Source organism: Paenibacillus athensensis, from assembly GCF_004514475.2.
GTDB classification, from domain to species: domain Bacteria; phylum Bacillota; class Bacilli; order Paenibacillales; family NBRC-103111; genus Paenibacillus_AL; species Paenibacillus_AL athensensis.
Genome location: NZ_MYFO02000003.1, coordinates 173,015 through 230,534 on the forward strand (window position 1 = coordinate 173,015; position 57,520 = coordinate 230,534).

Consider the following 57,520-nt stretch of genomic DNA (forward strand, 5'->3'; position numbering starts at 1 on the left):
GGCCGCTCGGGCAGCACGTGCAGAAGCAGCGTATGCCCGCCGGACTGCTGGGGCAGCTCGACCAGATGCCAGTCCAGAAACGACAGCACGCGCTTTTGCGAGCCATCCATGTTGTAGGAGGCCAGCGGTGCGTTGTCTACATAGACGGCGTATTGTTTCAGCTCCACGATGTAGAGCACCGGGTCGCGCATGGCGTTTATGTTGTCGGGCAGCGGCCGGCGCAGCCAGAAGCCGGATGGTGCGCTGCGCTCCTGCTGAGCGCTGTTTTGAAGCTGCGGAAGCGGCTGCCAGCCGGCCTCTGGTCCGGGCGTGCCGGTCTGCGGGTCGAGCCGAACGTCGCCGAACGCCGCTTCCCAGCCGGCCGCATCGGCTAGCCGCAGCGAGTTCAGTCCGCTGACCTCGCCAAGTCCGCCGTTGACGACGGCGGTTAAGCCGGTAAAGCCGCCGAGCAGGAGCAGCAGTAGCGCAAGGTGCCCCCCATACGAGCGGAAGCCGCGCTTGAGACGGGCGAGCATGGCAACGGCGGCCAGCCGCGGCTTCATGGCGAGCCCTCCAGCCATGTTTTCAGCGTCATCATGGCAACGGTGCGGTCATTCGTACCGAGCTTGCTATAGATGGAGCTGACGTAGTTTTTGATCGTCCCTTCGCTCATGAACAGCTGGGCGGCAATTTCCCGGTTGGTCTTGCCATCGGCCAGACAGGTTGCGATTTCCTGCTCCTTTTCGGACAGGCGCAGGTCTCTGGCCTTGAGGCGCGCCGAGCCGAGCACGCTGTTCATGGCGACAGACGCAGTATGCAGGCGCGAAGCCAGCTTTGCCGCAATCATCGAAGGCAGCAGGAACTGCCCGTTCACGGCGTCGCGAATCGCTTGAGCCAGCTTGTCGCCCGGAATATCCTTCAGCAAAAAGCCGGTTGCGCCTCCGGCCAACGCTTCAATAATGTAGTCGTCGTCCGCGAACGTCGTCAGCATCAGGACCAGCGTTTCCGGCAGGGTTGCCCGGAGCCGCCGCGTACATTCAATGCCGTTCATGACCGGCATTTCGATATCCATCAGCACGAGCGCCGGCCGCAGCGCTTCGGCGAGCTGAAGCGCTTCCGCGCCGTCTTTGGCCATGCCGATTACCTCAATATCCTCTTGCAAGCTTAATATCGTTTGCAGTCCGTCTCTCATTAAAGTCTGATCGTCGGCAATCAAAATTCGGATCACGTTATCGACTCCCCGTTTGGCTGTTATGGCCTAAGTATACCGCTGAGAGTGGCTGCTTCACAATGCGTTCGGCGGTTCGAGAAGGCGGTTATGACCTGTCATGACCAAGATGATGACCGTGTCACGCCATTAATGGTCCCCAAGTCCGTTCAATCGAAATTCGACAACTTCGATAATAGCTATAGGGCGAGTTTTCCGCGGGGAAACAATCGCCCGGAACGATTTTACGGGAGGGATAGCAGTGAAACGAAAATCATGGATAACGGGCGCGGCAGCGGCTTTGCTCGTGTCGGGCTTGCTGCCGTGGGCGCAGCAAGGACCGACGGCGGCGGCGGCGGAGCGTCTGGCCGTATACGACGATGCTTTGCAGAACAACTTCTCCGACTACAGTTGGGCGGCGCACAATATGGCGCAAACCGCCGTGGTGCATAGCGGCGCGAACGCCGTTGAATGGACGCCTGACGGCGATGCGGCGCTGTACTTTTATAAGGACCGGATTGTCAGCACCAACGATTACCCTGTGCTCGAGCTGTGGGTGAACGGTGGAACGGCGGGCGGCCAACAGGTACAGCTGGGCTTCCATTCCGGCGGTCAGCGCGTGGCGACGGTGGATCTGGCGCAGCAGCTTCCGGGAGGTACGGTGCCGGCGAACAGTTGGACGAAGGTAGATGTTGATCTGGGCGCGTTGAATATTCCGTATCACATTTTTGATGGAATTATGATTCAAGGAACGACTTCAGGCGCACAGTCGACATTATATCTCGATGATATCGCCTTGGTGCCGGGCGAGCAGCCGGAGCCGACGGCCCAGCCTAGCGGTACGCCAACGCCGACTGCCGAGCCGACGGGCGAGCCGGAGCCGACGCCAACACCGACGGAAGCACCGGGACAAGAGGGGCCTGAGCTGATCGTGTTCGACGATGCGCTGCATTCGCCGTTCCGCGATTACAGCTGGGCGCAGCACGACGTGACCGAAAGCGGCACGGTGCATGACGGTACAGCTTCGATTCGCATGAATCCGAGCAACGAAGCCGGACTTTATTTGTACAAGGAAAACGGCCCGGTGCTTGTCAAGGAATATGAAACGCTGGAGTTCTGGGTGAACGGCGGCGCTGCAGGCGGCCAGGACCTGAAGCTGAAATTTAACGCCGGAGGCGGCACGATTGGCGAGGTGCCGGTCGACAGTCTGATCGAAGGCGGCATTCCGGCCGGAGAGTGGGCCAAGGTTTCTGTATTTTTGCCCGATTTGAAGCTGCCGGGCGGACTGTTCGATGCGATTTTGCTGCAAGGCGGCAGCGGGGAGCAGGCGGAACTGTATCTCGACGATATGCGTATCTTGCCGAAATACGTTGCGCCGCCGGTTATGACGGAGGTCGTGCTGTCGCAATATCAGCTGGTGCTGACGGGCGGCGATACAGCGGCGCTGCAGTTGACCGCCAACTACAATAACGGCTCGTCGGCCGATGCGTCTGCCGAAGCGGTATGGACGTCCAACGCGCCGAACGTGGTTAGCGTAGGCGCCGGAGGCGCATTGGAGGCGCAGGGCAACGGCATTGCCAAGATTACTGCGACGGTGAACGGTCTGTCGACTTCGGCGTATGTGCAGGTGACGGACATCTTCGCCAGCCGCTTGTACACCGATTCTCTGGAGCCGGGTTATACCGATTGGAGCTGGGGCACGCGCGAGCTGGAAAGTGACGAACAGGCGTATTCCGGCAGCCATTCGGTGAAATTCGCAGCCAAGGGCTATGAGGGCGTATGGTTCCATAAGGACGGCGAGCCGTTCTCGACGCTGCAAACATACGGCGTGCGTTTGCACGTGCTCGGCGGGGGAGCCGGTGGCCAGAAGCTCAAGCTCGTGCTGCAGGACGGCCGCGGCTCGGCTGGCGATATCGAGCTGGATCCGTACCTGCCTGCAGGGGGATTGCCAGCCGGCCAGTGGGTCGAAGCGACAGTGAAGCTGGCGGATCTGGGCATCAGCACGCCGAGCTTTGACGGTATCGTCATTCAGGCGTGGGGCGAGCAGAATCAGGGCAGCGTTTATTTTGACGATATTGAGATTTTGCAAAACAGCGATGTCATTGCTTTGCCGGACCCGGAGCTGCCGCAGGTGGACGTGGCGATCGACCAGGCGGCCGGACGCCGCACGGTCAATCCCGACATTTTTGGCGTCAACTTTGAGGATCAACCGAGCGAAAACGCTTCGGAACTGATTTTCCCGTTCAAGCGCTGGGGCGGCAACCAGATGACGCGTTATAACTGGGAGCTGGATACGACCAACCGCGGCTCGGACTGGTACTTCCTGAACATTCCTTACGATACCGGCGTGCCGGGGAAATCGTTGTCCGATCAGTTTATCGAGAGCGCTCAAGCGACGCAAACAAAGGTGCTGATGCAGGTGCCAACGATTGGCTGGACGCCAAAAAGCCGCGATATTTCGTGGAGCTTCTCCATCGACAAATACGGTCCGCAAGCCGGCAACGAATGCGATTATCACGAAGCCTGGTGCCGAGCCGACGCGGGCAACGGTCAGCTGCCGAACAATGGCGGGCATGTAACCGGCAACGATCCGACGGATACGTCGAAGCAGGTTGGACCGGAATTTATCGGCCGTTGGGTCGATGATATGAAAAACAAATTTAACGGCTATGTCCACAACTATGCGCTTGATAACGAGCCTGCGTTGTGGGGATACGCGCATTGGGATGTTCATCCGCAGATGACGTCCTATGATGAGATCTGGAATTATACCGTTGATTACGGAACGGCGATTAAAGCGAAGGACCCGCAAGCCAACATTTTCGGTCCGGTTTCCTGGGGCTGGTGCGAATATTTCTATTCGGCCAAAGACGGCTGCTCGGGCGGCGACGATATGAGCAGTCATGACGGCAAGCCGTTCCTGGAATGGTATTTGAGCAAGGTTCATGAATACGAGCAGCAGCATCAGCAGCGACTTGTCGATGTTCTCGATATTCACTACTACCCTGCGGAAAACAATGTCCCGTTCTCCAGCGACGAATCGCCGGGGATGACAAAACGCCGCTTCAATTCGCTCAAGTCACTGTACGATCCGAACTTCCAAGACCCGTCCTCGTGGATTCAAGAGCCGGTATACCTGATTCCGCGGATGCGCGACATCATCGCACGCAATGCGCCGGAGACGAAGCTGGCCATTACCGAATATAATTTTGGCGACGGCGCAGGTATCGGCAGCGGACTGACGCAAGCCGAAGCGCTGGCGATCTTTGCCCGCGAGGGCGTTGACGCCGCGACCCGTTGGGGCGCGCTGATTGCCGACACCCCGCTCGAGGATGCGTTCAAGCTTTATCTCAACTACGACGGTCAAGGCTCGAAAATTACCGGCGACATCGTGCAAACGACAAGCTCAAATCGCGATGCCGTTGGCGCCTACACAGTGGTTTCGCCGGATGGCAAAACGTATGTCCTGCTGTTCAACAAGGACACATCGCCGCGTACCGCGAAGGTGACTGCCGCCAGCGGCTTGACCGGCCAAGCGTCGCTGTTCCGCTTTACGGCCAAACAGCGCCTGCAGGCTGCAGGTCAGCAGCAGGTGGAAGACGGCGAAATGTCGGTACGCCTGCCAGGTCGTTCGGCTACGCTTGTGGTCATCGAATAGGCTGGCCATACGTTTGAATCCCCGCTTTATTTGGCTCCGTATCCAGCAACAGAAGGGATGCTGTGAGCTTGTCCCCGCCAGAACCTGACGTTCGAGGAAAGCTGACCCTGACACCGCGCCTGCGGTGGGGGCGGCTTTTTTTCTTTATGCAGCAGCGATGTGAATAAAATGAACATACTGGGACATATTGGGAGTATAGTCGGATGTAAAGGGCGGAACGATCTTGATTATCAATAGAATTGTTTTGGCGGCCGCCTGGCTGGCGGCTCTGACGATACTGGTGGTGGCGTACCGCCGCGGCCGGCTGCCGGAAGCGCTGATCCAGCTGATGGCTACTCAGGTGCTGACGTGGACGCTTAGCCTGATTTTTGTCAATTTCCACTTTATGTCGTGTCCGGTGCGCGAGTTTCCGCGGGCGACGGATAGCAACTTTACGTTCAATTATATGTTTTATCCATCGATCAACGTTCTGTTTAGTCTATTTTATCCGCGAATTCAAGCTTGGCTGCCCAAGCTTGCTTATCATGTGCTGTTTTCGCTGGGGATGTTTGCTTTTTCCTGTGCGGTTGAGCGGCATACGGAGCTGCTGCAATACGGGAGCATGCATGGGTTAATGCGCATTCTTGTGTTCTGGCTGGGCCTGAATGCGACGCGCCTCTATGGCGACTGGTTTTTCAAACCAGGCTGGCTTCAAAGCGGTAAGACGGCATGAGGGGCGGCATGGACGCTTATATTTTGCTGGCCGTTTGGCTGATTTCGATTACAGCGATGTTTTTTGTTCCCAAGGAGCGCCGGAGAGAATCGCATACCGTATTTCTGTTCGAGCAGATGACGGCTTGGCTGCTGGGTCTGATCGTCGTTGAGGCGGGACTGCTGGAGTATCCGTTCCGCGAGCTGCATGCAAATCGGACGAGCTTTACGTTTGAATTTATCGCATACCCGATGGTATCGGTGTATTATAACCTGTATTTTCCGCAGCGGCGGAGCGCCTGGATCAAATTGTTGTATACGCTGGCTTTCGGCGCAGGCATCACGATCCCGGAGCTGTGGCTGGAGACGCATACGCAGCTGATTCGATACAGCGGCTGGAGATGGTACGACACGCTTGGATCCGTGAGCCTGACGCTGTTCAGCGCGCGGCTGTACAGAAACTGGTTTCTCCATAAAGTGCAGATGAGGTCTGTTGCAGCCAGCGTAAAAAAGCGCGTGACTGAGCCGGATTGACAAGAAGCGCCTATTCCTGCGGCGCAGGCTGTCCGAACGTGTCGAAGCGCTGCCCTTGCTGGGAAACGGCGCGAACGCTGTCTAAACTTATTCGTTGCCAAACAGGTTAAAAGCTCCTATATTGGGAGAGAAGTCAGAGAAGGCGGTGGACGGTTTGGCCGAAAGGCGACAGATTTCGTTAACGCAGCGACTCCAGATCAAAAGCGGCGAGCATCTGGTGTATTTTTACAGCTCGATGGAAGCCTATATCCGCAATTTAGCTTCATTTATCAAGGTTGGTCATGCATGTAAGCAGCAAGTCATTATTGTAGACAATCAAGAGCGTTGTGCCGGCATGCTGGAGCGGCTGCGAGGTCAGCTGAGCAAAGAGGCACTGGGACGCGTACAGGCAGTGGACAGCGGCGACCGGGCGCAGGCGGCTGATCAATTGGATAAGCTGCTGCGGACGTTTGCGGACAAGCGGCAGGAGGTGCGGGTATGGCGGCATGCCGATTGGCGCAAGCCACAGGGGCGCGCGGCGCGGATGCACGCCTACGACTGCGCGTGCGGCCGGATTCTGGACGCTTACGGTTGTGTGACGGTGTGCGCGTTTGACGGTGAAGCAGCGCCCGCCAGCTTGCAGACCGCGATGATGCGCTGCCACGAATATTTCATGACAGACGAGGAAATCGTCGTGTCGGGCTTGTACCGGACGTTATCTGCTCCGGGACCGGCGATCCCTGGGCTGGCTGCGCAAAGCGAGCTGGAATCCGAGGTGGACGGGTACCGGCAGAAGCTTGATTTTATTCATGCCGTGTCGCACGAGGTACGCAATCCGCTGACGGTGATCAAGGCCTACGCTTCGCTGGTGATGAGCAAGGTTCAGGATGCGGGCGACAGGGACAAGCTCAAAGCCATCTGCGATTATGTGATGGAAATTGATAATGAAATGACGCATATCATCAACACGGAGCAGATGCTGACGAGCGAAGCGTTATGGCGCAAAAAGCCGATTCAGCCGAAAACGCTGCTGGCCGACGTCATCGGCATCATGGAGGTCAAGGGCCGGACGCAAAACATACGGCTGGAAACGCATGTCGAGCTCTCGGGGGCGGAAACGATCGTCGGCAATGCCATCGGCTTTCGGCTGACGGTATCGAACCTGCTCAGCAATGCGATCAAATACAGTCAGGAGGGAGGCGCGGTCCGGCTGTTCGCGTACACCGAGCAGCGGCAGCTGGTGGTTGTCGTGGAAGACGACGGCATCGGCATGTCGGAGGCTCAGACCGCGCTCTTGTTCCGCAAATATGAAAAAATGAACGAGGACCGCGGCGGCCAGGGCATCGGGCTGTTTATGGTCAAAAAGCTCGTCGACCACTTCCGCGGCAGCATCGGCGTCTGGAGCCGGCCGAATGAAGGCACGCGGATGACCGTCCAGCTGCCGCTGGCGTATGCGGTCGCGGAGCACGAAGCGGCCGAGGGGCTGCGGCCGCAGCATACTGCCGCCGCAGCGCTGCTGGCGGCTGAGGCGCTGGCGTCGGGCGCTGCCGACGCCGCCGGGTTATCCGGGGCGGGCGCTTGACGCGCGGCCCCGAATTTGGACAAAGACCTTGCCGCATGGCTGACGCTTCCGTGGAGAAGCGCCGGCGTGCGGCAAGGTCTTTGCTGGTTTGGCGGGCGGCGGTTAGGCCCGTAAGGAGCCGCGCCGCGGGGACGGCGCGGCGGCGTAAGCCGGCTGAAGGGGCGGAGAGCCGGGAGTTGAGGGCCGAGGGGCCAAGAACCGATGCCAAAAGACAAAAGCCCAGCGTGAGGAGCCGGGCTTCCGTTTTTTTTACACGTTCGAGATGTATTGGTTTACGATTGCTTTGATGTGTTCAAGACGGCCGGAAGCGTTGACGATCGGTTTGTTTTCCAGCGCATAAGCCTCCAGCGTGCGGAAGCTGGCGCGGCCGGCGACGATGTCGGCGCCAATACCGCTTTGGAAGGAGCCGTAACGCGTCTCCAGAATACCGTCGAATACGCGGTCTTCGATCAGCTTGGCGGCAACCTGCAGGCCGCGCGCGAACGCGTCCATACCGGCAATGTGCGCATGCACCAGATCAACGGGCTCAAAGGAGGCCCGGCGTACCTTGGCGTCGAAGTTAACGCCCCCGCGTCCGATGCCGCCTTCATTCAGCAAAATTTCATACATCGCCAGCGTAGTGGAATATAAGTCGGTCGGGAATTCGTCGGTATCCCAGCCGAGCAGCAGATCGCCCTGGTTGGCGTCAATGGAGCCGAGCACGCCGTTAATCCGCGAGACGCGCAGCTCGTGTTCGAACGTATGACCGGCCAGCGTCGCATGGTTGGCTTCGATGTTGAGCTTGAAGTGCGGCAGCAGGCTGTATTTGTGCAGGAAGGCCAGCGTGGTGGCAGCGTCAAAATCATATTGGTGCTTGGACGGCTCCTTAGGCTTGGGCTCGATCAGGAACTGCGCGTCAAAGCCGATTTCTTTGGCATAATCGACGGCCATGTGCAGGAAGCGGGCCAGGTTGTCGAGCTCAAGGCCGAGATCGGTGTTCAGCAGCGACTCGTAACCCTCGCGGCCGCCCCAGAAGACGTAGTTTTCCGCGCCGAGCCGCTTGCCGTGCTCCAGCGCTTTTTTGACTTGAGCCGCAGCGTAAGCGAATACGTCGGCGTTGCTGGTCGTGGCGGCTCCATGCACGAAACGCGGGTTGGTGAACATGTTGGCTGTGTTCCACAGCAGCTTTTTGCCGGTAGCTTTCATATGCTCTTCTATCTGTCCGACGATCACATCAAGATTGGCATTCGTTTCCTGCAGCGTATCGCCTTCAGGCGCGATGTCACGGTCATGGAAGCAGAAGTAATCGACGTCGAGAATGTGCAGCAGCTCGAAGCAGGCCTCGACGCGCGCTTTGGCCAGATCCATGCCGGAATAGCGGTCCCAGCCGCGAACGTTGGTTGCCCCGCCGAACGGGTCGGAGCCGGTGCCGGTGAAGGCGTGCCAGTAGGCGACGGCAAAGCGCAGATGCTCGCGCATCGTTTTGCCCAGAACGACTTCGTCCGGATTATAAAATTTGAAAGCGAGCGGATTGTCGGAGCCCCGGCCCTCATAGCGGATCACGGGGGTATTGGCGAAGTAAGACATGGATTTCACACTCCATTTTGTCGTAGTAGGTAACGCTTACAACTATAATAGCAAACGTTGATTAGTTTGTAAATTCATTAAACAAACTTAGTAGGTGCACAGATAAAAACTTTCATGGTACACTAGAAAAAAGCTGTACAAGACAGAGCTTGCCTTGGGGGACATCATGAAGCAAACCGGCGATTTGAACCTGGTGAAAAAAATAAACAAGTCCATCGTGCTGCACCACATCCGCAAGGATTCGCCGATCTCCCGGGCGCGCATCGCCGAAATTTCCGGGCTGACCAAAGCGACGGTGTCCAGTCTGGTCAACGAGCTGATCGAAAGCAAGCTTGCGCACGAGATCGGGACCGGCGAATCCAGCGGCGGGCGCAAGCCGATGCTGCTGCTGTTCAACGGCACGGCCGGCTATGCCATCGGCATCGATCTGGGCGTGCGTTACGTGCATGCCGTGCTGACTGATTTGACCGGGCAGATCGTCCAAACGTATCGCGTCCGGCACGACAATCGCGATGCCGGACGCGCACTGGAGGCGCTGAAAAGCTGCGTGCGCGAGCTGCAGGCGGGCGCTCCGGCCAGCCCTTACGGCATTGTCGGGATCGGCATTGGCATTCCCGGCGTCAGCGACGGCGAGGGCCGGGTGCTGTTTGCGCCGAATCTGGGCTGGCCCGAAGGGCTGCCGCTCCAGCAGCAGCTGGAGGAGGCGTTCGGGATTCCGGTGGCGATTGATAACGAAGCGAACGCCGGCGCCATTGGCGAAAAGCAGTTCGGTGCCGGTCAGGATTCCGGGCATCTGGTGTATGTGAGCATCGGCACCGGCATCGGGGCCGGGCTGGTGATGAAGGGCGAGCTGTATCGCGGGGCGTCGGGTTTTTCCGGCGAGCTTGGCCATATGTCGATCCAGCATGACGGCAGCCAGTGCCGCTGCGGCAGCTTGGGCTGCTGGGAGCTGTATGCGTCGGAGAGCGCGCTATTGGAGCAAGCCCGGCTGGCGCTGGGTGCGGAGACCGAGCTGGAGGCGCTACTGCGGCTGGCCGAGGGCGGCGATGAAACAGCCATCGGGCTGTTCGAGCGGCTCGGGTATTATTTGGGCGTTGGCGTTGGCAGTATCGTCAATGGCTATAACCCCGAGCTTGTGGTGCTAGGGGGACGGCTGGCCGCCGCCGAGCGCTGGCTGCTGCGGCCGCTGCTCGCACAGCTGGAGCGACGTTCGCTGCGGCTGGCCCGCAGCGGTGTCACGGTGCGCTTCGCCGAGCTGGGCGACCGCTCGACGGTGCTTGGCGCGTCGTCGTTTGCGATTGCCGGTTTTTTTGCCTCCAGCAGCGTCACGGTGGCTGGTTCTTCCTATTTGTAAAATGGAATACGGACAAAAAGGAGAGCGCTTATGCCCGATTGGTCCTATCATGCTTTATTCCGGCCTTTGCTGTTCCGGCTGCCTTCGCGAACGGCCCGCGCGTTGACGCTCGGCGCGATGGGCGCACTCAGCCGGCTGCCCGGCGGCACCTTCGTGATCCGCACGATGGGGCATGTGGAGCTGGCGCCGCAGCTGGCCGGCGACTTGAGCGGCATCGCCGTGCCGACGCCGGTCGGCCTGAGCGGCGGGCTCGATCCGCACGGCGTCGCCCACAAGGCGCTGGCGCAGTTCGGCTTCGGCTTCGTGGAGCTGGGACCGATCACGACCGAGCCGGTGATTGCGCACGCGCCTATCGGTCGCGATGCGGCGGCGGAAGCGCTCGTGTATCCGAGCGCTTATGAAAACGACGGCGTGGCGGCATTCGTCCGCCGTCTGCAGCGCGGCGCGGCGGGGCATCGCCTGCCGCAGCTGTGCCGCGTTCGGCCGATGCCGGGCCGCACGCCGGAGCTGGCGCTCGCGGAGCTGGAGCGCCTGATGACGGAGCTGGCCCCGTACGCGGCCGGCTTCTATATTGACGGACTCGCCGAAGGCTGGTCCGTCGAGGTTGCGTCTGCGTGGCTGACGCAGACGCAGCAGGCCGCCCGCGCCGTGGCGCCGGGGCGGCCCTTGTGGGTTTACGTGCCGGTGGATTACGGCACGGAGCGGCTCGCGCGGCTGCTCGCGAGCCTGGACGCGGCCGCGTGGAGCGGCGCGGTCGTAGGCGACGCCGCAGGCGGAGGGCTCGCGCCGACCTGCGCGCCGCCGCCTGCCGTGCCGCTCGCCGCTGCGCCTGCCGCTGCGTCTACGCCGCCCGCCCCCGCGGCCGCTGTGCTCGCCGCCGCCGACCTTGCGCCCGCGCTGGCGCTCACGTCGCAGCTGCGCGCGTCCGCGCCCGGCTGGACGGTGATTGCCGCTGCGGGCGTGCACCAGCCGGACGACGCGCTGCGGCTGCTTGCGGCCGGAGCGGACGCCGTCCAGCTGCATAGCGGCCTCGTCTTCGCCGGTCCCGGCTTGCCCAAGCGCATCGGCGAAGCCGTGCTCTACGAGCGGGTCAGCGGCCAAGCTGCGCCGCCCCCGCCGTCCTATTGGCGCAATTGGGGCTGGATGTCCCTGATGGGCTGCGCGATGATGCTTGGCGGCTGGCTGGCATGGCTGATTGCAGCGACGACGGTGCTGCTGCCCTATGACGAGACGTTTCTTGGCGCGGGCGCGCAGGCCATCCGCGCATTTAACGAGCGGATTTTGCATTTCATGACGCATGACCGGATTACGTTGGCCGGCACGATGATTTCTATAGGTATTATGTACTATAGTCTAGCCAACTACGGCCTACGATATGGGTCGCATTGGGCGGCTACCGCAATGAACGCCTCGGCCGTGGTCGGCTTCAGCAGCTTTTTTCTCTTTCTCGGCTATGGCTACTTCGATCCGCTGCATGCGGCCGTGGCCGTACTGCTGCTGCCGATGTTTTTGCTGTCACTGCGCCGCCGCCGCGATCTGCCGTCCCGCCGTCCGCCGAACCGCTTCAACGACCGGCTCTGGCGCCGGGCGCAGGTCGGGCAATTCTGCCTGGTCACGCTGGGCTTTGCGCTTGGAGCGGGCGGGCTGGCGATTGCCGGGGTGGGCGTCACCTCGGTATTCGTGCCGACCGACATCGTCTTTATCGGGATGGACACGGAGCAACTGCAGGCATGGAACGCGCATCTGGTACCGCTGGTTGCGCATGACCGCGCCGGCTTCGGCGGAGCCCTGTTCTCGCTGGCTGTGGCCATTACTGCCTCCGCGTTGTGGGGAGTGGGGCAAGGCGAGCGCTGGTTATGGTGGATGTTCCTGCTCGGCGGCTTGCCGGGCTTCGCGTCCGGTTGGCTCGTGCATATCCATATCGGCTATACGAACTCGTGGCATCTATTGCCGTTATATATCGCTTTCGTCTTGTATGCGGCGGGGCTTTGGCTACTGTATCCGTATTTGAAACGCGAAGCGCCGGCATTTCGCGCGGCAGAAGCGGCAGACGGGCAGCCTTCGGCCTGCTGACAGGTCCGGCCAACGAACGGACAAAGGAGCGTACCGATTGGAAAGCTTCATCCGACAGGCGAAGCGCCGCTGCTTGGCTCGGCGAAAGCGGCCTGCATACCCGTTTCGCACGGGTGAAATTACTAGCCGCAACCATAGTTTCTACGTTCTGGCAGCCTATCTGAAATAAAGATAAGGCTGCCCTTTTTTTTGCCAACTAGCCCTATTGAAAAATTTTCGTGTGGTGCTACAATCAGAATACGAACGATGAAAGAAAACGTTTTCAAGCAGTGGTCAATTCAGCTTCGGGATTACAACTTCAAGGAGGGAAGGCTCTGCAACGGCGACATTTCGATTCGCGCGTCTGCAGAACCTGGGCAGAGGAGGAGCTTAGCGGCCAAGGAAAAATGGTTTTTTTTAACACCGTTAACTTGACGATTACCCGATAATCGGAACTTTTATTACATATATGTAATAAACTGTTGTTTTTGTCGAAAAACCTTCGAGAAAATTTTCAAAATGCTATTGAGTGCTCGGATTTTCACTCTATAATGAAAAAAACAGGACATCATTCTTGCTATCATTCATGCTATACTGATATTGTCAAAAAATTCAGGTAAAGCGAGGTGCCGATTTGCTGGAACGTGAAATCAAGCAGTTGTTGACTGAGCAGGAATATGCGGCCATCATCAGCAGCGATGTCTGGTCCGGTCTCGGCAAAAAGCAACTGCTGCAAATCAACTACTACTACGATACGCCGAATTTTGAACTTTTTCGTCACGATATCACCTTGAGGGTCAGACAAAAGGAAGGCCGTCTGAATCTGGAAATGAAATACAGTGTTGCCGACAAGACGACTTACAAGATAAAACAGGAGCTGTCCCGGCCGCTTGACGCGCTGCCGGCGACAATTGACACAGCCGCTTATTTCCCGGAGGCGCCGGTCGCTGTGCAGGCTGCATTGATTCAGCCGCTCGTGACGGAGCGCACTTCAATCCGTTTCTCGGACGGCGTTGCCGTCGATGTGGACAAGAACAGCTATTTGGGCCGGCTGGATTATGAACTGGAGATTGAATTCTCCGAGGATGCTTATGACGAAGCTTATCGTCTGTACAAACATTTCTTTGCTGATCGGGAATCCCGAACCGGGGACGGCAAGAAGGGACGTTTTTTTGAAGCCTATTTGCAGTTTATGGATAAATCGCTTGACGAGGGGGACAACGCATAGAAGCAACTACTTCTCAAAATTAGCCCGAGGAGGAAATTATGATTAAGGTGGTTCTGGTTGATGGCCAACGCTTGGTGAGCGAAGGCATCAAGTTCATTTTGGAAAGAGACGAAGAGATTCAAGTCGTGGGTTTTGCGGCGAACGTGGAGGATACCCTTCAGCTGTGCGGCGAGCACGAGCCGGATGTGCTGATTCTTGATGTCCATATGCCCGGGGGGGACGGCATTGAAATTACCGCCCAGGTCCACCGCAAATTTCCGGCGACGCAGGTCATTGTGCTGACCGGCTGCCGCGACCTCGATATGGTTGTCAAAGCGATGAATAGCGGAGCAAGCGGATATATGCTCAAGAATATCAACCCCGACGAACTGGTGATGACGGTTAAAAGCGCGGCACTGGGGCTTAGCGTGATGCATAAGGACGTGCTGATCGACTTTACGCGCAACGTGCCGACGCAGGAGGTCGCAGCGGCGCTGGACAAGCCTGCGCTGGACATCAGCTTCACCGAACGGGAAATCAACATCATCAAGCATGTGGTTGATGGCAAGGAGAATCGCGAGATCGCGCAAAGCTTGTTTTTGTCGGTAGGAACGGTCAAAAATACGATTTCAACGATTCTCAAAAAGCTCAATTTACGGGACCGGATCGAGCTTGTCGTCTTTGCCGTACGCAACAATTTGCTGTAATTTCATAGTTTTGGCCGCATTTTGGCCGGACATTGGCCGAATAGGACAGGTGGATAAGAAAATTATCCACTTGTCCTTTTTTTTGCCTTTTGAAAAGGGACTCGCGGACACGAGAAAGAGACCTCAGACATCTAGTGTCGAAATGAATCGATAAGGTAATCTAAAGGTCAAGCATAAATTGATAAGGAGTGAGTCGGAATGACGATCCACGACAAAATTTCCGAAATTGTAGCCATGGTTTTCCGCATTGATCCTGAGAATGTGAAGAAGATGTCGGGTGACGAGCTGCTCAGCACCATCGGCATGGATTCGATCAACTGCATGGAAATCGTAGTGAACATCGAGGAAGAATTTTCCGTGACTTTCAACGACGAGGAGCTGCTGCTGGACAACCTGAACACGTTGAACAAGCTGGCCCAAATCGTTGAGCAAAAAACAAGCGAACACACCATGTCCTAAGAGGGGGAAATGTAATGGCCTTGATTGAAGTCAAGGATTTGGTCAAAGAGTATCAGCTGAACGTAAGGAACAAGGGACTTTTCGGCTCGATTAAAGGCTTGCTGATTCCCGAATACGAGACGAAACGCGCCGTTGACAATATCAACTTCTCGATTGAAAAAGGCCAGACCGTAGGCTTCATCGGGCCGAACGGGGCGGGTAAATCGTCCACGGTCAAGATGCTGGCCGGCATTCTCGTACCGACGTCCGGCTCGATTTCCATCGGCGGCTTGAATCCTTACAAGGACCGCAAGCTGAACGCCTCGCGCATGGGAGTTGTTTTCGGACAAAGAACCCAGCTGTGGTGGGACTTGCCAGTCAGCGATACGTATGACCTGCTCAGACATATCTACAAGGTTCCGGAGAAAGAGTTCAAAGCGAACCTCGACATGTTCAGCGAAATGCTGGGCCTGCACGAATTCATGAAGCAGCCGGTCCGCCAGCTCAGCTTGGGCCAAAAGATGCGTGCGGACATCGCCGCCGCCCTGCTGCATGATCCGGAAATCATCTTCTTCGACGAGCCGACAATCGGCCTCGACGTCATCGCGAAGGAGAAAATCCGCGAATTCATCCGTTTCATCAACAAAGAAAAGGGCACCACGATGCTCTTCACCACACACGATATGGTCGACATCGAGAAGACGTGCGAGCGCATGATCATTATCGACCACGGTACGACGGTTTACGATGGTACGGTGGACGAAATCAAGCGCAAATACGGCAGCGACCGCTTTCTGGTCGTGGAATTCGGCGAGACCTACGGCAGCATTCAGCTCCAGGGAGCCGAGCTTGTTCAGGAGAAGGACAACAAGAAGTGGTTCCGTTTCTCCAAAGACGAGGTGCAGGTATCCGAGCTGATCAACAGACTGTCCCAGAAATACAGCATTGCCGATTTGACGGTGCAGGAGCCGGAAATCGATAGCATCATCCGAGAAATTTATCAAGGGGGCATTAACCTCAATGCGAGTTTATCTGGAGTTTGCTAAGAAGTCGTTCCAGAACAATATCGTGTATCGGATGGACTATTTTGCCGGCGTTATCAATGCGCTCGTGATGATTTTTGTCAACATTTCCATCTGGAAAGCGATCTATGAGGAAGAGGAGTCCCTGGAGGGCGTACAGTTCAAAATTGTTGCGACCTACATCGTTTTGTCCTTTTTGATGCAGGTTGTGTATACGATGGACGAATATTTTATCGAGGGCAAGGTCAGGAGCGGTTTGATTTCTTCGGATTTGATGAAGCCGATCAACTTCCGGCTGTACGTCTTTTCGTACAATATCGGCACGATGCTGTTCCGGCTGCTGATGCAGCTGCTTCCGGCGCTGCTCGTTTCGATCTTCCTGTTCAAGCTGCTGCCGCCGTTTTCAACGGAAATGCTGATCTATTTCATTGTGAGCTCGGCGCTCGGCTATCTGGTGCTCTACAACCTGAACTTCATCGTTTGGTCCAGCACGTTCTGGTTCTACTGGACGTTCAGTCTGGTTACGATCAAGGATGCGGCCGTGATGATTTTCTCGGGAGCGCTCATTCCGCTGTGGTTCATGCCGCAGTGGCTGATCGATTTCATCAAGCTGACGCCGTTTGACTCGATCTTTTACACGCCAATCCGGATTTACTTGGGACAAATTCCGCATGAAGAAATTTGGACAAGCATGTTGAGACAGGTCATATGGGTCGTGCTGTTGTTCGCGATCGGCCAACTGCTGTGGAAAGCGGCGGCTAAAAAGCTGGTCGTGCAAGGAGGGTAATCGTGAGGAAGCATACGCTTTGGGATTTGACCACATTGTTCTTTCGCTACACGAAGCTGACGCTCAAAACAACGCTCGAATACAAGTTCGACCGGAGCCTGATTACGGTGGCGATTTTTTTCCGCGAGATGATCAGCGTTGCCGTCATGTTTCTGATTTTGCTTCGTTTCTTGCACATCCGCGGCTGGGAGATGCAGGAGCTGATGTTCTTGTACAGCTTCTTGTTCCTGTCATACAGTCTGTTCGTCTTTCTCTTTGCCGGCGTCCGCGATTTTGACGGCATGGTGCATTCCGGGGATTTCGACCGTTTTCTAACGCGTCCGCTTGGTCTCTTGTATCAGATCATCGCTGCGCGCGTCGACTATCCGGCTACGCTGGGACACGGAATTGTCGGTCTGGTGCTATTCTTCAATACGGCCTTCGCCGTGGGGATCGATTGGACCTGGCAGAACGCGCTGTTCTACATCATGGCTATTCTGGGCGGAGCGGTCATTCAGGCTTCCATTTTCATGCTGTCGGCTTGCTTCAGCTTCTGGAGCGTCCGCACGGAAAACCTGCGTAACCTGATTTTCTTCAACAGCCGTCGGGTCGCCGGTTATCCGATTACGTTTTATCCGGGCATTATCCAAAAGGTTCTGATTTTTGTCGTTCCTTTCGGCTTTGTCAACTACTTCCCGTCCCAGTTTTTCCTGCATAAAGCAGACGGCGAGCAGTTCTGGAGCGGTTTTGTGTATTTGACGCCGGCGGTCGGCGTTGTCATGTTCCTGCTGGTCTCCATCCTTTGGAAATACGGCGTCAAGAACTACAAAAGCACGGGCAATGCCATGTACTAGGCCGTGTGCTAATCTTAACCGAAAAATAAGGAGTTGAATCATGAAGAAGTACACCAACCTAATCGTGATCGGCGTGATTTTGCTGGCTGCAGCCGTCTTCATTACGATTAAAACCGTCAATTTCAATGACGTTTTGTTGACGCTTGGTTACTATGACAAAAAAATCAGCCTGATCAATACAGGCGACGTGCATGGACACTTGGTATACGACGAAGCCAACGGGGGCTATTACTCGCTGGAAGAGGTCAACGTCGAGATGGGCCTGCCGCTGATTAAAGGGCTTGTGGACGATCTGCGCAAAAAGAACCCGGACTCGCTCCTGGTCGATAGCGGCGATATGTTCCACGGCACGAACGAAGCGAACATCGACGAAGCGCAAGGGGTCGTGGAAGCGGCCAACCTGATGGGCTACGATGCGATGGCGCTCGGCAACCATGATCTTGACTTTGGCTTTGACCGCGCGGTCGAAATCAAAAACCAGCTGAAATATCCGATGCTTTCCGCGAACGCTCAGCGCGACGGCAAGCCGGCTTTCGAGCAATACAAGATCATTGAAGTTGGCGGCAAAAAAATCGGCGTCTTCGGCATGACCGTGCCTGAAGCACTCTCGAACATGAACGTGTTCGATCAGAAGGGCGTACAGTTCGAAGATCCGGCTGAAGCGGCTACACGCGTGATCAAAATTTTGCATGAGCAAAAGGTTGACGCGATTGTCATGCTTTCGCATTTGGGCGATGATCTGGACCGCGAGCTGGTGAAAAAAGTCGACGGCATCGACTTTATTCTGGCCGGTCACCATCACTTCCTGTACAAAGAAGCAACGAAGGTGAACAACACCTACATTGCTGAGCCAGGCTCCTATACGACGCATGTCGGGCTTGCCGATCTGTATTTCCGCAACGGCAAAGTGGCTAAAGTCGGCTGGCATATTTTCCAAAGCAACGATCGCAGCAAAGAAGACAAAGCGGTTCTCGCCGTGGCTGACAAGTATCATGCCATTGCGCTGGAACGCGGTAAGGAAGTTGTCGGTAAAACGACGGTGCAGCTCAACGGTATCCGCTCGCAGGTCCGTTCCAAAGAGACGAACCTTGCCGACCTGATTACAGACGCCATGCGCGACATTGGCAAAGCCGATCTGGCGTTGCTGAACGGCGGGGGGATCCGCGAGAGCGTACCTAAAGGCGAAGTGACGCTGTACAACGTCGGCAAGCCGCTGCCGTTCGTTAACTCGCTCGTTACGGTTGAGGTGCCGGGCCAAAAAGTCTACGACGCGCTGGAACGCGGCTTGCGCGAATGGCCAAACGGCTCCAGCAACGGGGGCTTCCTCCAGGTATCGGGCATCACCTATGAATTTGACGGCTCCAAGCCGGCAGGTAAACGTCTGGTCAGCGTAAGCAAAGACGGACAACCGCTCGACAAGGAGAAAATTTACCGCGTCGCGACCAACGACTATCTGGTTAACGGCGGCGATAACTACGAGGAATTCAAAGGCGCCAAGCAGGTATATAAAGGCGATCTGCTGCGCGACGTCTTGGCTGAGTACATCAAGGAAAAAGGCGAAGTGGCACCTGCTACGGACGGTCGGATTAAAATTTTGAACGAGCGTTACAAATAAGAAACGGCGGTGACCGAAATGAGCAAGAAAAACATCGTAGAGAACGTGCCACGTTACTACGAAACTTATGTGAACGACTGCTTTGCTACGGCATATGGCGCAGTTCTCGCCCATAAAGGCTTTAATCCGAATATCATTTTGGCCGACTATCTGTCGTTCATGTTCGATCCGAAAACGGAATATTACGGAACGACGTATTTGTACCGCTTCTCCACCTCCGTGGCTTTCACGGAGGCCGAGCTGAACACATCGCTGGAGTTTGCGTATTTTGCGCCAACGACGTATTTCAGCGAATGCGAGAACGTGGGAGAGGTCACGAAACACAAGGATCGCGTTCATATTACGATGTATATCGACGATGATCCGGAGGTCGCCGCCCGTCGTGTCGAGGAGCTGGTAGATTCCCAGGTTCCGGTAGCTGCCGTAGTCGATCTGTACTACATGAGCTATCACCGCGCTTATCAAAACGAGCACGGTCTGCATGCCATCGTCCTTACCGGCTACGACAATGAAAACCAAGAATATCACCTGTTTGACAAATACCTGCTTTCGAGCAGCGATTTCGACGGCGTGCTGCCGATGCAGGCGATCCGCGATGGCCGCATCTCCGATGTGCCGCGAAACAACCCGATCATCGGCGAATATCGCCGTCCGATCCGCCATTTGTGGATGGAATTCAACGCCGATCCGAGCTTCGAGGTGACAGACGAAAAAGTCTTCGCTCTGCTTCGCGAAAGCTATCTGCGCATGAGCGGGCAAAAAGGCGTATTTGATTACGTTACCGGCATTCAAGCCATCGAGGAGCTGCGCAAAAGCGTGCTGGGCTACAAAGAGAAGCCGGGCGATCAGGCTGCTGCCGCCTACTTCAAGGAATACCACAACACCTGCCTGAAGCGCGTTGCCCGCAGCCGCCAGCGGTTCGCGGTGTTTATCCGCGAGGTAGCCGACAGACTGCCGCAGGAATGCGTAGACATCCTGTTGGAAAATGTACAGGAATCCGCAAAACGTTGGGACATTATCTCCAACATCTCCCTGAAATTTGCGATTACGAAAGCGCACCGGATGCTGGACGATATGGAACGCAATATCCAGGCCATCATCGAGGCCGAATCCAAGGTGATCGAACAGCTTGAGCTTTGTACCAAAACCACCGTATAAAAGGAGAATGACAAACCATGAACGTATTAGAACAAATCCAAACAGCTCTGAATGAAGTTGCCGTAGGCGCGGAAGGCCGCGAGCTGACCGGCGAGCTGAATCTGTCCGAGCTGGGCATCGATTCGATTAAATACGTGGAATTGCTCGTACGCATCGAAGAGCTGTGCGACATTACGTTTGACGAATCGGATCTGGGTATGGAATCGCTGCGCAATATCGGCGACCTGAAGGCTCTGATCGAAAAAACGCTGTCGCAGCAAGTAGGTTAATATGAGCCTGTGGCGCGTATTGGAACAGTCGCTCCGGGCCCACGGCCAGCAGCCGGCGCTCACCCGGCCTGACGGCTCCTGCATGGACTACGCCGGGCTGCTGGAGCGCGTAGAAGCGCTCTCGGCCAAGCTGGGCGCGTTCATTCCGGCCGGCAGCCGCGTCGCTGTGGTGGATGAGCATCCCTTTGAGGAAGCGATTCAGGTGCTGGCGCTGATTGCGCTGGAAGTAACCGTCATTCCGCTTGCCTACAAGTACGGGGAACAGCGCTGCATTCAGATTATTGAACACACGCGGCCGGATTTCCTTTGCTCCAGTACGTCGTCGCTCGTTTCCGAAGCGATTCTCGAAGCTTGCCGGACGACCGGCACCGTCCCTGTCATCGGGGCGGAGCTGCAGTCCGGCGCGCCGCAAGGCGCGGGCGGAAGCGACGGCTTGCCTGCGGAGATGCCGGCCAGCTTCATCATGTACACATCGGGCAGTACCGGCAAGCCTAAAGGCGCTGTACTGACGCATGCGAACATTTTGGCCAATATCGAAGATATCCGCACGTATTTTGAGGTCGGGCCGGGCGATCACGTTCTGATCAACCGCTCGCTCAGCCACGCGTCGGTCATGACCGGGGAGTTCCTCTACGGTTTGATCTACGGGGCGCGGGTCACGTTTTATACCGAAGCGTTTGTACCCAGAAGGCTGCTCAGCTTTATGGAAACGAACGGCGTCACCATATTCTGTTCCACGCCGACGATCTTTTACCAGATGGCGCTGGACCGTTCCGATTACCGGGTCCCGTCGCTGCGCAAGGTTGCGCTGATGGGCGAATACTTACACAAGCAGGTGTCATTAAAGATCAGCGAGCGGTTCTCTCATGTGGAGTTTTTTATGCTCTACGGTCAGACCGAGGCATCGCCGCGCATTACGTATTTGCCGTCGCGTTATTTTACGGAGAAGGAAAGCTGTATTGGCATGACGCTGCCAAGTATGGAATTCCGTATTATCGACGAAAACGGACGCGATGTCGAACCCGGCGAGCCGGGCGAGCTGCTGGTCCGCGGACCGAACATTTTCTGGGGATACTGGGACCAGCCGGAGCTGACGGCGGTCAAGCTGCGTGACGGCTGGCTGCATACGGGCGATATGGTGGCTCAGGGCGAAGGACGTTTCCTGTATATTTCCGGGCGCAAGGACGATATGATCATCCGCGCCGGCATGAACATTTATCCGCGCGAGGTGGAGGATGTGCTGCTGGCCGACGAGCGGGTGCGCGAAGCGATTGTGTTCGGCGTCGCCGACCCGAAATATGGACAGAAGCTGCACGTATGCGCCGTTCCTTACGTCGAAGGCGGCTTGACGCCAGCTGACGTGCTGGATATTTGCAAGAAAAAGCTTGCTACTTATCAGTACCCCGACGCGGTCGATATCGTTCAGCAGATTCCGCGCAACGCCGCCGGGAAGATCATGCGCAGACAAGTTACCGTTTAGCTTCCATCCCATACAAACAAAGGAGAGATTTTATGACACTGTCGTTGGAGCAAGAACTCGTATTGGAGCTTTCCCAATTCCGCAATCCGAAAGCCGAGCGTATCAAGGAGCTTGTCGTGCAAAAGCTGGACTGGGCTGAAGTATTGGGCCATCTCGTCTACAACCGTACGGCCGGTATCGCCTACCATACGCTGCGCAAAGCAAGCGTTCCGTTCTTTAACCGCGAGTTTGAATTCGGCTTGTTCCTGATCAACGAGATTCAGGCGCAGCGCACGAAGTCCCACCGTGTATACATTACGAAAATCGCTCAAGCGATGAACGAAAGCGGCATTCCGCATGCCTTCCTGAAAGGCTCGATTCTGGCGCACTCCGTTTATCCGATCGGTTGCCGCATTTCCAGCGACATCGACATCCTGCTGCGCGCTTCCGACCTGACGGCTTGCGGCAAGGTATTGAAGGATCTGGGCTTTATTCAAGGCTTCCACGATGAGAACACGAACGAGGTCATCCCGGCTACGCGCAGAGAAATCCTCAATCACCGCATGAACTACGGCGAAGTCGTGCCTTATCGTAAAACGATTAACGAACCGGGCATCAACCTGATCGAGATCGACATCAACTTCTCGCTCGACTGGGTAGCGCAAGGCACGGAGCAAGCGGTGGACAACTTCATCCAGCAAGCGGAAGGCTACGAGTTCGAAGAGAACCTGAAGATCAGCTCGCTGCCTAAGGAATATTTCCTCGCTCACCTGTGCGTACACTTGTTCAAGGAAGCGGCCGTTCTCAACTGGGTTGACTACCAACGTGACCTTGGCCTGTACAAATTCGTTGACATCTACGGCTTCCTGACTGACCCGACGATCAAGGTTGACTGGAACAAATTCATCGCGATCATCAATGAAAACAACATCGTCAATGAGAGCTACTACGCTCTGGAATATACCCGCACGTTCTTCCCGGTTCTGAACGAAATCGAATCGTTCATTGCTGCACTGAACAGCATCAAGCCGCAGGATACCGAATATCTGAACCAGGTTGTCGATCCTACGAACTCCAGCATTGTCTATGAATACAATCAGGACCTGCTGACCCGTTTCTTCAATATGAAGCGTTACAACTCGCTGGAACGCGTAAAGAGCAGTGTTCAGTAGATGCGTTGGCAGGCGGTTGCCCCTTCAATATAGATTTCTATCATATTGCAAAGGCAATAGGTGAGCTTGATGAAAAAGAGCGAATTTATTATCAACCGCAAAAAAGGTGTTCTGGTCGTCTATGAGGGCATCAGCGGCTCCGGCAAAAGTGAAGGCATTGCCAAGCTTTCGCATTATTTGTCCGCCATGGACATCGGCTCTACCGTTATCGAATGGAATTCCAATGCGCGTATCCGCAAATGGGTGAAATCGCTGAACCGGCTCGGCTTATTGACGTCGATGCTGTACAGCGTTCTCCAGTGGCTCAGCTTTTTGCTGGACTACTGGAGAATCATCCTTCCTGCGCTCCGTAAAAATCACATCGTCATCGCCGACCGCTACATCTACACGGGCATTACGCGGGACGATGTGAACGGCGCAGGCCGTTGGCTGGGGCTTTTGCTGTGCAGGCTGGTCCGCAAGCCGGACGTTGTGTTGTTTTACGATACGCAGCCCAAGGTCTGTCATGAGCGCATTCGCTTGCGGGGCAAGGCTTTGTTCCATACGAACAAAAAAATTCATACGAACGAATTGATCAAGAACAAAGAACTGCACTACCTGGAGGAAATGAGGCGGGCTTATATACGACTATTTGCCGTTTTGCAGCAGCGAAGCATGAATATCGTCTTCGTCAATGAGGAATCGGTCAACGTCCATACGAGCGTTGAAGGCTACATCTACCGGAAGCGGGATTATTTCAACTATCGTGTTTCCAACAGTTAACCTCAGAGTGAAGCGCAGGTGAATTTATGAGCATACAGGCTTACCTGGAGAATCTGGTTTCGACAACCCGGCATCCGATTACGTTCTCGGGCGATGTGTCGGCCGCGCTAAGCCGTTGGTTGGTACGCAGCGCTTGCGCCGATTCGCCGGAGCGTTGGGGGGCGGAGCCTTTTTTGGATACGGAAGCCCGGCTGCTGTTGTTTAATGAGACGGTTTTGCTGCCTGCCGATGAGGTCGAACGCCACTGGCGGATGTACATGGCCGATCTGGCGGAGCGGTACTTGGAAGTGAATACGCCGCATAAGTTGTTTGCAGCAGCCGACAACAAGTCTATTTATTGCCTTTGCAATGTGTACTGCGAGCAAGAGCGCGAGGCGCTGGTCAGCGTGTTTACTTGCGTTGCAGCTCCGATTCGCGTCTGGATTAACGGCGAGCTTGCCGTATCGGGCAGCCACGACAACGTCCTGCGGGATTACTTGTTCTTGTGCAAGCTGCGGGAGGGCGGTAATACCGTGCTGGTCGAGACGCCAACGGTGCTGCGCGTGCCTGCGGTGCAGCAGGAGTTTATCGTCAAGCTGCAGCCGCTTGAACGGTTGTCTGAAGGACTTGGAGAGCTGGTCGACGAAACGCTGGTCGATCGTTGCCGCAGTGATCTGTCCCTATTTCCGGAGAAGCTGCTGCATGCAGCCGGCGAAGAGCTTCGGCTGACCGTCGTCCCCCGCATTTGTCACAACCTTCCCGAAAAGGTGCGTATCCGCGTCTACAATGACAAGGACGAGCTGATCGGCCAACGCGAGGCTATGACCTCGACAGCGGCGGACATTCGGCTGGATGAACGGGCTCACGGCTTGCTGCGCATTACTGCGGAATGCGAATCGGACAACACACGTACAGGTCAGGTGCATGTGTTCTTTGGTTTATTTCAGGAAGCGCTGGAGTCGTTGCTGGCTCCGCTTGCCCTCCGACGCGATTTGGACCCAGGCGTATTGACCTCGGCGCGCGAGCTGCAGGAGCTGCCGCAGGCGTACCGCATGCTGAATCAGTATGTGCCTGGCGATGTCTGGCAGACGCTGTTTCAGGCGTATGCCCGGCTGAACGTTTACCGGCAGGTCGCCGACGGCACCCGGCAACGGTCGCACCGCGAGGTATTCGGCCGGAGGTTTACGGCTTTCGAGCCTAAGCCGACCGGGGACGGACGAACCGCTTACACGGTTGTGCTCCCCGACGGCTATGACGAGAGCCGCCAGTATCCGGTCGTATTTTACTTTAGCGACGCGCAGGTGCGGTCGTATCCGACCGAGCTGCCGTGGCTGCGCCACGACAGTACGGATGAAGCGATTCTGGTGCAGATGATTGGCATTGGCGGGCGGCTGAATTTTGTCGACGATGTGAATGTCAGCCGGCTGCTTGTCGCCATTCTGGACCGTTATGCCGTCGACCGCAGCCGCGTGTACGTCATCGGCTTTTGTACGGGCGCGCCCAAGGCCTATCGGATTGGTTGCCAGCTGCCCGATCTGTTTGCCGGCATCGCCTCCATTGTTGGCGATATGCGGCTGAGCATCAACGATCCCGAATACGAGCAGATCGACAATTTGAGCCATACCGGCGTCATTGGCTTGATCAGCACGGAGCACTGGTTCTATAACAGTGCCCGCAAGCTGAATTTCCTCAAGCGGATGCCTAAGGCCAGATCGTGGATGTGCCAAGGGCTGATGCATCCCGAATTCAACGCCGTTCTGAACTCCAAGAAGCTGCTCGGCCAGCTGCTCGTTCACAAGAAGGAGCCGTATCCGGCGTCGGTGAAGCTGTCGCCGCTGACGCCGAGCTACAACAAGGCGTATTGGGTGCAGATCACGGAGATTGACGATCTGCATAAACGTTCTTCGTTGCACGCGCAGCGGCGGGACGACGGGACGCTGGAGATCAGCGCGAGCAACATCGCCAGCTTTCGGCTGCTCCTGCCGCGGGGGGAACTGCAGCTCGCGCCCCGCATCCGGCTTGGCGTCAACGGCGTGGTTTGCGCCGTAGAGCTGGATGCGTACACGCAGCTGGATATCACGCTGCAGCCGGACGGCCGCTGGACGCTCAAGCGCGGGCTGCTGACCGCTGCCCAGTTCGAGGCGGCATATCGCGCCATCGGCGTCGACGAGGAGCGGATGGGCATCCAGCAGGTGTATGTGTCCGCCTGTACGGTTGTCAAGCCGCCTGGCGCGTGGGAGGACAAGCGAAGCTTCGTCAATAAGCTGGCGTATCTGCTGCAAAATCCGATCAAGGACCGTTATATTTACTACAAATATAACAGCTGCTGCGCGACGGAGTGGGATTGGTTGAAGCAAGGCGATGGTCATCTCATTATGCCGGTCGACGCGCGCTCGCCGGGCGAAAGCCAGCTGGCCGTTTTGCGCGAGCTGGGACTTTCCTTGAACGCCGGGCAGCTGACGCTGGAGGGCCGGGTCTTCGAGGGACCGTATTTCGCGTTCATCAAATGCCGGCATCCGCTGCAGCCGGATCGGCTGGTGCTCGTAGTGGCCTACAACAACGAGTGCGTCGAGCACGAGCTGCTGCTGCTCATGAATGCTTTCGAGACGAGCCCGTTATTTTATAACGATGCGTTTGTCTACGACGGAGCCGGCTACCATGAGTTTCGTTCCACAAAACACTTTTTGAGTAAGGATGAGAGCCGTTATGAATCCAAATGCGTTGAAGGATATTGCTAACACCTACGGGACTCCCGTATACGTTTACGACGGGGAAACGATCGAACGGCAGTATCATCTGCTGAAGAGTTGTTTGCCGGCATCGTTTGAAATTTTTTATTCGGTTAAATCGAATCCGCTGCTGGGCGTCTGCCAGTTGATGAAAACGTTCGGCAGCAACATCGAGGTTGCTTCCCTCGGCGAGCTGCACGTGGCACTGCAAGCGGGCTTCGACCCCCACAATATCATTTTTACAAGCCCCGGCAAAACCTATGAGGATCTTGAATTTGCGATCGAACAGGGCATCTTCAGCATCAACGCCGAATCCTTGGAGGAGGTTCGCATCATTCATGATATCGCCTTGCTCAAGGGGCGTAAGGTTAACGTTTCGCTGCGGATCAATCCGAATTTCAACATCAACGGGGCGGGGCTGAAAATGACCGGCGTGCCGACGCAGTTCGGTATCGACCAGACGCAAGTCGACGACGCGTTGAACGAAATTGCTGCAATGACGCACATCGAGGTGCTGGGCTTCCACATCTTCAGCGGCAGTCAAATGCTGGAGGCCGGCAACATCATCAAGACGGTGGAGGAAATTTTCAAGCTGGCGATCGAGCTTTCCGATACGCATAGCCTCAAGCTGAGATTCCTCGATCTGGGCGGCGGCTTCGGCATCCCTTATTTCAACGGGGAGAAGGAGCTGGATACCGAAGCGCTGCGCAGCGGCATGGCCGAGCTGTGGGCCCAATACGGCGAGCGGCTGGCCGGAGCGCGCATCGGCGTCGAGAGCGGCCGGTTCCTGCTGGCCAGAGCGGGTGTTTTTCTGACGAAGGTGCTGTATGTCAAGGAAAGCAAGGGCACAACGTATGTCGTGTGCGACGGCGGCTCGAACCACCATTCCTCCGCTGCGTTCCTCGGCCGCTATGTGCGCAACAACTTCCCGATGTTCCTGCTCGACAAGGAAGGCGAAGGCAAGGAGGTCAACGTGGTCGGATCGCTGTGTACGCCGACGGACGTGATCGGCCAGCGCGTGACGCTGGTTGACCCGCAGCCGGGCGACCTGCTCATCATCGACAAATCCGGCGCCTACGGCTTGACGCATAGTCCGGTCATGTTCCTGAGCCACGTGCTGCCGGCCGAAGTGCTGATGTATCAAGGAAGCGTGCAAGCGCTGCGGGAACGAAGCCACCCGGCTGACTTCCTGCGCGGACAAAATACGTTAAAAATCGCGGAAAGCCTCGAAGCAACCCGCGGCTAATCATACAAGGAGGGCTGGATCGGCCATGACGCAGCAATTTGATTTGATTCGCTATTTAACAACGGAGCGGGAGCAGGGTGTAATTGTCTGGCTGCTGAATATCGGCGCAGAGAAATATTGGAACCGCGTGTCTGCGGGCATCGTCGACCGCAACGAGGACCGGATCGTCAACCGGGTAGAAGAGATGAACCTGCTGCTGTGCCGCGAGCAGGACGTGCTGATCGTGCGCGAGCAGCCGGATGCGGCTTATTTGGATCAATTGCGGGCATGGGGCTTGTCCGTGCCGCGCTTCCTCTCGCCGGAGGAAGTGGACGGGCTGACGCCGATTGCCGAGCTGGCGCTCAAGGACGAGAAGCTGCTACAGGAGCTGGCCCAGTTGGCGGCGAGCCGCGACGATGTATTTTTCGTGCCCTATGGCGTGACTTATCTGGAAGAGCAAATTGCCGAGAAAACAGGCCTGCGGCTGATGGGCGCGCCTTCGGCGGTCAACGCCAAGGTCAACGACAAGATTTTCAACCGCGAAATTGCCGAGGAGCTTGGTCTGGACACCTGCGTAGGCCGCGTGTGCAGCTCGATGGATGAAATCCGCGAGGAATATGCGCGTCTGACTCAAGGCGAAAACGCCTTTGAAAAGGTGATCATCAAGGAACCGCACGGCGCTTCGGGCAAAGGCTTGTACATTATCGACCACCCGGACAAGCTCAGCTCGCTGCTGACCCGTCTGGGCCGCACGGCGCGCAACAATCCGGACGCCCGCTGGCTGATCGAAGGCTGGTACAACAAGAAGGCGGACATCAACTATCAGATCTACGTCTCGCCGTCCGGCGAAGTGACGACGTTCTCGATTAAGCAGCAAATCCTGCGCGATACGGTCTACATCGGCTCCAAGTTGCCAGCCGACGTTTCGCCGGAGGTTGCCGAAGCGTATGCGCAGCACGGTAAAGTGATTGGCGACTATTTGTACAAAATGGGCTACAGCGGCGTTGCAGGCATCGACTCGATCATTACGTCGGACGACCGGATTATTCCGATTATCGAAATTAACGGACGCTTCACGTTGTCCACATACATTTCCTTTATTGAGCATACGTTTGGCTCCATGAAGGTGTTCTCGCGATACTTCAAGCTGATGTCGGACACGTCCTGCGACTTCCAGGAGCTGTACAGCGCGCTGACGCGGGAAGGTCTCGCCTACAACGCAGATACGCGCGAAGGCGTGATCGTGTATACTTCCGGCACGCTGCCGGTCCGTCAGGACGAAGGCGGCACGGGGTATACCGGCCGGATGTTCACACTGATTGCAGCGCAAAGCTGGGAGCAGGTCGACGAGCTGAGCAGCAAGCTGGAGGATTTCGTCAGCCGCGTATCGAATCGCGTGTTGGCGTAAGCCACAAGCCCACGGCTATATGAAAAAAGGCACTTAAACCTTTAGGGTTTAGGTGCCTTTTTGTTATTCGATTCATGGAAGAAAAGTTCGATTTTCAGGTGGGACATGTAGTACAATGAAGTACCGCGGTACGAGAGAGAGCCGTGAGACGTTAAGCGAGCGGCGCGCAGGAATCGCGCACGACCAGCTCGGTCGGCACGATCATGGTCGGCGGCGGACAGTTGGCGTTGTTGATAATTTCCAGCAGCAGCCGGATGGAATTCTGGCCAATGCCAAAGGTGTCCTGACGAATCGTCGTCAGGCTGGGCACTGTGTGCGTCGCAATGTCGATATCGTCAAAGCCGATGACCGACATATCGCCGGGCACGGACAGGCCGGCTTCCTTCATCGCTTCGATGACGCCGACGGCGCCCATATCGGAGGAGCAGACGATGGCCGTAGGACGGTTGTCGAGGCTCAAAAATTTCTGCGTCGCTTCAATGCCGCTTTCCCGGCTGAAATCGCCGATGTAGACGTATTCGGACAAGTAGGGAAGTCCCAGGTCCGCCAGCCCCTGCTTATAGCCTTCAAAGCGCAGCTTGCCGACATACGATTCCAGCCCGCCGGTCAGGAAGGCGATGCGCGTGTGGCCGATCTCTTTGAGATAGCGGACGCTTTTGCGGATACCGTCGACGTTGTCGGAGGTGACGTAGCCGGCTTTTTTGCCCAGCATGTCAAGGTCGATGAAGATCGCCGGAATTTCCGATTGCACCAGCTCGTCCAGATTCAGGTCGAAGCGTTGAAAACCGAACACGACGACGCCTTCGACGTTACGGCTCATGCAGTGGCGCACAAAGCTGTAGTCAGGGTTCCAGTTTACCTGTGACAGATAAAGCAGATCGAAGCCGGATTCCTTGAGCGAATCCTCCATGCCGGCCAATATATGCACGAAAAACGGATGTACCAGTCCGGTGGTCAAAAACATGCCCAATGTCATCGAGCGTCCCTTGACCAAGCCGCGGGCGACAGAGTTCGGCATAAACTGCGCGTCCTTGATCACGGTCATGACCTTCTCTTTGGTTTTCGGACTGATATGCGGGTAATTGTTAATTACTTTGGATACGGTTGCAACTGATACGCCGGCCATCCGGGCGATATCGCGAATGTTTGGAGCCATGAAACACCTCAGTCGTTCTTTCCATACAAATGTATGAGTATTTATGTTAACCATACCTTGTTTTGCACAGTTTTGCAAATAAAATCCGCATTTTTACGAAAACATTTTCCTAACGCGATAACGATTTGTGAAACGCCTGTTCGCGCTGGCGGCCAAATCGGCAAATCCAGCGTCACTGTTGGCCGATGGGGATTTCATCGGGTATACTGGAAGGGAAACCGCCTATAGTGAATTTTTATTCAAAGGCTGGTTTTCGGAAAACATTTTCATACACCAATTTGCATAAAAGGAGCTTATCCATGACCCAGTTGACAAAGCCAGAGAGACGTATACGCGCCAGACGCGAGTTCGACGACACGGAGCCCCGCCCTTGGCTGCGGCTGTGGGCGCGGGGGCTGGATCTCTTTTATCATTCCTTTGTAATCGGTCTGATTTGGCAATCCGTCGATCCTGAAGGGCTGCAGCAAATCAATTCGGTTGTGACGACGATCGGCTTTATGATGCTGTGGGTGGTGCTGGAGAGCTTGTATATGCTGGCGTTCGGCACAACGCCGGGCAAGCTGCTGCTGCGCATTCGCGTGCGTCAGGAGCATGGAGAGCGGCTTAGTGGCGACCAGGTATGGCGGCGCAGCGCGCTGGTGTGGTTGTTCGGGATGGGAGCGGGCATCGGTATTCTGACGATTGTCGCCAATATCGTGGCGTATCGCCGTTTAAAAAGCGAGGGCGCCACGAGTTGGGACCGTAACTTGGAGCTGAACGTTTCGTATGGACGTCTGGGGCTGCTGCGGTCTTTTGTGGCGCTGGCGCTGGGCGCGCTTATGGCGATTATGATCGGCTTTGGATTAATGGTGTAGCATGAACGTGAGCGAATACATTTATGTGTACGCTTGTCACGAGGATGAGCAGGAGCTGTGCGAGCTGGAGCTGCGCACGCTGCTCTCTGCGGAGCCGCGGGGCCGGTACGCGCAGAGCCCGCGGCCGGTTGACCCGAGCCGCAGCCCGTTTATCAAGCTGCGGCTTGGGGTGTGGTGCGAGGCCGGCAGCCTGCCGGAGCTGGCCGAGCGGGTTGCGGCGCTGCAGATTGAAGCAGCGTCGTTCAAGGTGTCGTTCGCGGAAACCGACGACACCGTGTCTTACGCAGCCCGTCGCGCGATTGAGCGCGAGCTGGGGCTGCGCGTGCGCGGCCGGGCGGAGATGCATCGCCCGGCGCGCCGCTTTGCGGCCGCCGTGCTCGGCGGCGGCCGCTGGGTGTTCGGCGATTGTCTGCTCGCCGAACCGATCTGGCTGCGGCATCAGCAGAAGCCGCAGAACTACTCCACCGCCCTCGGCACGCGAGTGGCCCGGGCGGTGGTGAACCTCGCGGCGCCAGAGACGGCGGGCGCGCGGCTGATTGACCCGTGCTGCGGCATGGGCACGGTGCTGATTGAAGCGATGTCGATGGGCATCGACATCGTCGGGTTTGACCTGAACCCGCTGGCCGTACGCGGCGCGCGGGTGAATCTCGCCCACTTCGGCTGCCCGGAAGGGGCGGTGACGCTCGCCGATATGCGTCAGGTCGGCGGGGCATACACGGCATTGGTGCTGGATATGCCGTACAACCTTTGCTCGGTGCTGCCAGAGGCCGAGCAAGCGGAAATGCTCGCCGCCGCCAGACGGCTGGCGAGCCGCGCCGTGGTCGTAGCCACGGCTGAGCTGGGCGACGCGGTGGAGCGGGCAGGCTTCCGCATCGCCGGACGTTGCACGGTGCGCAAGGGCCGATTTGCGCGCCATATCTACGTCTGCGAGTAGAGCAGGGCGCACAGCCTACGCCGCAGACGCGCCGGCCTGGACAGCACCGCTTAGCGCATCACGTGCAGATGCCGGACGGGTCCAAGCCTACGCCATGCGCCAATCGCAGCTCCCGTACTCTCAACGCGTCCCCTCACCCCCGTCCTGCCCATCCTTGCTTGCATCCTCGTTGTTCGTTCTTCGCTGCCCGCATCCGACGCAACCACCACGACGCGCCCCACATCGCCGCCAGTATCGGCGGCTTAATACATCATTTTCCCCAGCGGGCCGTTTTCGTCCAGGATATCCTGCAAGGCATACACTGAAATCGGAAAATACGGAAACCCGTACACGTATGGCGTAATTTCATACAGCTGAAAATACAACACAAGCGATTTATCGGCGATGTAAAAATCCTGATCGGGCCGGATGGACTTGAAGGACTCGAGCGTCTGAATATCCCGCGCCTTGAGCTGCGCTTTGACGATGTCGGATAATCGCTTCACATAGTCGGCGCCGGGCTTGAACAGCTCGCGGAGCGTGTAGCTGTGGCCTGTTTGCGTGCTGAAGGTCAGCGAGCTTTGCAGCGTCAGTCCGTGAGCGCCGCCGGAGAACGCATAATTAATCAAGCTCAGGCTCAAAATTTGCCGCTCGTTCGTTTTGATTTCGTAATACGCGGTCACTTCGGTTTGCGGGTTTTGCGGATAGCCCTGCTCGTGCAACTGGCGGTTGACTACGCGTACGATTTCGCTGTTTATGCGATGCTGGGCAGCCGGGTTCTGCAAGCGCACGACGGCCGGATACATCAGGTTGAGCCGATCCTTTTCCACGCGGTAGGTTTTGAGCTCTACAGGCTGGTGCTCCAGATTGAGGTTGACGTTGGCATTCGGCACGGAATCCCATCCTTTTTTACTATAGGCTATTCAGGACATGGGCGGAGCGTGCGTATAAAAAAACCGCAGCCAGGGCGCTTGGCCCCGTTGCGGTCGGTCCTAACGGTCGTTGACCGTTATTTTTGCACATTCGTTACGTCGGTTTGCGACGTAGTCGATGTGTTTTTCAGCTTGGACGTCAGCTCGTCCACCTGTTTTTTCGATTTGCTGTCTTCGGCGTTCGCTTGAGCGGCGTTCAGCCCGTGATCGACAACGTTGTTACTGCTATTCACATTATTGGACATGGAAAATCACCTCCTCACACACGATCAAAAAGAAGTATTCCACGCTTTGCACAAAACATGCGCCCTCTTGACAAACCCCTGCTCAAGTAGTCTTGTCCCAGCTTCCTGAAGACTCGTCTGGATCTATCAAATCGGTTGCTTTCCGACCTGACGGTAGTCAAATATTTTTGATATTGGTCAAATCCGCCGCTTTTTTTCATTCCACAAAACAGTTACATTGGGCTTGCCGGAACAATTTTCATACAACCCGACGAGGAGCTATCTTCCCAATCAGGAACAGGAGCGAATGCGCATGATCAATCAAAAAACGATTTTTTGTTTATTGTTGGCAGGCTTGTTGTCTATATCGGTCGTTTCCCCAGCGGTTGCTGCAGATCGTCCGTCGACAAGCAAAGAGCTTGATTACGCGGATATCCGTCAGCACTGGGCGAGCCCGCAGCTTCAAAAATGGGTAGAACAAGGCAGGATTTCGGGGTACGCGGATGGCGCCTTGCATCCTGATCAAGCGGTAAGCCGTGCGGAGCTGATCGCAATGATCAACCGGGTTTTCGGATTTACTGAAGGCGAATCCGATTTGTTTGCAGATGTGCATGCGTCGGACTGGTTTGCCGGCGATGTCGCGAAGGCGAGCAAAGCCGGATATGTAAGCGGTTACCCTGGCCGCACCTTCCGTCCATTGCAGGCTGTTACCCGTGAAGAGGCTTCGGTCATGTTACAAAAAGCGTTCCGCTTGCCGGCTCTTTCCGATGTGCAGACAATGCCGTTTGGCGATGAAGCAGCTATTCAGAGCTATGCGAAATCAGCCGTCCGCACGCTTGCGGAGGCGGGTTATTTGACCGGATATGCGGACGGAACGTTTAAACCCAAGCAGTTGTTGTCCCGCGCGGAGGCTGTTGTCATGCTGGATCGCATCGCACCCCGAATTTTTACGGTTCCCGGCGTGTATGCGGGGGAACAGATTGAAGGCAACGCCGTCATTAACGCTTCGGGGATCACGCTGACAGAAGCTAATATCGCCGGAAACTTGTATGTGGCCGAGGGGATCGGGAGCGGAGACGCATGGATTAAACATTCTGTTATAGGCGGCGTCGCGCGCATTCATGGAGGTGGAAGCCACAGTATTCATATTGAAGGCTCCCGGGTGAATAAGGCTATTCTGTCCAGTGCCGATCACAGCATTCGGCTTGTACTCGACGGAACGATCAGCGAGCTGGAAATCCAGTCCCAGGCTGTCGTGGAAATTAGCGCTCAAACGCACATAGGCTTGTTATCGGTTGCTGCTTCCGCGGGAGGAACGACCGTCAGCGGGGAGGGGACTATCGCAAGCCTGCAAACGAACGCCGATATGAAGGTGAACGGAACAAGCGTCAAACAAGGGAGCAGTACTCGACTCACCGGCGGAAAAGTGGGGGCTAACGCGCCAGCGGCTGGTGATCAGGAGCCTGCACAGCCGCAGTCCGGGGGAGGAGCCGGCTCGTCCCAGCCCGTAGGAGGCGGGTCGACACAGCCCGGAAGCGGAAGCGGGCCAACGGAGCCCGGAAGCGGAACGGGGCCGACGGAGCCCGGAAGCGGAACGGGGCCAACGGAGCCCGGAAGCGGAACGGGGCCGACGGAGCCCGGAAGCGGAACGGGGCCGACGGAGCCCGGAAGCGGAACGGGGCCAACGGAGCCCGGAAGCGGAACGGGGCCAACGGAGCCCGGAAGCGGAACGGGACCGACGGAGCCCGGAAGCGGAACGGGGCCAACGGAGCCCGGAAGCGGGACAGGGCCAACGGAGCCCGGTAGCGGGACGGAGCCTCCCGTTTCCTCTGATCCGAATTGGACACTGGTATGGAACGATGAATTTAATGGAAACACGATTGATGCGTCGAAATGGAATTTTGTCGAGGGCGGAGGCGGCTTTGGGAATAATGAGCTGCAATATTACACGCAGCGGCCTGAGAACGCGCGAGTCGAGAACGGCAGCCTTGTGCTGCAGGCGCTTCAGGAGAGCTATAAGGGCAGCGCGTATACTTCGGCCAAGCTCATGACGAAGGGAAAAGGCGACTGGACATACGGTCGTTATGAGATCAGGGCCAAGCTGCCTAACGGAAAAGGGATGTGGCCTGCAATCTGGATGATGCCGTCCGCAAGCCAGTTTGGCGGCTGGCCGGCCAGCGGCGAAATCGACATTATGGAGCTGTTGGGTCATGAGCCGAATAAAGTGTACGGCACGATCCATTATGGAAATCCTTACAATCATACCGGCGGGAACTATACGCTGGAGAACGGGAGCTTTTCCGACGATTATCATACCTTCAGCGTAGAGTGGGCGCCAGGCCAAATTCAATGGTTCGTAGACGGGATCCTGTATTCCACAAAAAATGACTGGTACAGCCGAAGCGCCAACCAGACGACGGACAATCCGTATCCGGCTCCGTTCGATCGCGATTTCTACCTGCAACTGAATTTGGCAGTCGGCGGTAATTGGCCGGGCAATCCCGACGCAACGACGGATTGGACCGTACCTAAGCAAATGCTGGTCGATTATGTCCGGGTGTACGCGTACAATGGGCAGTACCCAGAGGCCGGTCCGCGACCGGGCAAAAATTTGGCTGGCGACTGGACCTGGATCAGAGAAAACGCAGCCAACTGGTTTGTGGACGGCAATCCTAAGCAACTGAATGTCACCACCCAGGATGGCAGCTTTACAAACACGCAAACCGCGCTTCCAGGCAATATTCTTGTGAAAAATCCGGGAACCGACGACTTCTCTTTTTCTGTAAAAGTGAAGTTCAACGCATCGGTTAATTTTGAATACGCGGGACTAATCGCTTACCAGGACGATAAAAACTATGTGTCGCTGGGGCGCTGCTTCTCCAGCGTCAATCAGATCCGTTTCACCAAGGGGCAAGCCGGGTCCGCTTCCGATAAAAACTACGCTGACTCCATCTTTCCGCAAGACATTTATTTGAAAATCGAAAAAAGCGGCAATACCTATACCGGGTATTACAGTCAAGATGGGATAACATGGACACCGACGGCAGACTCCTTTACTCTGCCGTTAACGAATCCGCAAATCGGGCTGTTCACCCGGAAATTGGGTCCCGCAGCCAAAACGGCAGTATTCTCGGAATTTACATTAAACGGACAAGATTTGATGTTTTAATGAGCCATTCCGGCCAGATTGCCGTCCGCCCGGTTGTTTTGTAAAATGACATTACGACTGGCAGGATCAATGGTGAGAAAGGTTTTGATTCCGGGCCAGCGCATCTTGAGCCGGAGAAGGAGTCCGACGGTATGAAATCTTTGTTGCCCATCGTAGTCCGATCAACGGAAATTGACGTTAACGGTCACGTAAATAACGCCAAGTATTTAGAGTATCTTGAATGGGGACGTGAAGCATGGTACGAGCAGTGCGGGCTCGATTATGAAACGTTCGGGAGCATGGGGATTCAAACCGTTACTGTGAACATCAATGTGAATTATAGACGAGAGTGCAAGCAAGGAGAGCAGCTAACGATTACCTGCCAGCCTGCAACCATCGGACGTTCCAGCTACGTGTTGATGCAGGAGGTTCTTGACGAGCGCGGGGAAGTGCGTGCAGACGCTCTTGTAACAAGCGTAACGATGGATCGGATCACCCGTCAAAGCCGACGCGTGCCTGACGAGCTGCGCAAGTTCTTTGAATAGTCTGTATGCGTGAGTGTAGCGTTGCCATTAAAGCTTAGTTTCCAGCGTTTAGGGGAAGTGTAATAACGTCTATACACGTCTGGAGGTGCTTGAACATGGTGGAATACAGAGTGGAGCGGGATACGATGGGCGAGGTGCAGGTACCCGCCGATAAGCTGTGGGGCGCGCAGACGCAGCGCAGCCTGGATAATTTTCGCATCGGTACGGAAAAAATGCCGTTGGGCCTGATTCAAGCGTTTGCTCATTTAAAAAAAGCCGCCGCTCACGTCAACCGCGAGCATGGCGGGCTGTCCGCCGATAAAGCGGCGTGCATCGCCCAAGCGGCCGACGAGGTGTTGGCCGGACAATGGAACGATCAGTTTCCGTTGGCCGTCTGGCAGACCGGAAGCGGCACGCAGACGAATATGAACGTCAACGAGGTGCTGGCCCGGCGGGCCAATGAGCTGCTGGCCGCGGCGGGAGGCAGCGAACGCGTTCATCCCAACGACGATGTGAACCGTTCGCAAAGCTCGAACGATACGTTCCCGACAGCGATGCACATTGCCGCGTTGCTCGCTGTTGAGGACGAGCTGCTGCCGGCGCTGCGCCAGCTGGAGGCCACGCTTAGGGGGAAAGCGGAAGATTTCGCCGATATCGTCAAAATCGGTCGCACCCACCTGCAGGATGCCACGCCGCTGACGCTTGGCCAAGAGATGAGCGGTTGGCTGGCGATGGTGCAGGGCGGAGCGGCGATGGTGCGCGCGGCCGCGGATACGCTGCGCGAGCTGGCGATTGGCGGCACGGCGGTCGGCACGGGCCTCAACGCGCCGGCGCATTTTGGCGCATGGGTGGCTGAAGCGGTCAGCTTGCAGACGGGCAAGCGCTTTGTGAGCGCAGCGAACAAGTTTCACGCGCTCGCCAGCCACGACCAGCTTGTCTATGCGCACGGTGCGCTGAAGGCGCTGGCGGCCAATCTTATGAAGGTGGCCAACGATGTGCGCTGGCTGGCAAGCGGCCCGCGCTGCGGCATCGGCGAGCTGACGATTCCGGAGAACGAGCCGGGCAGCTCGATCATGCCGGGCAAGGTTAATCCGACGCAATGCGAAGCGTTGACGATGGTCGTCTGCCAGGTGATGGGCAACGACGCCGCGATTGGTTTTGCCGCCAGTCAGGGCAATTTTGAGCTGAATGTGTTCAAGCCGGTCATCATCTACGCTTTTTTGCAGTCGGTGCGGCTGCTTGCCGATGCGGTGCGTTCGTTTGACGAGCATTGCGCTGTGGGCATCGAGCCGAATCGCGAGGTCATTGCCCGCAATCTGGAGCGTTCGCTGATGCTGGTGACGGCGCTTAATCCGCATATCGGTTATGAGAATGCCGCCGCCATTGCCAAGCTTGCGCACCGGCAAGGCTTGACGCTGCAGGAAGCGGCTGTGCAAAGCGGGCTGGTGACGGCAGAGCAATTCGCCGAATGGGTGCGTCCCGCGGCGATGGTGCGGCCGGAGGCGTAACGCGGGCCTGAAGTGCAGTGGGCTGTTGCGCCGCTGCGTCGCCGCACGCGCCGCGTATCTCCGCATCGCCATACCGGGTAGCGCTGCATTGCCATACCGCTGCATTGCCGTACCGCGTCCCGTCCTGCGCGCGTAACTCCCGCGCGATGCCCGGACATATGGCGGCTGTCAGAACTTGCTGACGCAGTCCGCCGCAGCAATGCAACGGAAGCCCTAATGAAGTTTGCGCGCGCGGAGCAGCTTTTGGCAGGCTCTGCGCTTTTTTTCGCCTGCAATGAACGAATCGGCAGCGTCCGTCGTACTATACGCGACAGATCGAAAGGGGACGATGCTTATGACAATTTCACTTTTTATAACGATGATCCTGACCGGGTTGCTGTGTATCGCGCTGCCGCTGACGGTATTTGTTGTGCTCCGCAGACGGCTTGCATTACGCTGGGGCGTGTTTGGAATCGGGATGCTGACGTTTTTTGTCTCACAGGTCGTGCTGCGTCTGCCGTGGCAAATTCCATTGACCAAAGCGGCGGCAGCTCACGGCTGGACGACCGGCTGGAGCGGCGTGCTGCTCGGGCTTGGCGCGGCGGTAACGGCGGGGGTTTTTGAGGAAGGCGGCCGTTATCTGACGTATCGCTGGCTGGTCCGGCGTCCGACGCGGAGTGATGCGATTGCGCTGGGCCTGGGGCATGGCGGATTTGAAAGCATGGCGCTTGTCGGTGTGTCGATCATCGCCTCGGGTATGGTGATGTTTTTGGTATCGCAAGGCGCGTTACCGTTGCCGGCGGATCAGGCGGCGGCGCTCCAGCCGACCCTTGACAAGCTGGCGCATACGGCTTGGTACGAGCAACTGGTGGCGCTGCTGGAGCGGGCGTCGGCCATCAGCTTCCATGTGGCCATGAGCGCTCTCGTATATACCGCGTATGTGCGCCGCAAGTGGCTGCCGCTGTGGGGCGCGCTGGGGCTGCATATCGTGCTCGACGGCTCGGCTGCGCTGCTTGCGCCGCGCCATCTGTGGCTGGAGGAGCTCCTGCTGGCTGTCGTGGCGGCGGTATGCTTGTGGGGACTGGTACGATTTTGGAAGCGCGGTGCGGGCGATGCCGTTCATACGGCACCTGCAGGCAGGGCAGATGCACCAAGCGACGCAGTCGGTGTGAGCGCAATCGCAACAGAAAAGACAGATTTGCTTTAGTCTCTATGCGGGCTTATGTGAGCCTATTTGCTGTGAATGCGGAAGAGTTTCACGCTACCGCTTGAATTTTCCCGGCTGAATCGCTTATAGTGGAAAGCATACCGAAATTATGCCGATGAAGAGAATCCAACTCGGAGGCGTTTTCGTCAAGAGGGGGGCGGCAAGGGCAAAGCTCCTCCTCCTAAGCTAACCGGGCCCGCCCGTTATCGCGGAACAAAGAGGATGAAACAGACGCCATGTCTGTTCATCAATTTGGGTGGCACCGCGAACCAGCGCTCTTCGTCCCAATCGGACAAAGGGCGCTTTTTGTATTTTATTCGAAAAGGAGTGCGGTGCCATGTTAGACCGGAAATGGATCAGGCAAAATCAGCAGCAGGTGCAACGGGTCGCGGAGCAAAAAGGAATGGACTTCCCGGTGGCCCAATTCATCGCGAGCGACGACGAGCGGCTGCGGCTGCTGCGCGAGACGGAAACGTTACGCGAGGAGCGCAACCGGACGAGCCGCGAAGCGGCAAGCTTGCTGCGCTGCGGCGATCAGGCTGGCGCGGAGCGGGCCAAGGCGCTGGTGAAGCGTATTAATGAGGCGTTAAGCCGAACGGAAGCGGCTCTGCGCGCTGCCGAGACGCTCTGTGACGAGCTGCTGCTGCGAGCGCCTAATATCGTATCCGCGGATACGCCCATTGGGGCCTCGGATGCCGACAATGTGGAAATCAAACGCGTCGGAGAGCCAGCGCAGCGGGATTTTCCGCTGAAGGATCATGTCGAGCTCGGGGAGCTTCACGGCATGATCGACATCGCCCGCGGGGTCAAGACGGCGGGTAGCCGCCAGTATTATTTGAAGGGGGCAGGGGTTGAGCTGCATCGCGCTGTGCAGCAGCTGGCCGTCGACCTGCTGGTCGCCAAAGGCTTCACGCTGCTGGAGGTTCCGCTGACGGCGCGCCGCGGGGCGTTCGTCAACACGGGGTATTTTCCGCAGGGCGAGGCGCAGTCGTATCGGTTGGCTGACGAGGAACGCTGGCTGGCCGGCACCGCGGAGGTTCCGCTCGTATCCTACTTGGACAACGACATCGTCGATGTGTACGCGCCGATCAAGCTGGCGGCGGCTTCGCTTTGTTTTCGCAGCGAGGTCGGTTCTACGGGACGGGATGTGCGGGGATTGTATCGCGTGCACCAGTTTGCCAAGGTGGAGCAGGTGATCGTATGCGAGGCGGACTTGGCCAAATCGGAGCAGCTTTTTCGCGAAATCACGGAAAATGCCGAGGACCTGCTGCAGCTGCTGGAGCTGCCCTATCGGCTGGTGGCGGTATGCACCGGCGATATGTCGCCCAAAACATACAAACAGATCGATATCGAGACGTGGATGCCCAGCCGTCTGGCTTATGGAGAGACGCACTCGTCGTCGCATCTGCTCGATTTTCAGGCGCGTCGCTCGCGTATCCGCTATCGGGACGAAGCCGGGGAATTGCGTTTTTGCCATACGCTGAACAATACGGCGGTTGCGTCGCCGCGGATCCTGATCCCGCTGCTTGAATATCATCAGCAGGAGGACGGCTCGATCTGCATTCCCCGCGCTCTGCAAGCCTACATGAATGGCCGGGAACGGCTGGTCCCGCACCCATAGACCAAAAAGCACGGAGCCCCTCGGGAGCGTCCGTGCTTTTTTGCGCGCTTCTAGCGCTTGCCGCTGATATTGCTGAGCGTTGGCAGCATGCGTGTATCCTTGATCATGGACGATTGGCAAATCGGGCAGTCCGGCGTTTCCTCAAAGGCAAAATTGGCCCGCATCCAGCAGGGACAACCCTCCGTGCTGCACTGCCAAATGTCCGTTTGCTCTTCTTGAACGGCTTCAGCTGCTTTTTTGGAAAAATACAAACAAACCCCTCCTTCTCGTGGATCGAATCGGTCAGCGGCTGCAAGCTGAAAGGAAAAAAACTGTCCACACGGACAGTCCTTATGTAGGGCCGGAAGGCGTTTGCGGGCCAAGGCCCGGCCTTGCCTTGCCGGGAGCGAAGATGTCCGGGCGGCGGTGTGCGGCCGGGCCGCAGCGCCGTCCTTTGCGCGCCGATTGGCGCGTTGCGCTTGCTGCATGCCGAGGCAGAGCCTGCGTCATGTGCAGCTTTGATAATATATCCAATAGCGCGTCCATTTATGCGCGTTTGGGACGCTTGTCACGGAAACGTCATAATTGCGGTGGGCCGGCGGCGGCGTTCGCTGTCACAAACCGTGCTGGCGTTTCGTCTCATAGACACATCAACCGAAAGGGGCTTGAGCATATGAGCACAGAGGCAGGAAGAGCAACGCAAGAGCATATTGTCGTCATTGGGGGAGGCTACGCCGGACTGCATGTCGTGCATGCGCTGCGCAAGCAAAAAGGGAGCGCCGTGCGCATTACGCTGGTCGACAAGATGACGTCGCATTTGCGCAAGGTGATGCTGTTTAAAAAAGCGGTCGGCGACGCCGAGCTGCGCATTCCGTTCAGCGCCTATTTTGACGAGGCGGTGAAGGTGCTGCAGGCGGAGCTGACCGCTGTGGATTCCGCAGCGCGTGTTGTCGAGCTGCGGCGGCCTGACGGCTCCGTGCAACGCCTCGCCTACGACCGGCTGGCCCTCTGCTTGGGCAGCACGGTCGTGGCGGCGGAGCCGGAGCAGGGCGGCGTCTCGCTCGTGGACGAAGCGAGCGCCGCCCGCATTCGCGAGCTGCTGGAGCAGCAGCTCGACGCCGCAGCGCGCGCGCCGGGCGAAGCCGAGCAGCGCGCGCTGCTGAGTGTGACCGTGGCCGGCGGCGGCATCACGGGCATCGAAACCGCGTGCGAGCTGGCGCACGCGCTGCGTAGCCGGGCCGGGCAGCTCGGCATCGAGCCCGGCCGGGTTACGGTGACGCTGGTGAACGCGTCACCGCGGCTTATGCCGGACGCCCCGCCGAAGGTCGGTCGGCGTCTCGGCCAAGAGCTGGCCGCCCTCGGCGTCGCCGTGCGGCACAACAGCAAAGCCGTCCGCGCCGAAGCCGAACGGCTCGTGCTCGCGAGCGGCGAGACGCTCGCGTCGGCGCTGTGCGTCTGGACGCTGGGCGCAAGGCCCAGCGCGCTCGCCGCACGGCTTGGCCTGCCGGTCACGCCCGGCGGCAAGCTGCTCGTGGACGCGCAATACCGCGTCCACGGCGAAGAGCGCGTCTACGCCATCGGCGACAACGCGCATATCGTCGACCCGGCGACGGGCCGCGCCGACGGCATGACGTGCAAGGAGGCCGGGCCGCAGGCCGGGCGCCTTGCCCAAATCATGCTCGCCGACGCGCAGGGGCGCAGCGGGCCGGAGCACCGCGGCTACGCCACGGTGTTTTGCATCAGCCTGGGGCCGGAGCGCGCGCTGGTCTGGATGCGCAAGCTGGGCGTCGACCTGCTGATCGGCGGCAAAGCGGGGCTGTCGATTCGCCTCAAGACATGGGACATGGCCAGCCTTGTGGACAGCAAGCTCAAATAGTTCATTCGTCCGTTGACGGAACTTTGTGAATTGTCATACAATTTAAATGTATCAACCTGAAGGACCCGGGAGGCGATCTTGTGAAAGCGAGCGACGTGATGGTAACCCAAGTGGTCAAGGTTCTGGAACATGATACAATTCGCACAGTTCTGGAAAAAATGGACGCGCACCGGATCGGCGGCATGCCGGTTGTCAATGACCGCAACGAAATTTGCGGCTATATCAGCGACGGCGATATTATGCGGGCGATCGGACGGCACAATCCGCTGGTGATCGATTCGCTGACCTTTGTGGCCATGTGGACGGATAACGTGCCGATGGAGCAAAAAATCAGCGAGCTGTTCACCTGCAGCGTCATGGGGCTGGCGACGAAAAAAGCGATTACCGTCAACGTCGAGACCCCGCTCGACAACGTAGCCGCGCTGCTTGGCCGCAAGCATATCAAGAAGGTGCTGGTGGAAAAAAACGGCGGCTGCCTCGCCGGCTTGATCAGCCGCGGCGACATCGTGCGTTATTTGTCACAGCGCTGCGCGCAGCGGCTATCCGGATAACGACGCTGAATAAACAGAGCAGCCTCCGGCTCGTCGTGTGGACGGGACGGAGGCTTTTGGTATTGCGGGCAGCGGCTGCGATGGCGCTTCGCCGCGTTGCGGTTCTAGGAAAGCAGCACGATCACGAGCAGCTCGAACAGCACCAGCGGCAGAATCGTCGCTGCAGCCGGGTTGTAAAAAGCCCGGGACGCAGACGACGGATAGCTGCGTTCATTGACCTGCAGCATGACATGTCGGCCGTCCACGCCAACGAGCACGCCTTCGTACATCTGACCGTCAATGGTTTGAATGCGAACGGTGTGCCCCATACAGGCATGGACTGCGCTCATGACAGCTTCTCTTTTGTGCATGGCCTGCGCCGCCCAAGCCGGATCTGCCTGATAAATCACCGATACGGATGCAGTTGGATACATGACAATTCGCTCCTTCGCGCAGGCTGGTCATCAGCCTGCTTTTTGTTAACAGCCTATGCGCAAAGCAGCGATCGGACTGGGCATTTTCCAAAAATATCTATTGTACAAACTGCAATTTTTTGTTACATTATTTCTTGCAAGACCTTTGGATATATGCTGATGTAGCTCAGGTGGTAGAGCAACGCACTCGTAATGCGTAGGTCGGTGGTTCGAGTCCTCTCATCAGCATCCGAACAAGAAGCGCGGGTTCCCTCAGGGAGTCCGCGCTTCTTGGTGTTTGCTGGCTTTAGGCGTTGCTGCCGGATCAGGCTTCAACCAGCTCCGGACGTTTGATTTGCAGCGGAGGCGGCACCAGCCAGCCCTTTTCCTTGCTCAGCTTTAACAGCTTTAAGCCCAACGCTGTTTTGGTGGCATGGTATTTGACAAACAGCGCCCCGATGTCCTCGCGCGTGCATTTGCTCATCGTAGTGGAGCAGGCTACGGTGCTTGCAGCCACATCGACGCCGACCATTGCGGCAATTTCCATATCGGTGAAGCGGGCTCCCACCGGAATGTCCTCCAGCTTGGCCTCCGGGCGAGCGGGCAGGGACGGAGAGGCGACAATACCGTTTTCGTACAAAAGGCTATCGCATTCGCTCACTTCAAGCTCGGCCTGATTGATCAGGTCGCCCAGCAGCTTTTTCAAATCCTTGTCGCCGGCATGGTAGGTGTAAGCGCGATAAGCGGAAATACAGCCCTTCGCCTTCATCGAAAACTGCCAAAGATCGTAAATCTCGCCGTAATGCAGCGGTTCTTCTTTTTGATTGCCTGTTAAAATACCCATAAGCGCTCAACATCTCCTTGGAATAATTTTGCCGTTCCGCTTTGGAACGCTATTAATGTATCCGAAGGCTTGTCGCTTTACTCTGCTTTCGCGAAAACCCTGCCGGCAGCAGGGGACGGGCGTCCGCCCGGCGAACATCTATGTATGAGGCGCACATATCCCGCGCTTGCTCACTTACCTACGACGATGGAGGTCGCCATGAACGTTACTGAAGATAACAAAAAAATCGCCAACCAGCTCCTGCAAGCTTTCGGCGGGCGTCCGGACGTATTTCGGTATTACGACGAAAACAAGGAAAACAGTCTGGACATTCTCTCCTGTAAAGATCGCCCTTATGAGGGTGTAACGGCTTACTCAACAATTGGCTTGTCCGGCTATGAGCTGGACCCGCTGCCCGACGGCACGCAGCTGCATCTGGAAATCGCAGCAGTCTGCGATTCGCGATATACTTGGTTTCCGAATGCGCTGCTGGCGATGTCGTTTGACGTGATTAAGGCCGGCTACGGCTTTGCGCCGGGGCTGGTTTTTCAACATGTGCTGGCCGACTATGCCCAAGGGCTCGACATGAAGCATGTGCTGTTTGTACCGGCGTTTTTCTGGGAGCAGCTTCGCGCACCGCTTGCAATCGGCGGAGGCAAGCAGGTGACATGGCTGTATGCCATGCCGATTTCCGAGCGGGAGCACGCTTTTGCTGCGGAGAACGGTACGGGCCAGCTGGGGGATTTATTCCAAAGCCATGCCATCAACATGTTCGATTTAAACCGCAAATCGGTCGTGTAGCGGCGTTGTTCTGTATTTGGTATGCCAATGTCCGTGTGCCGGGGCATTATGGCGCACCGCGCTGCGTCTGCCATAGGTGGACGAGCTGTGAAGCCGACATGCACTCGTGAGTGAGGAGCGTCGACGCGACTTAGCGAAGCCGCACGATTCGCAGGAAGCGGGCACGTCGAGTTCGTAGCCGATCTGTGTCCGCACATGCCTTGCCGTCCAATCTCCTACAGCCACTTTTCCAACTGCTCGGCGATATTGTCCCGCGTGATGCGGCGGCGCTGGAGCGACAGGCTGGGAGCTTGAACGTTCAGGGTATCGATTTTGTCGTTGATCTCGGTGAAAAGCCCGTCGATGTCGGGATGATCGGGTTGCTGCAGCAGTAGCCGATTCAGCTTGGCGATCCGGTCGCGTACGTCTTTGCGGAGAGTCACCCACGGCGGCGCGGCGTTGGCGTTTTTCAGCAGCGCGGCCAGCGGATCTCCCGTAGGCACCTGCAACGGCTTGCCTGTGCCCGACAGGTTGTCGAAACCACCGGCAGTCCGGCAAGCTTCAAAGGCTTCGTCCAGCCAGTGGCGAAGCTGGCGGTCGGCGGCAAGCTCTGCGTCAGTGTCCACAACGACCTTGCGCGGCAGTGGAATCCAGCCTCGTTCTTCATTGCTGCCGGGTTGTCTGCCGTCGGTTTGGCGTGAGTCCTTCAAGCGCAACTCCTCCTTGGATTCATCTGAATTGTAGAACGATAGCATCAGCGTAAAGCACCGTTTTCCCGCCGTCAAGCTGCATTTGCAAGCAGCCGACAGATGGGGTGAAACCGTAAAAAAGGCGATCATGGGCCGAGGCCGATGATCGCCTTTTTATGTTGCTGCAGCGTCCGCGCGCAGCAGGTTGCCGCGTCCGTCACTCACCGTCGAGCGCCCAGTCTGTGCGCCCGCGGTCCCAGCCCGTCATCGAGCCGTCCGCGCCCGTCGCTCACCGTCAAGCGCCCAGTCTGTACGCCCGTGGTCCCTGCCCGTCATCGAGCCGTCCGCGCCCGTCACTCACCGTCGAGCGTCCAGTCTGTGCGCCCACGGTCTCAGCCTCTCCGCCGTCCAGCCCTTATGCGCCGCCTACATCGGTACGCCCTGCCCGGACGGGCTGCGGTCGAAAGCGAATAGCTCGGCGTCCGGGTGCCGTCCGTCGGTGATCAGCGCGGTGATGATTTGCGCGCCGAACGTGGCGTACACCGTGCCGTTGCCCCCGTAGCCGAGCAAAAAATAGCAGCCCGGGAAGCCGCTCTGCTCGCCGATCAGCGGCAGCCCGTCATGGGTGCCGCCGAAGGTGGCGCACCAGCTGTAGTCGGCGCGCAGCTCCGGAATGGCCGGAAACAGCTTGCGCACCTCGGCCAGCAGAATCTCGCGCTTGTGTGCCAGCAGCGGATCGCGCTGCTCGGGTGCAGTCAACGCCTCGTCCAGCCCGCCGGCGATAATGCGATTGTCGACGGTCGTCCGCATGTACAGATACGGCCGCGCCGTCTCCCAGATCAGACAGCGGTCCGGCCAATCTGCGAAGCTGCAGACCGGCTGGGTCACAATCGCATAGCTGCTCGATAGCACAGCGTTCGGATTGCGGTGAAAACGCTGCGTTTCATAGCCGGTTGCGAACACAACCTTGCGCGCTTTGATCTTGTGTCCGCGCGTATGCAGCGTAACCTGCGCACCGTCAAACGTGTGATGCAGCACTTCTGTTTGCTCGTATACGCGCATGCCTTGCTCATGCGCCTGCTGCACGAGCGCGGCAGCAAGCCGAAACGGATTGATCTCAGCGTCGCCTTGGGAATACATGGCGCCCGGCTTGCGGAAGCCAAAGCGACGCTCGATTTGCTCCGATTCCAGATATTCGACAGGAAACCCGGAGTGCGCCAACAGCTCGTATTCCTTGCGCAGCTTGGGGACATCCGCTTCGCAGGTAGCAAAGTAAAGGCTCGGCCGTTGCCGGTACTGGACATCAAGCGGCAGCTCGGCCGCGATTTGCCCCAAATCCGCCACAGCTTGCCGGCAAAGCTCATAGACGCGCAGGCCGTATTCGGCGCCAAAGGTGTGCATACAAGCAGTCAACGGCTTGTCGTTGGCGTATTGCAGCAAGCCGGTATTGGCAGAGGAGCTGCCGGAGCTGATCGTCTTTTTTTCCAGAAGAACGGTCGAAATTTGCTTTTTCATCAAGTAATGGGCCAGCAGCGCGCCGCCACAGCCGCCGCCGACAATGACGACCTCGCATTCGATATCCGCTTGCAGCGGCGGATAGGACGGGACTTCGGCAAGGGTTTGCGGCCAGTACAGCGAGCCGGTATGCAGATCCATGCGGGTATGCTCCTTCTATGTTCGGGAATATCGGTAGTATGGGATGGGGTTAAAGTGATTATTCATAATTTTCCAGAAATGGGGTCATAGTAAGAAGGCAACGGAAAGGAGGAGACTTATGCACACCTATTCGACTATGCCAACAAGCGGAGCTGCGCTGACGGGCAAGGAAATGGAGTATATGGTGGATTCGATGTCCAACGAGGATTTGCTGATCAAGCAATGTGCCGTGGCGATGGCTTCGTCGGCCAATCCGCAATTCCGGCAGCTGTGCAGCGACATGCTGCAAACGCACCGCCGGCACTACCGCATGCTGATGGGGGGCTTGGAGCAGCAGCTCCCGGCCGCGCCGCTTCAGCCGTAAGTTTACATTCAAGGAGGAATGACGCCGTTATGCTGCAAACGCCCTTTCAGGCCGCTTCGGCTATTGCGCCGGTTCATGCCGGTATGCTGCCGGAAAAAGACAATCTCTACACAATTCTCGCCGATTTGAAACGAACCGCGCGCGAGTATACGACTGCCGTCACTGAGTCGAAAAATCCCCACATCCGCCAGCTGTTCACCGCGCTGCTGGACAGCACGCTCGCGATGCAGGGCCGGTTGTATGAGCAAATGCAGCTCAACAGCATGTACAACGCCTCATCGCCGGCGCTGCGTCAGGAGCTGGACAAGCAGCTGCATCAATACGCGCAAACCGAGCAGGAGACCGCGATGTTCCTGGATCAAACGCTGGGCGCAGGAACACGCTCGGTCGGCTCGCCGCCTCACCTGCAAGCAGGCTTGGCACAGCCAATGACATCGGCCCCGCAGCCTCATCTGCAGCCGATGATGCAGGGCGCGCCAAGCTCGTACGCGCAGCTGCACCCGCACATGCAGGAGCAGCCGCATCCGTATCCTTCGCCGTTTGGCGGAACCGGCTTTCCACAAGCGAGCCGCCCTCTGCCGTATATGTAGCTTGCAGCGGCATGATAGATGCGCGCAAAGCCCCGCCGCACGGTCCGAGCATTCGGCCGCCGGCGGGGCTTTATGTTATTGTGCCGGGCGCAGATACATCGCGGTCCGGTCAATCCAATTTTGCACATAATGATCGGTCGCCCACTGCGCCATGACGAGTTGTTCGCCCGGCTTGAGCGGAATGCTGAGCAGCGGAGCGCCGCCGGGGGCTTGACCGTAAGGGTAGACGTTCAGCTTGCCGTTTTCGAAGATGGCAATTATATCGTTCATCGGGGAGCTGAGCGCGTCGGTCGCGTCGGGCCATGTCGCTTTAATGTCCTTCCACGAGCAGCAAAGATCGTCGTAGGCGACGACCTGATCGGGCAGCTCGCGCGGAAAATCGCGCAGGATATAGCTTTCGGACTGCGAGCTGCGCTGGAGAATCGGCTCGGCCAGCTTGGCGCTCCAACGGCCGGGGTCGCGTCCCACCGTCCAGCTTGCTGCGGTTATTTGCGGATTGACTTCGGGAGCCAGACGCTTGCCGTTAAATTCGTCCAGCAGACTGCCGATGGAAGCGCCGAACACATCGGTCAGCAGGATGCGGGATTTGGCGCTGCCCGCGGAAAGAGCGTCGGCCGCTGCCGCTTGGACCAGCTGTGGCAAGGTGCGCACGCTGACGCGGTCGGTGCTGCTGCGCGCTCCCGAAGCCGACACGGCGGCTTGCGATTCAGCGACGGATACGTATTGATTCCCGGCAAAAACCAGTGTCTCCACGTGTTGAAGCTGCTCGGACGGGTCTTCGTCGCGGAAGCTTGGGACGGGAGTCGGCTGATCGGCCAAATGCGCGGTCAAAACCTGATATTGGTCCGTGGCCGTGGTGCCGGTCATAGCTTCAATTTTCCAAAAATCCTGCTTGTAGGGCATCAGAATGCCGCTGCCTTCTGCGGTTTTTTGCAGTTGGCCGCGCACGGGAGCAATCAGCATCGTCCGGTACGTGCTGTAGCGGACAGAGGGCTGCTGTGCGGCTCCCGCCTTGTCATGCTCGGTGCGCAAGCCCAGCAGCAGCGCGGAAGTCATGCTCGGGGGAGCAGGCGTATCGTCGGCGGATGCGACCGCTGCGGTTTTCGCGTTGAGCGCGCCAGCCACGCTTCTGTACGCATAGAGCGCGTCCCACGGAATGATCAGTACGGCGGCCAATACGGCAGTGGCGCTGCCGACGATCAGCATGGGCCGCCAGTAGCGGCGCTTGCGGCTTCGGCGTTCGATCTCCTGCTCAATGCGGCGCTGCAGCCGGGAGTTGAAGCCGGAGGTATGCAGCGGACCGGGGGAGATTTTGCGGTTTAACCGCTCCAGCTCATCCGCCCCCGGCGCATTCGCGGCGCGGCCCGTCTCAGAGCCGGCGCGCTGTTCCGGTGCGCGTCCCTCCTGCTGATCCTGCGGCCCGGACGGCAGCTCCTGCGGGTCCCGCGGCTCGCCCGGCTTGCCGGAGTCAGATTGATTCAAGAGCTTCACGCTCCTTCAGCTGCAGCACCTTCAGTCTGGCATGGTGCAGCCGGGATTTCACCGTTCCTTCGGAGATGCGCAGCACAGCGGCCATTTCCTTGGTCGACAGCTGGTAATGGGCGTGCAGAATGAGGATTTCCCGATATTTGGCGGGCAAGGAAATCACTTTTTTCCATATATCGCTGGCATATAGCTTCTCCATTGCTTCGTTCTCGGCAGACGGGCAGGTGCCGGTCGAGCCGATGAAACCCACGAGCGTTACTTTTTTCCAGAACGCTTTGCGCAGATAATCGTAAGTGGTGTTGCGGGTGATCGTTAACAGCCACGTTTTCACCGAGGATTCCCCGCGGAAGGTCGTCAAGTTCTTGTATACTTTCAGGAAGGCATCCTGCGTAATATCGTCGGCCAAATCCATATTGCGGCAGATGCTGAAGGCGTAATTCCAGACGTCATTGCCGTAGGCTTCCATTAAATTGCGCAGAATCGCTTTCTGGTCGGTTGCTTCCGAAACATATTTCAAATAATCAAACACATGCACTCCGGTCGTCTCCATACTCTCACCTCGATGAATTAGACGCGCCATTCGGAGAAAAGTTCACCGGATCGCCAAAAAAAGTTGGGCCGCAAGCCGCGCTTGCCTGTCGTCTGGGCGGAAGTAACGCAGTATACTGGAGAAGACCGACTTCAAACGGAGCCAAAGGTAAGGAGCGTGCGGTATTGGACCATCTCGACCTTTTATATACAACGTATAAGCCGTTGTTGTTTTCGATCGCTTACCGGATGCTGGGTTCGGTGTCCGATGCAGAGGATATGGTGCATGACGCGTTTCTTGGCGCGCAGCGGGTGCCGGAGGAGGAGGTGCGCCATCCCAAGGCCTATTTGTGCAAAATGGTCGTCAACCGCTGCATCGACTTCGCCCAATCGGCGCGCAAGCAGCGCGAGGTCTATGTCGGTCCGTGGCTGCCCGAGCCGCTGCTGGCCGGGACCGGCGGCGATCCGCAGCAGGATGTCGAGCGCAGTGAGACGTTGTCTTATGCGTTTCTGGTTTGTCTGGAGATGCTGACGCCGGTGGAGCGGGCCGTGTTTATTTTGCGCGAGGCGTTTGCGTATACGTATGCCGAAATTGCCGAGATTGTCGGCAAAACCGAAGCGAATTGCCGTCAGTTGTACGCGCGCGTCAAGCGCAGCCTGCAGGACGGCTTGCCGGCAGCGCAGCCGGAGCCCGCGGAATCGCGGCAGCTGCTGGAGCAGTTTCTCCGCGCGGCCCGTACCGGCGACATGGCGGCGCTGCTGCGGGCGCTCAGCGAAGACGCGGCATTGTATTCCGACGGCGGCGGCAAGGCGCAGGCGGCCACCAAGCCGATTTTCGGTCCCGAGCGCGTGGCGGCATTTCTCGCCGGATTGGGTACGAAGGGGAGCGGGCGCGGGGAAGCGGATATCGTGACCATGAACGGTCATTATGGCTTGCTGCTCAAAGAAAACGGCAGGATCGTGACGGCGATCAACTGGGAAATCGACGGCGCGGGCCGCATTCGCCGGGTATATTTGCTGCGCAACCCCGACAAGCTGCTGCGTCTTTCTTAGAAGTCCGGTGAAAAACCAGTGTCCTCCGGTCGATAGCGGTTTCCACTCGCTGGTGTAGCTTTCGATGGAATGACCCCGTTTGGGGTGAAAATCCGCCTACAAAGGCGACCGCTGACGCTGTTCCAACTCCCTATCGACTCTCCGGCCACTTTTTCACCGGACTTTTAGAGCCGGGCCGCAAGCCTTGCAGGCGGGCGTTGGCCGGCTGAACTCACCGCTGCAAAATCGGCTTGATTCATGCCCGTCCCAAGCAGGAATTGACCGCTTCGAACCCGAAATCAGGTAGGCGGAAGGCCTTTACGGCCTATCTGATGGAAGAATGGGGGCGGATGAGGATGACGGTGTTTTGGAGATCGATTCGCTTTAAATTTATAATCGGATTTACAGCCTTGATTGTGTTGTTTGCGGGTTCGGGGGGACTGGCGCTCCAGATGACCCAGAAGACGCATGACAGCGCCGATGCGCAGGAGAGCAGCGTGGATTCGCAGGAGGCGGCGCTGGCCCTCAAATCGAGCGTAGGCGTTCTCTACAGCTTGCAGGCGGATTTGATTATTAACGACAACCCCGACGTCATTCCTGAATATAAAGCGCAGGCGCAGCGGTTTTTGACCGCTGTGCAGGCGATACGGCCGATTGCGGAGGGGCAGCGGGCGCTGTTGGAGGAACTGCGGACCCGCAGTGGCGAGTATGTGGCGATGTTCGATCAGATTGAAGCGATTTATCGGGCAAAAAGCGGCTACAGCGCCGTGGAGCTCCGCGACGCCTACCGTGTCGCCGACGATGCGACCGACGAGGTGAAAAACCGTGTTTTTGCGCTTTGCGACCAGATTATTGCTGCGGACGGAGAGGCTTATGTTGAAGCGCAGCGCTTGCTGGACGACAGCCTCGCCCGCTTGCGGCAAGCGCTGCTGATCGGCGTAGCCGTCGTTCTGGCCGTCGGGCTGACGCTGGCGTTTGTGCTGGAGCGGATGGTCACGCGGCCGCTTGGCCGGGCGGTGGCGTTCCTGCGGCGCGTCGCCGGCGGCGATCTGACGGAGCGCATCCTGCGGCACAGCAGCGATGAGACGGGCCTTTTGACGCGCTCCTGCAACGAGATGGCCGATCAGCTGTCCGCGCTGCTGCGCGAGACGGCCGCGAACGCCGAGCAGGTCGGCCGTCTTGGCGGGCAGCTCAGCACGAATGCGCAGACGACCATTCAGGCCTCCGAGCGTATCGCCCGCGTCATCGAGCGCGTCGCCGAAGGCAACGCCGCGCAAAACACCAGCGCAGCGGAAAGCGCCCGCGCGATGGAGGAGATGGCGGCCGGCATCCAGCGGATTGCCGAGTCGTCCTCGTCCGTAGCGGCGGCGTCGCTGGAAGCGGAAGCGGACGCCAAGAGCGGCCGGACGGCCATCGACGAGTCGGTCCGGCAGATGGGCCGCATTCGCGAAACCGTCGCTGCGTCCGGCCGGATCATCGACCGCGTAGGCCAGCGCTCCGGCGATATTCAGCAAATTGTCGATGTCATTGGCACAATGGCCACGCAGACGAATTTGCTGGCGCTTAACGCGTCGATTGAAGCGGCGCGCGCCGGCGAGCACGGCAAAGGCTTCGCTGTCGTGGCGGGCGAGGTGCGCAAGCTGGCCGAGCAATCGGTGCAAGCCGCCGGCCGGATTTCCGAGATGATTCAAGGCATCCGCACGGACACGGCGCTATCGGTTGACGCCATGCAGGAGGTGGCGCGCGAGGTGCAGACCGGCGTGGAGCTGATGGAGGACTGCGACGGCCGGTTCGCCGGCATTTTGCGGGCCATCGAGAATATCGCCGATCAGGTGCAGGACTTGTCGGCGGCGTCGGAGGAGATGTCGGCGGGCTCCGAGCAGGTCGCAGCTTCGCTGGTGCATATGGCCCACCAGGCGCAGGAAGCGGCGCAGCAGTCCGGAGCGGTGGCCGGCGAGACGCAGGCCCAGCTCAAGGCGATGGAGGATATCACCGCTTCGACGGTTTCGCTGGCAGCGACGACGCAGGGACTGCAAACGGCGGTGCAGCAGTTCAGGATGTAGCGGGACCCGGCCTGCCCGGCTTGGGGGACAGCCGGTCGCTATCGCCCGAAGCTCCGCCCGGACGGGCCGCATGGTCCGCACGGTCCGGCTGCTCCGGATCGCCCGGCCGACCCGGAATGCCAGTGCGGCCTACCGTAATCGCGCGATGCTCCCACAGCAGCCTTTCGATAAAAGGGGCTTCTGTGGCCTGCGTCTCGACGAGCAGAGTGACTTCGGGCAGCCGTCCTTTGCGGACACCGGCCTTTTTCCCGGAGCCTGCAGCGAGCATACTATAGATCAGCATCGTGCTGGCGAATCCGCCAACGGCAGCGATAATGCCCCAGATGATTGGTCCCCAGTCGAGGATGAAGCCGAGGCTCATGCCGATCACACTGGCGGCGGTGGCGACGGCGATGGCGATTTCAATCGCCTTGAGGATCCGTTCCGACGATGGAATGTTGGACGAAACCTTGTCAGGCGCAAGGTCCATCAGCACCGGCAACGTGCGGCTGCGCGGGACGCCCCGCTGCTCAAGCGCCGTCAGCGCTTGCTCCAGCTCAATGGAATGCTCGAAGACAGCGGCTACCCAGAGGAGGCAATCCGGCGGCAAGGCTGCCGAAGGACGGTTCAACGTCCCGTAACGATCGGCGAGAAATTGCTTTTGCTCCAAGCGGAAGACGCGGTTGTCCTCGATGGTCGTCAAATAGGAATGGTAGATGCTGCCCCCGGCCACCGACGGCATGAACAGCAGCCACTGGGGATGCAGCGCAGCCAGCGCTTGCTTGTGCAGGCCGTTAAACAGCAGATGCAGCGATTCGTAAGCATGGGAAAGCGTAATGTACATCCACCACCAAAAAATGCCGTAGATGCCCAGCCCAAGCCGCTGATTGTACAGCTGGCCCAGACCGGGGAAAAACATCGAACAGATTGCGGCAGCCAAAGGCTGGCGCTTGGCAAGGAACTGAATGCCGGACGGCTTCATGGAAAAAGGGCGGATTCGCGCATTCTCCGCTTCTGCCAGCGGTACGAGCCGGTTGACTTCCCGGCAATAGCAGCAGCTGTCCCAAATGGCGAAAAAATAAATCAGCATATACCCGAACATCCATCTCGGCTGGACGATCGCTTTGGCCATATCGAAGCGGCCGCAAAACGAATAGACCATCGCCAGATTGATGCCCGACAGCGAATTGATAATGACCTCGGATAAGGTCAGCGCCACACCGGTCACATATTTTTGCAGCAAAAAATGTCCGAAGCCTGGAAACGCTGCCGACCACCATGCAATAATATAAGGGTTGCGTTTCTGCAAATGGATGATGCCAGATTGACTGACCAAGGCGAGTGGACGCCTTGCGCTGGAGATTTCGTTCACCGACAGCACCTCTTTTTTCTTGATAATGGAATAGTATTACAAAAATTGGATTTTTTCATGCGGAGAGGAAGAGAACCATGAATTTTTTGGAGCATGTGTACGACCATGTTCGCTCCGGCAAAATTAACAATTATCCGCAGCCCGTCGCTTTGAATCTGGGGCTGGCGTACACGATGCAGCTGCCCGACCGCAAAACGAGCCTGTTCTGGCTGCCGTATGAATTTACGGGGCTTGCCTATATCGACTTGGGGCATCAAGTGAACATCTATCCGTATTACCGGGGAGCCGTCATTGAAGAGGTCGAGCTGTCGCGCGGCACCGATCTGCACAAGCCGCAAACCGAGGAAGCGTTCATGAAGCAGCTGTACGTCAGCGGCTGGGAGCTGCATAAGGCGCTGGCTGAAGAGAAATACCAATACCTGCAGGGCAGTGCCGCCGATTACATTGCCAAAATGTACGGCTTTGTCGATTGGCTGCGCTATTATAATTCCGCTCGCGATATCGGTACGGGCAAGCGAATGGGGTAAGGTAGGGGGACATGACTATGACGATGAAGCAAATTTGCGTCACCGGGGCCGATCGCGGCGTCGGGCTGGCGCTGACCACGCTGCTGCTGGAAGCGGGCGGCGAGGTGTTTGCCGGACAATACTCGCCGGGAGCTGCGCTCGCCGGGCTGGCTGCGCGTTTCCCGCAGAAGCTGCACGTTCTGCCGCTCGACGTTGCCGACAGCGCCAGCGTCAAGGAGGCGGCTGCGCGCATTGCGGCGCATACGGAGAAGCTGGATGTGCTGTTTAATAATGCCGCGATTCTCGGCGATATTGAGGCAAGCGTGGAGGATGAGCTGGATTTTGCCGAGATGCAGGCGGTTTACAATGTCAATGCGCTTGGCGCGCTGCGCGTCTCGAATGCGCTGACGCCGCTGCTGCTGCGCGGAGCGGACAAGCTGATCGTCAATATTTCGTCGGAGGCGGGCAGCATCGGCGATTGCGAACGGACGAGCTGGTTTGCCTATTGCATGTCCAAATCTGCGCTCAACATGCAAACGGCGCTGATTCACAACCGGCTGCGGCCGCAGGGTGGAATGGCCGTCGCTGTGCATCCGGGCTGGGTGCAGACCTATATGCGCGGCGTCAAGGATGAAGCGGCGACGCTAACGCCTGAGCAATCTGCGGCCGGCATTGTCGAAACGGCTCAGCGGCTCGCTGCGGAGCGCCCGGAGAAGGCGGCGTTCGTTGACTATGCCGGCCGGCCGCTGCCGTGGTGAAACGATCCAAGTAACGGCAATATCGTTGCTTGGATTTTTTTGTTTTTGCCTATTATTGGCATCTAACAAAATGGCGCTGTTCGACCGATAGATAGAGTAGAAGCCGTTGAAAATAAGGAATTGCAGCTAGAGGCCTCAGCTGCCTCGGGGAACAGACAGCACGATCGGCATCAGGCAGAACAACATGAATATGTTCCGGGAGGTGGCCTTGTGACCAAGGTATTGATTGTGGACGACGCCGCAGTCTTGCGTGCGGATATGAAAGCGATGATTACGGGAATGGGCTGCGAGGTGGTTGCGGAGGCTTGCAACGGGCAGGAAGCGGTACAAGCGTACAAGCTGTATCAGCCCGATTTGGTTACGATGGATGTGACCATGCCGCAGATGGACGGGATCACGGCGGCGCGCTCGATTCTGGAGCATGACCCGGCGGCGAAGATTGTGATGTGTTCGGCAATGGGCCAGCAGAAGGTGGTGCTGGACGCCATTCACGCCGGAGTGAAGGAATTTATCGTCAGGCCGTTCGACCGATTGCGGGCGATCGAATCGATCAGGAACGTGCTGGCTCGTTAACGGCGGAGCCGGAGCGGATCAAGCTATTCAGACATTCGTTGGACATTCTTCCGGCTGAATGTCTTTTTTATACCTTTTTGACGATAA

52 protein-coding genes and 1 tRNA gene (1 of these 53 only partly in view) are annotated in these 57,520 nt (G+C 57.7%); 39 read left to right on the forward strand and 14 right to left on the reverse strand.

The annotated features are described in order from the left end of the window. Nucleotides 1-542 carry the 5' end (the start) of a sensor histidine kinase gene (locus B5M42_RS07235; protein ID WP_167689852.1) on the reverse strand. The gene continues 1,450 nt to the left of window position 1, outside the view, so only the first 542 of its 1,992 coding nucleotides appear in the window; its start codon is at nt 540-542; its stop codon lies off the left edge, out of view. After that, on the reverse strand, nt 539-1,207 hold the full coding sequence (locus B5M42_RS07240; protein ID WP_230632786.1) for a response regulator transcription factor: 669 nt from the start codon (nt 1,205-1,207) through the stop codon (nt 539-541). The genes B5M42_RS07235 and B5M42_RS07240 overlap by 4 nt, the downstream gene beginning before the upstream one ends. Nucleotides 1,208-1,448: 241 nt before the next feature. Here B5M42_RS07240 and B5M42_RS25485 point away from each other — a divergent pair, with 241 nt between their 5' ends. The 4 genes from B5M42_RS25485 (at nt 1,449) to B5M42_RS07260 (ending at nt 7,629) form a co-directional block, all read left to right on the forward strand. Next, a complete protein-coding gene (locus tag B5M42_RS25485; RefSeq protein WP_134752485.1) occupies nt 1,449-4,844 on the forward strand; it encodes a glycoside hydrolase family 44 protein in 3,396 nt (1,131 codons plus the stop codon). Between the two features lie 223 nt (nt 4,845-5,067). Then, a complete protein-coding gene (locus B5M42_RS07250) occupies nt 5,068-5,556 on the forward strand; it encodes a CBO0543 family protein (protein ID WP_134752487.1) in 489 nt (162 codons plus the stop codon). A gap of 8 nt (nt 5,557-5,564) precedes the next feature. Next, nucleotides 5,565-6,068, forward strand: a complete 504-nt coding sequence (locus tag B5M42_RS07255) for a CBO0543 family protein (RefSeq protein WP_134752489.1) — start codon at nt 5,565-5,567, stop codon at nt 6,066-6,068. Between the two features lie 154 nt (nt 6,069-6,222). Next, on the forward strand, nt 6,223-7,629 hold the full coding sequence (locus B5M42_RS07260) for an ATP-binding protein (RefSeq protein ID WP_134752491.1): 1,407 nt from the start codon (nt 6,223-6,225) through the stop codon (nt 7,627-7,629). 249 nt (nt 7,630-7,878) lie between these two features. On the opposite strand, the gene xylA is transcribed toward B5M42_RS07260, so the two are convergent. Then, on the reverse strand, nt 7,879-9,195 hold the full coding sequence (gene xylA / locus B5M42_RS07265; protein WP_134752493.1) for a xylose isomerase: 1,317 nt from the start codon (nt 9,193-9,195) through the stop codon (nt 7,879-7,881). 166 nt (nt 9,196-9,361) lie between these two features. Between xylA and B5M42_RS07270 the strand changes: the two genes are divergently transcribed. The 17 genes from B5M42_RS07270 (at nt 9,362) to B5M42_RS07350 (ending at nt 29,371) form a co-directional block, all read left to right on the forward strand. Further along, nucleotides 9,362-10,549 carry an ROK family transcriptional regulator gene (locus B5M42_RS07270; protein ID WP_134752495.1) on the forward strand — a complete coding sequence of 396 codons (1,188 nt, stop codon included), beginning with the start codon at nt 9,362-9,364 and terminating at the stop codon, nt 10,547-10,549. 30 nt (nt 10,550-10,579) lie between these two features. Then, a complete protein-coding gene (locus tag B5M42_RS07275) occupies nt 10,580-12,622 on the forward strand; it encodes a dihydroorotate dehydrogenase (RefSeq protein ID WP_134752497.1) in 2,043 nt (680 codons plus the stop codon). 613 nt (nt 12,623-13,235) lie between these two features. Then, entirely contained in the window at nt 13,236-13,829 is a 594-nt protein-coding gene (locus B5M42_RS07280) for a CYTH domain-containing protein (protein ID WP_167689854.1), read from the forward strand. 38 nt (nt 13,830-13,867) lie between these two features. After that, nucleotides 13,868-14,515, forward strand: a complete 648-nt coding sequence (locus B5M42_RS07285) for a response regulator (RefSeq protein WP_134752501.1) — start codon at nt 13,868-13,870, stop codon at nt 14,513-14,515. A gap of 198 nt (nt 14,516-14,713) precedes the next feature. Continuing rightward, nucleotides 14,714-14,974, forward strand: a complete 261-nt coding sequence (locus tag B5M42_RS07290; protein ID WP_134752503.1) for an acyl carrier protein — start codon at nt 14,714-14,716, stop codon at nt 14,972-14,974. A 14-nt stretch (nt 14,975-14,988) separates the two neighbouring features. Beyond that, nucleotides 14,989-15,999, forward strand: coding sequence for an ABC transporter ATP-binding protein (locus tag B5M42_RS07295; RefSeq protein WP_134752505.1), 1,011 nt, complete (start codon nt 14,989-14,991; stop codon nt 15,997-15,999). Beyond that, nucleotides 15,974-16,762 (forward strand): ABC transporter permease, encoded by a 789-nt coding sequence (locus tag B5M42_RS07300; RefSeq protein ID WP_134752507.1) that lies wholly within the window; start codon nt 15,974-15,976, stop codon nt 16,760-16,762. The genes B5M42_RS07295 and B5M42_RS07300 overlap by 26 nt, the downstream gene beginning before the upstream one ends. Before the next feature lie 2 nt (nt 16,763-16,764). Further along, nucleotides 16,765-17,595 (forward strand): ABC transporter permease, encoded by an 831-nt coding sequence (locus B5M42_RS07305; protein ID WP_209280703.1) that lies wholly within the window; start codon nt 16,765-16,767, stop codon nt 17,593-17,595. 40 nt (nt 17,596-17,635) lie between these two features. Next, nucleotides 17,636-19,210 carry a bifunctional metallophosphatase/5'-nucleotidase gene (locus tag B5M42_RS07310; RefSeq protein ID WP_134752509.1) on the forward strand — a complete coding sequence of 525 codons (1,575 nt, stop codon included), beginning with the start codon at nt 17,636-17,638 and terminating at the stop codon, nt 19,208-19,210. Between the two features lie 18 nt (nt 19,211-19,228). Beyond that, on the forward strand, nt 19,229-20,368 hold the full coding sequence (locus tag B5M42_RS07315) for a BtrH N-terminal domain-containing protein (protein WP_134752511.1): 1,140 nt from the start codon (nt 19,229-19,231) through the stop codon (nt 20,366-20,368). Between the two features lie 17 nt (nt 20,369-20,385). Next, nucleotides 20,386-20,637, forward strand: a complete 252-nt coding sequence (locus tag B5M42_RS07320) for an acyl carrier protein (protein WP_134752513.1) — start codon at nt 20,386-20,388, stop codon at nt 20,635-20,637. 1 nt (nt 20,638) lies between these two features. After that, nucleotides 20,639-22,117, forward strand: coding sequence for a class I adenylate-forming enzyme family protein (locus B5M42_RS07325; RefSeq protein WP_134752515.1), 1,479 nt, complete (start codon nt 20,639-20,641; stop codon nt 22,115-22,117). A 32-nt stretch (nt 22,118-22,149) separates the two neighbouring features. Beyond that, nucleotides 22,150-23,268, forward strand: coding sequence for a nucleotidyltransferase family protein (locus B5M42_RS07330; RefSeq protein WP_134752517.1), 1,119 nt, complete (start codon nt 22,150-22,152; stop codon nt 23,266-23,268). Nucleotides 23,269-23,337: 69 nt separating this feature from the next. Continuing rightward, entirely contained in the window at nt 23,338-24,030 is a 693-nt protein-coding gene (locus tag B5M42_RS07335; RefSeq protein WP_134752519.1) for a dTMP kinase, read from the forward strand. Nucleotides 24,031-24,056: 26 nt separating this feature from the next. After that, the gene (locus tag B5M42_RS07340) at nt 24,057-26,747 is read left to right on the forward strand and encodes a hypothetical protein (protein ID WP_134752521.1); all 2,691 of its coding nucleotides are present in this window, start codon (nt 24,057-24,059) and stop codon (nt 26,745-26,747) included. Continuing rightward, on the forward strand, nt 26,716-27,984 hold the full coding sequence (locus B5M42_RS07345) for a type III PLP-dependent enzyme (RefSeq protein ID WP_134752523.1): 1,269 nt from the start codon (nt 26,716-26,718) through the stop codon (nt 27,982-27,984). Before B5M42_RS07340 ends, B5M42_RS07345 begins: the two co-directional genes overlap by 32 nt. 25 nt (nt 27,985-28,009) lie before the next feature. After that, entirely contained in the window at nt 28,010-29,371 is a 1,362-nt protein-coding gene (locus B5M42_RS07350; protein WP_134752525.1) for a peptide ligase PGM1-related protein, read from the forward strand. Nucleotides 29,372-29,522: 151 nt separating this feature from the next. On the opposite strand, the gene B5M42_RS07355 is transcribed toward B5M42_RS07350, so the two are convergent. Further along, nucleotides 29,523-30,527, reverse strand: coding sequence for a LacI family DNA-binding transcriptional regulator (locus B5M42_RS07355; protein WP_167689856.1), 1,005 nt, complete (start codon nt 30,525-30,527; stop codon nt 29,523-29,525). 299 nt (nt 30,528-30,826) lie between these two features. On the opposite strand from B5M42_RS07355, the gene B5M42_RS07360 reads away from it, so the two are divergent. After that, nucleotides 30,827-31,381 (forward strand): RDD family protein, encoded by a 555-nt coding sequence (locus B5M42_RS07360; RefSeq protein WP_167689858.1) that lies wholly within the window; start codon nt 30,827-30,829, stop codon nt 31,379-31,381. 1 nt (nt 31,382) lies between these two features. Beyond that, complete coding sequence (locus tag B5M42_RS07365) at nt 31,383-32,315, forward strand: TRM11 family SAM-dependent methyltransferase (protein ID WP_134752532.1); 933 nt, start codon at nt 31,383-31,385, stop codon at nt 32,313-32,315. 242 nt (nt 32,316-32,557) lie between these two features. On the opposite strand, the gene B5M42_RS07370 is transcribed toward B5M42_RS07365, so the two are convergent. Further along, a complete protein-coding gene (locus B5M42_RS07370; protein WP_134752688.1) occupies nt 32,558-33,100 on the reverse strand; it encodes a DUF3298 and DUF4163 domain-containing protein in 543 nt (180 codons plus the stop codon). Between the two features lie 203 nt (nt 33,101-33,303). Next, nucleotides 33,304-33,471: a hypothetical protein gene (locus B5M42_RS07375; RefSeq protein ID WP_167689860.1), complete on the reverse strand. Its 168-nt coding sequence runs from the start codon at nt 33,469-33,471 to the stop codon at nt 33,304-33,306. A 292-nt stretch (nt 33,472-33,763) separates the two neighbouring features. Between B5M42_RS07375 and B5M42_RS07380 the strand changes: the two genes are divergently transcribed. The 5 genes from B5M42_RS07380 to serS all read left to right on the forward strand — a co-directional run bounded on the left by B5M42_RS07380 (nt 33,764) and on the right by serS (nt 41,437). Beyond that, nucleotides 33,764-36,619 carry an S-layer homology domain-containing protein gene (locus tag B5M42_RS07380; RefSeq protein WP_167689862.1) on the forward strand — a complete coding sequence of 952 codons (2,856 nt, stop codon included), beginning with the start codon at nt 33,764-33,766 and terminating at the stop codon, nt 36,617-36,619. Between the two features lie 131 nt (nt 36,620-36,750). Then, the gene (locus tag B5M42_RS07385) at nt 36,751-37,143 is read left to right on the forward strand and encodes an acyl-CoA thioesterase (RefSeq protein WP_134752535.1); all 393 of its coding nucleotides are present in this window, start codon (nt 36,751-36,753) and stop codon (nt 37,141-37,143) included. Between the two features lie 98 nt (nt 37,144-37,241). Beyond that, complete coding sequence (fumC, locus tag B5M42_RS07390; protein WP_134752689.1) at nt 37,242-38,630, forward strand: class II fumarate hydratase; 1,389 nt, start codon at nt 37,242-37,244, stop codon at nt 38,628-38,630. 334 nt (nt 38,631-38,964) lie between these two features. Further along, nucleotides 38,965-39,816, forward strand: coding sequence for a YhfC family intramembrane metalloprotease (locus B5M42_RS07395; RefSeq protein ID WP_167689864.1), 852 nt, complete (start codon nt 38,965-38,967; stop codon nt 39,814-39,816). A 337-nt stretch (nt 39,817-40,153) separates the two neighbouring features. Further along, nucleotides 40,154-41,437, forward strand: coding sequence for a serine--tRNA ligase (gene serS, locus B5M42_RS07400; RefSeq protein ID WP_134752539.1), 1,284 nt, complete (start codon nt 40,154-40,156; stop codon nt 41,435-41,437). Nucleotides 41,438-41,487: 50 nt separating this feature from the next. On the opposite strand, the gene B5M42_RS07405 is transcribed toward serS, so the two are convergent. Beyond that, entirely contained in the window at nt 41,488-41,688 is a 201-nt protein-coding gene (locus tag B5M42_RS07405; RefSeq protein WP_134752541.1) for a cold-shock protein, read from the reverse strand. Between the two features lie 401 nt (nt 41,689-42,089). Between B5M42_RS07405 and B5M42_RS07410 the strand changes: the two genes are divergently transcribed. Then, nucleotides 42,090-43,292, forward strand: a complete 1,203-nt coding sequence (locus tag B5M42_RS07410) for an NAD(P)/FAD-dependent oxidoreductase (protein ID WP_167689866.1) — start codon at nt 42,090-42,092, stop codon at nt 43,290-43,292. An 80-nt stretch (nt 43,293-43,372) separates the two neighbouring features. Then, nucleotides 43,373-43,843, forward strand: coding sequence for a CBS domain-containing protein (locus tag B5M42_RS07415; protein WP_134752545.1), 471 nt, complete (start codon nt 43,373-43,375; stop codon nt 43,841-43,843). Nucleotides 43,844-43,947: 104 nt separating this feature from the next. On the opposite strand, the gene B5M42_RS07420 is transcribed toward B5M42_RS07415, so the two are convergent. After that, on the reverse strand, nt 43,948-44,256 hold the full coding sequence (locus tag B5M42_RS07420; protein WP_134752547.1) for an LSm family protein: 309 nt from the start codon (nt 44,254-44,256) through the stop codon (nt 43,948-43,950). Between the two features lie 155 nt (nt 44,257-44,411). Here B5M42_RS07420 and B5M42_RS07425 point away from each other — a divergent pair. Beyond that, a tRNA-Thr gene (locus B5M42_RS07425) sits at nt 44,412-44,484 on the forward strand. A 76-nt stretch (nt 44,485-44,560) separates the two neighbouring features. Here B5M42_RS07425 and B5M42_RS07430 read toward each other — a convergent pair. Next, a complete protein-coding gene (locus B5M42_RS07430) occupies nt 44,561-45,079 on the reverse strand; it encodes a DUF3231 family protein (protein ID WP_134752549.1) in 519 nt (172 codons plus the stop codon). Nucleotides 45,080-45,277: 198 nt separating this feature from the next. Here B5M42_RS07430 and B5M42_RS07435 point away from each other — a divergent pair, with 198 nt between their 5' ends. After that, entirely contained in the window at nt 45,278-45,859 is a 582-nt protein-coding gene (locus B5M42_RS07435) for a suppressor of fused domain protein (protein ID WP_167689869.1), read from the forward strand. Between the two features lie 215 nt (nt 45,860-46,074). On the opposite strand, the gene B5M42_RS07440 is transcribed toward B5M42_RS07435, so the two are convergent. After that, nucleotides 46,075-46,548 (reverse strand): DnaJ family domain-containing protein, encoded by a 474-nt coding sequence (locus tag B5M42_RS07440; RefSeq protein ID WP_167689871.1) that lies wholly within the window; start codon nt 46,546-46,548, stop codon nt 46,075-46,077. A 405-nt stretch (nt 46,549-46,953) separates the two neighbouring features. After that, the gene (locus tag B5M42_RS07445; RefSeq protein WP_134752555.1) at nt 46,954-48,183 is read right to left on the reverse strand and encodes an NAD(P)/FAD-dependent oxidoreductase; all 1,230 of its coding nucleotides are present in this window, start codon (nt 48,181-48,183) and stop codon (nt 46,954-46,956) included. A gap of 118 nt (nt 48,184-48,301) precedes the next feature. On the opposite strand from B5M42_RS07445, the gene B5M42_RS07450 reads away from it, so the two are divergent. Both B5M42_RS07450 and B5M42_RS07455 read left to right on the forward strand, forming a co-directional pair. Then, on the forward strand, nt 48,302-48,547 hold the full coding sequence (locus B5M42_RS07450; RefSeq protein ID WP_230632788.1) for a hypothetical protein: 246 nt from the start codon (nt 48,302-48,304) through the stop codon (nt 48,545-48,547). A gap of 29 nt (nt 48,548-48,576) precedes the next feature. Beyond that, the gene (locus tag B5M42_RS07455) at nt 48,577-49,137 is read left to right on the forward strand and encodes a spore coat protein (RefSeq protein ID WP_230632790.1); all 561 of its coding nucleotides are present in this window, start codon (nt 48,577-48,579) and stop codon (nt 49,135-49,137) included. A gap of 75 nt (nt 49,138-49,212) precedes the next feature. Here the strand turns inward: B5M42_RS07455 and B5M42_RS07460 are convergent, their stop codons facing one another. Further along, nucleotides 49,213-50,619, reverse strand: a complete 1,407-nt coding sequence (locus tag B5M42_RS07460; RefSeq protein ID WP_134752557.1) for a hypothetical protein — start codon at nt 50,617-50,619, stop codon at nt 49,213-49,215. Next, on the reverse strand, nt 50,606-51,172 hold the full coding sequence (locus tag B5M42_RS07465) for an RNA polymerase sigma factor (protein WP_134752559.1): 567 nt from the start codon (nt 51,170-51,172) through the stop codon (nt 50,606-50,608). The genes B5M42_RS07460 and B5M42_RS07465 overlap by 14 nt, the downstream gene beginning before the upstream one ends. A 164-nt stretch (nt 51,173-51,336) precedes the next feature. On the opposite strand from B5M42_RS07465, the gene B5M42_RS07470 reads away from it, so the two are divergent. Together B5M42_RS07470 and B5M42_RS07475 are read left to right on the forward strand one after the other, a co-directional pair. Then, nucleotides 51,337-52,203, forward strand: a complete 867-nt coding sequence (locus B5M42_RS07470; RefSeq protein WP_134752560.1) for an RNA polymerase sigma-70 factor — start codon at nt 51,337-51,339, stop codon at nt 52,201-52,203. Between the two features lie 335 nt (nt 52,204-52,538). Next, nucleotides 52,539-54,245 carry a methyl-accepting chemotaxis protein gene (locus B5M42_RS07475; protein WP_167689873.1) on the forward strand — a complete coding sequence of 569 codons (1,707 nt, stop codon included), beginning with the start codon at nt 52,539-52,541 and terminating at the stop codon, nt 54,243-54,245. Here B5M42_RS07475 and B5M42_RS07480 read toward each other — a convergent pair. Further along, nucleotides 54,235-55,596 carry a DUF5683 domain-containing protein gene (locus B5M42_RS07480; RefSeq protein WP_209280705.1) on the reverse strand — a complete coding sequence of 454 codons (1,362 nt, stop codon included), beginning with the start codon at nt 55,594-55,596 and terminating at the stop codon, nt 54,235-54,237. The two genes, B5M42_RS07475 and B5M42_RS07480, sit on opposite strands and share 11 nt — an antisense overlap. A 77-nt stretch (nt 55,597-55,673) precedes the next feature. Between B5M42_RS07480 and B5M42_RS07485 the strand changes: the two genes are divergently transcribed. The 3 genes from B5M42_RS07485 (at nt 55,674) to B5M42_RS07495 (ending at nt 57,433) form a co-directional block, all read left to right on the forward strand. Next, a complete protein-coding gene (locus B5M42_RS07485) occupies nt 55,674-56,123 on the forward strand; it encodes a hypothetical protein (protein ID WP_134752564.1) in 450 nt (149 codons plus the stop codon). Between the two features lie 17 nt (nt 56,124-56,140). Beyond that, nucleotides 56,141-56,860, forward strand: a complete 720-nt coding sequence (locus B5M42_RS07490; RefSeq protein WP_134752566.1) for an SDR family NAD(P)-dependent oxidoreductase — start codon at nt 56,141-56,143, stop codon at nt 56,858-56,860. 210 nt (nt 56,861-57,070) lie between these two features. After that, entirely contained in the window at nt 57,071-57,433 is a 363-nt protein-coding gene (locus tag B5M42_RS07495; protein ID WP_134752568.1) for a response regulator, read from the forward strand. The last annotated feature ends 87 nt before the right edge of the window (nt 57,434-57,520 follow it).

What these genes read in the sequence shown, in the direction of transcription:
- B5M42_RS07255 (WP_134752489.1), top strand. Translation starts at nt 5,565, where the DNA reads ATGGACGCTTATATTTTGCTGGCCGTTTGGCTGATTTCGATTACAGCG.
- xylA (WP_134752493.1), bottom strand. Translation starts at nt 9,195, where the DNA reads ATGTCTTACTTCGCCAATACCCCCGTGATCCGCTATGAGGGCCGGGGC.
- B5M42_RS07270 (WP_134752495.1), top strand. Translation starts at nt 9,362, where the DNA reads ATGAAGCAAACCGGCGATTTGAACCTGGTGAAAAAAATAAACAAGTCC.
- B5M42_RS07275 (WP_134752497.1), top strand. Translation starts at nt 10,580, where the DNA reads ATGCCCGATTGGTCCTATCATGCTTTATTCCGGCCTTTGCTGTTCCGG.
- B5M42_RS07285 (WP_134752501.1), top strand. Translation starts at nt 13,868, where the DNA reads ATGATTAAGGTGGTTCTGGTTGATGGCCAACGCTTGGTGAGCGAAGGC.
- B5M42_RS07290 (WP_134752503.1), top strand. Translation starts at nt 14,714, where the DNA reads ATGACGATCCACGACAAAATTTCCGAAATTGTAGCCATGGTTTTCCGC.
- B5M42_RS07295 (WP_134752505.1), top strand. Translation starts at nt 14,989, where the DNA reads ATGGCCTTGATTGAAGTCAAGGATTTGGTCAAAGAGTATCAGCTGAAC.
- B5M42_RS07300 (WP_134752507.1), top strand. Translation starts at nt 15,974, where the DNA reads ATGCGAGTTTATCTGGAGTTTGCTAAGAAGTCGTTCCAGAACAATATC.
- B5M42_RS07310 (WP_134752509.1), top strand. Translation starts at nt 17,636, where the DNA reads ATGAAGAAGTACACCAACCTAATCGTGATCGGCGTGATTTTGCTGGCT.
- B5M42_RS07315 (WP_134752511.1), top strand. Translation starts at nt 19,229, where the DNA reads ATGAGCAAGAAAAACATCGTAGAGAACGTGCCACGTTACTACGAAACT.
- B5M42_RS07320 (WP_134752513.1), top strand. Translation starts at nt 20,386, where the DNA reads ATGAACGTATTAGAACAAATCCAAACAGCTCTGAATGAAGTTGCCGTA.
- B5M42_RS07325 (WP_134752515.1), top strand. Translation starts at nt 20,639, where the DNA reads ATGAGCCTGTGGCGCGTATTGGAACAGTCGCTCCGGGCCCACGGCCAG.
- B5M42_RS07330 (WP_134752517.1), top strand. Translation starts at nt 22,150, where the DNA reads ATGACACTGTCGTTGGAGCAAGAACTCGTATTGGAGCTTTCCCAATTC.
- B5M42_RS07335 (WP_134752519.1), top strand. Translation starts at nt 23,338, where the DNA reads ATGAAAAAGAGCGAATTTATTATCAACCGCAAAAAAGGTGTTCTGGTC.
- B5M42_RS07340 (WP_134752521.1), top strand. Translation starts at nt 24,057, where the DNA reads ATGAGCATACAGGCTTACCTGGAGAATCTGGTTTCGACAACCCGGCAT.
- B5M42_RS07345 (WP_134752523.1), top strand. Translation starts at nt 26,716, where the DNA reads ATGAATCCAAATGCGTTGAAGGATATTGCTAACACCTACGGGACTCCC.
- B5M42_RS07350 (WP_134752525.1), top strand. Translation starts at nt 28,010, where the DNA reads ATGACGCAGCAATTTGATTTGATTCGCTATTTAACAACGGAGCGGGAG.
- B5M42_RS07355 (WP_167689856.1), bottom strand. Translation starts at nt 30,527, where the DNA reads ATGGCTCCAAACATTCGCGATATCGCCCGGATGGCCGGCGTATCAGTT.
- B5M42_RS07360 (WP_167689858.1), top strand. Translation starts at nt 30,827, where the DNA reads ATGACCCAGTTGACAAAGCCAGAGAGACGTATACGCGCCAGACGCGAG.
- B5M42_RS07365 (WP_134752532.1), top strand. Translation starts at nt 31,383, where the DNA reads ATGAACGTGAGCGAATACATTTATGTGTACGCTTGTCACGAGGATGAG.
- B5M42_RS07370 (WP_134752688.1), bottom strand. Translation starts at nt 33,100, where the DNA reads ATGTATCCGGCCGTCGTGCGCTTGCAGAACCCGGCTGCCCAGCATCGC.
- B5M42_RS07375 (WP_167689860.1), bottom strand. Translation starts at nt 33,471, where the DNA reads ATGTCCAATAATGTGAATAGCAGTAACAACGTTGTCGATCACGGGCTG.
- B5M42_RS07380 (WP_167689862.1), top strand. Translation starts at nt 33,764, where the DNA reads ATGATCAATCAAAAAACGATTTTTTGTTTATTGTTGGCAGGCTTGTTG.
- B5M42_RS07385 (WP_134752535.1), top strand. Translation starts at nt 36,751, where the DNA reads ATGAAATCTTTGTTGCCCATCGTAGTCCGATCAACGGAAATTGACGTT.
- B5M42_RS07395 (WP_167689864.1), top strand. Translation starts at nt 38,965, where the DNA reads ATGACAATTTCACTTTTTATAACGATGATCCTGACCGGGTTGCTGTGT.
- serS (WP_134752539.1), top strand. Translation starts at nt 40,154, where the DNA reads ATGTTAGACCGGAAATGGATCAGGCAAAATCAGCAGCAGGTGCAACGG.
- B5M42_RS07410 (WP_167689866.1), top strand. Translation starts at nt 42,090, where the DNA reads ATGAGCACAGAGGCAGGAAGAGCAACGCAAGAGCATATTGTCGTCATT.
- B5M42_RS07420 (WP_134752547.1), bottom strand. Translation starts at nt 44,256, where the DNA reads ATGTATCCAACTGCATCCGTATCGGTGATTTATCAGGCAGATCCGGCT.
- B5M42_RS07430 (WP_134752549.1), bottom strand. Translation starts at nt 45,079, where the DNA reads ATGGGTATTTTAACAGGCAATCAAAAAGAAGAACCGCTGCATTACGGC.
- B5M42_RS07435 (WP_167689869.1), top strand. Translation starts at nt 45,278, where the DNA reads ATGAACGTTACTGAAGATAACAAAAAAATCGCCAACCAGCTCCTGCAA.
- B5M42_RS07445 (WP_134752555.1), bottom strand. Translation starts at nt 48,183, where the DNA reads ATGGATCTGCATACCGGCTCGCTGTACTGGCCGCAAACCCTTGCCGAA.
- B5M42_RS07450 (WP_230632788.1), top strand. Translation starts at nt 48,302, where the DNA reads ATGCACACCTATTCGACTATGCCAACAAGCGGAGCTGCGCTGACGGGC.
- B5M42_RS07455 (WP_230632790.1), top strand. Translation starts at nt 48,577, where the DNA reads ATGCTGCAAACGCCCTTTCAGGCCGCTTCGGCTATTGCGCCGGTTCAT.
- B5M42_RS07465 (WP_134752559.1), bottom strand. Translation starts at nt 51,172, where the DNA reads ATGGAGACGACCGGAGTGCATGTGTTTGATTATTTGAAATATGTTTCG.
- B5M42_RS07475 (WP_167689873.1), top strand. Translation starts at nt 52,539, where the DNA reads ATGACGGTGTTTTGGAGATCGATTCGCTTTAAATTTATAATCGGATTT.
- B5M42_RS07485 (WP_134752564.1), top strand. Translation starts at nt 55,674, where the DNA reads ATGAATTTTTTGGAGCATGTGTACGACCATGTTCGCTCCGGCAAAATT.
- B5M42_RS07490 (WP_134752566.1), top strand. Translation starts at nt 56,141, where the DNA reads ATGACGATGAAGCAAATTTGCGTCACCGGGGCCGATCGCGGCGTCGGG.